Source organism: Haliea atlantica, from assembly GCF_054779855.1.
The window spans coordinates 1-56,801 of sequence record NZ_BAAGXL010000024.1 but is presented as its reverse complement, the minus strand read 5'-3'; the positions used below and the strand labels follow the sequence as shown (position 1 = coordinate 56,801).

Sequence of the window (56,801 nt, the reverse complement as noted above, 5' to 3'; positions counted from 1 at the left end):
CGATACCCTCGACCAGTGCAAGAACAAGCTCGGCTCTGCCGTGGTGCTGTTATCGGCTGTCGACGGCGACAAGGTGGCCCTGGTGGCGGGAGTCAGCAAGGATCTCACCGGCCAGCTCAAGGCCGGTGATCTGATGCGCGAATTCGCCGGACGCCTCGGCGGAAAAGGCGGCGGCCGCCCGGATATGGCACAGGGTGGCGGCAGTGACGTGGCGGCATTGCCCGCCGTATTGCAGGCGGTGCCCGAGTGGGTCCAGGGGCAGCTGGGAGCGGCCTGAGGGTCGCGCCGGTTGCGTTTTTCAGGATCTGAACTACAACTGTTCAATACCCGAGCGCAAGGCAGACAGGACGCTATGCTGATACTCACCCGCCGAGTCGGCGAATCGCTCAAGGTTGGCGATGACATCACCATCACGGTGCTGGGCGTGAAGGGAAACCAGGTGCGCATCGGGGTCAATGCACCCCGGGACGTCGCAGTACACCGGGAAGAAATCTACAATCGCATCCAGGACGGCGACGAGCCGCCCCTTCCCGACGACCACCAGGACTCCTGAGCAACAGGTGCTGCCCGCCGCGTCTGTCGGTGGCGGCGGGCTGTTGCCGACGTCTCTCCGGGGGCGGTGCGTGAAAGCGGCCCTGCGGGGTTTGAATTTCGGCACAGTATGGTATGATGCCGCCCCTCTGGTGAGGCAGTGACACGACACTGTTTCAACGCTGGCAATCGCCAGTCCAGAGCACCGGCGCAAGGCCGGTGACAACCTCTGCGGAGAGGTGGCCGAGTGGCTGAAGGCGCTCCCCTGCTAAGGGAGTATAGGGTAAAACCTATCGAGGGTTCGAATCCCTCTCTCTCCGCCATATCCTCACGTTATAAAGCCCCTCACGGACGCAGCTAGCCCAACACCCGCACCCGCAGGCTGCGCCCCTTTACCTTGCCGCGCCCAAGCTTGTCCAGCGCCGTATCCACCGCCTTGCGCCGCACCGCCACGCAGGCCCAGTTATCGTGGATGCTGATCTTGCCCACCTGGCTGCCGTCGATGCCGTTCTCGCTGGTGAGGGCGCCGAGGATATCGCCCGGGCGCAGCTTCTGCTTTTTGCCGGCGCCGATTTCCAGGCTCACCATGGGCGGTTTGTAGGCCGGCGTTTTCAGCAGCTCCCGCGAGGGCAGGGACTCGGCCACTATCGACTGTTCCAGCCGCGCTTCCAGCTTCGCCAACTTGTGGTCTTCTTTCTCGCTGAACAGGGTGCAGGCCAGGCCGCGGCTGCCGGCGCGGCCGGTGCGGCCGATGCGGTGGACGTAGACGTCCAGGTCCCGGGGGATATGGTAGTTGATGACGGCGTCCAACGCGTCGATATCCAGGCCGCGGGCGGCGACATCGGTGGCTACCAGTACCGAGAGGCTTTTGCTGGCAAAGCGGGTCAGGATGCGGTCACGCTCGCGCTGTTCCAGGTCGCCGTGAAGGGCCTGAGCACTGAAGCCCTCATTGGCCAGTTCCCTGGCGACCTCGGCGCATTCGGCTCGCGTGTTGCAGAAGATGACGGCAGAATCTGGTCTCTGTTGTAACAGCAGCAGGCGCAGGGCGACGCTGCGTTCGCTGTCCTCGACCCGGTAGAAGGCCTGGGCGATGCTGCTGCTGTCGTGGGTGGATTCCACCTGGACGCGTTCTGGCGACTGCATGACCCGTTGGGCAATCGCTTCGATTTCGGGGGGAAACGTGGCGCTGAACAGCAGGGTCTGTCGCTGGGCGGGGACATGCTCGAGAATGGCGTCGACAGAGGCCTGGAAGCCCATGTCCAGCATGCGGTCCGCTTCGTCGAGTACCAGGGTGCTCAGCTGCTCCAGTCTCAGGCTGCCCTTGCCCAGGTGTTCCTCGATTCGTCCCGGCGTGCCGACCACGATGTGGGCGCCGTGCTCGAGTGAACCGATCTGCGGGCCCAGGGGCATGCCACCGCAGAGGGTGAGTACCTTGATATTGTGTATCCCGCGCCCGAGGCGGCGAATCTCCCGTGACACCTGGTCCGCCAGCTCGCGGGTGGGGCAGAGCACCAGGGCCTGAACGGCGAAGCGCCCCACCGCCAGTTTGTTCAACAGACCCAGGCCGAAAGCGGCGGTCTTGCCGGAGCCGGTCTTGCCCTGGGCAATGACATCGTGTCCGGCCAGGATGAGAGGCAGGCTGCTCGCCTGGATTGGGGTCATGCTGTGGTAGTCCAGCGTGGCAAGGTTGGCCAGCAGGTCTGCCTGCAGGCCGAGAGAGGAAAACGCGGTAGTCACGGGGCGGGCCTCGAATGGCGAATCACACGGTATCTGGCGGCGAGTCACGGGAGGTGACAGCGCGGCTGATGTCTGACGAGGCCGCAGTGTAACAGAGCGACGGGCCCGGCCCGGGTTTTGTCGCCGCAAGCGCCAAAAAGTCCGCTGTCAGAAAGCCCGGTCGTGCAACAGTCAGCGGGCGCAAGACCGGGGCTCTGCTGTCGGTCGCGCTAGAAATCGTAGCGCAGGTCGAGTCCCCAGGTGCGGGTATTGCCCCAGCTATTGGTGTACAGCCCATCGGGCGGGTTGATGCCGAAGGTGGGTACATCGAAGCCACCGGTGCGGTACTCCTCGTCGCCGAGGTTTTTGCCCCAGAGGGCGAGGGTAAAGGGCGAGCCCATGATGCCAGCGAGTTCCAGTCGCGCATCCAGCAGGCTGTAGCTGTCGCCCTCGATCAGCGGGGAGGGTGCGACCTGGAAGTACTGCTCGTCGACCCAGGACCAGTCGAGTCGCAGCAGCAGTCGGCCGAGTTCGCCCACCTGCGCCTCGTAGCGGGCCGTCACGCTGGTGGTCCACTCTGGCGAGAACTGGAAGTTATACAGGTCGGCGACATCGATAAATTCCAGGGTGGTGAAGTCCTGGCTCAAGTAGTTGTCGTACTCGGGGTCCAGCCAGCCGAGGGTGCCGCTGATCTGGAAGGCCTCCGAGAGCACCAGGGTGGCCTCGAGCTCGGCGCCGGTCATGGTGGCGCCGGCGGCGTTCTCGATACGGCTGAGGAAGGTAAAGGTATTGGGGTCGATGCTGTTGATCTGTACCTGCCAGTCGTCGAGCTCCTGGTAGAAGGCGGCGACGTTGAGGCGCAGACGCTGGTCCAGCAGGTCGGACTTGATGCCGACCTCGTAGCTGGTGATCTCGGCATCGTCATAGGGCGTGAAGTTGCGCACCTCGGTAGCCCGACCATTCAGGCCGCCGCTCTTGAAGCCCACGGAATAGGTGGCGTAGAGCATGGTGGTGTCGGTCGGCTGGTAGCTCAGGGTGACCCGGGGGGACAGGTTGTCCGTCTCGAACTCGTTGGTCGGCGCCAGGTCGCTGATGGGCAGGGTGCCTCCGGTGGCAGGGAAGAAGATCGACGAATCGACAGTTTTCTCCTCCTCGGTGTAGCGACCGCCCAACGAGGCCTTCCAGCGTTCATTGAAGGCGTAGGAGAGCTCCGCATACACCGCCCAGGTATCGGTCTCGGTCTCCAGAGTGATCACGGTATTGGGTGTCTGTGCCCCAAATTGTTGCTGCAGCTGGTAGAAGCCCTCGTCGGCACTGATGAAGACCCCCGAGACGATGTTCAGTCGCTTGTCCAGGGCGGTCCCCAGGAACTGGAATTCCTGGGTGAAAAAGTCGTAGTCCTGTTCCAGGGGGCCGGAGATCAAGTAGTAGGGCACCATGGTGCGGAAGCTGGAAAGTTCGGTACTGCGGTAGCCGGTCAGTGACTTGAGGGTGAAATCCTCCACGGGCCCGAGGTCACCCACCTCGTAGCTCAGGGTGAGCCCGTTGAATACCTGGCGGAACTTGTCGAAGACTTCCTCCGGGGTGGCGACCGTGCGGTCCAGCCCGGGGTCACTGGTTTCGGAAAGGCCGGGAAAGATGATATCCAATCCTGGTTCGATCAGGGTCGGTTGCCAGCCATTGGGGGTCTGGTTGGCATCGAACCAGTCGACGGTATAGTCGGCGGTGAAGCGATCCCCGATATCCGCCGCGAGGGCAAAGCGCGCGGTCTGGAAATCCTTGTCGTTGAGATCGGAAAAGGTGGTGTTCTCGATCAGGCCGTCGCGCTTCTGCTGTCCGTAGCTGAGGCGCCCCGCCAGGCCGTCGGCAAACGGCACGTTGACACTGAACTTGCCGCCGTAGAGGTCGTCACTGCCGAGGGTGCCCACCACATAGCCACCCAGCTCCGGGCCTGGCCGCACGGTGGTGATGTTGATCGCACCACCCGCCGTGTTCTTGCCGAACAGCGTGCCCTGGGGGCCCCGCAGGATCTCGATCTGCTGGACGTCCAGCAAGTCGAAGAAGGCGCCCTGCATTCGCGCGATGTAGAAGCCATCCACATAGGTGCCCACCATGGGCTCCTCGGTGATGATGTCATCGGTGCGGCAGAGACCGCGCATGCAGGCGACCAGTGAGCTGTCGCCGCCGGCCCCGCGCTGCATCTGCAAATTGGGGGTGAACACGGAGAGTGAGGTCAGGGTCTCCATGCCGATTTCCCGCAGCGTCTCCTGGGAGTAGGCGCTGACCGCAATCGGCGTCTGTTGCAGGCTTTCCTCGATTTTGCGTGCAGAGACGACGACTTCTTCCAGCCTGCCGGCGCCCTGGGCTGCAACTGGCTGGATGTCGGCAAGTGTAAAGGCGGCGCCCACGGCGAGAGCGAGGGTGGGGCGGGCAAAGGCAGGGGTGCGGAGGGCGACTGGTGACATGGTGTTGATCCTTGCTGAATTATTATTGGTGTGTCACCCGGCGGGTGTGCGTGTCGGCCCCATGGGTGAACCTTTGGTGTGTGCGAGCCGGATCCGCCAGACAACAAACATTGTTATATCACGGTTTTATTTTTGCAGCCAGGGTGACACCCGCTCGCGTTCCTGAACCGACCTCGCCGCGGAGTTTTAGACCTGCGCTGGCCCCGGCCCTGACCGCGCTTGTCATCATCGACCGGCGGAGACTGGAAATGCCGCGACAAATCCCTGACACTTGGGCTTTCCCAGAACCTCACGGTACCGCATGACAGGTCATGCCAGCCCCCGTCGGCCCCCGCGCGTTTGCCTCCGCCGAGTCCGGCCGGGCGCAGCAGCGGTTGGCGCGCTGCGGTCTCCGCTATGTCTGCTGGCAGTGCTGCTGGTCCTGCTGGTTCCCCAGGGGTGGGGGCAGCAGGCAGAGGATCCCATCCGGGCGCGGGTCGAGCAACTGCGGGAAGAGGCGGTAGCGCACCGCAACCGCGGTGAGATTGCCCAGGCCAGGGCGTTGCTGAGAGACATGGAGGGCCTGCTGAATGACCTGCAGGCTCCCTTGCTGCAGGCGCGGTACTGGCACGTGCTCGGCACCCTGGATGCCGAAGAGGGGCACTATGCCCGGGCCCTGGAGCACTTTCATCGCGCATACCTGCAATTCCAGGCGCAGGAGGAAACCTGGGGTATTCTGGCTTTGGGCAATGCCATCGGTGCCGTGCACCAGATGAGCGGCAATCATCACCAGGCGCGGGAGTACCTGGAGAACACCCTGGCGCTGGCCCGGCGCGAGGAGAACCTGGCCTGGCAGGTCACCGCCCTGGGCAATCTGGCGATATCCGTGGCCGAGCTTGAAGGGCCCGCTGCCGCCCGGCCCCTGGAAGAGCAGGCCCTGGGACTTGCGCGGGAGCTGGGAGCGCCCAATGAACTGGCCATTCGCCTGGCCAATACCTGTCGCGTGCAGGAGGCGGCGGGGGCACTGGATAAGGCGCAAGCGACCTGCCGCGAGGCCGCGGCGCACCTGGAGCCCCTGGGCCTGCCGCGGTTTCTCGCCGGTACGCGCATGGTGCAGGGGGACCTGCAGCGACGACTTGGTTCACTGCAGGAAGCGGAAAGCCACTATCTCGCCTCGCTGGCCCTGGGGCGGGACATTCCCTCGGTGGAACCACAATTGCGGGAGCGGCTGGGGCGGCTCTACCGGGAGCTGGGTGACGACCGGGCGGCGGCGGAACAGCTCGATCGGGCGGCGACGCTTCGCGAAACCCAGGCCGTGAGGGAGCGCGCGGACCTGATGCAGGAGGCGGAGTCCGGCTTCGTGCTGCGACTGGCGGAGAACGAGATTGCGGCACTGCAGCGGGAATCGAGCTGGCAGGCGGAGCAGTTGCGCTGGCGGCGCTGGATCAATATCGCGACCTTTGTTGCGCTTTGTGTATTGGTCCTGCTGACCATGCTGATTTATCGGGCCTACCGCCAGCGAGTGGAATTGCAGCAGGCGCTTGCGGCACGCAACAGTGAACTGGAACAGGCCCTGGAGACCATTCGCGAACTGGCCGCCCGCGACCCCCTCACCGGGCTCTTTAATCGCCGTGCATTCCGGGAGGTGGCCCAGCACGCCATGGTGCAGTGCCGCCGCCGCGGTCAGCCCATGGCCGTGGTACTGGCGGATATCGATCACTTCAAGGCGCTCAATGACAGTCACGGTCACGCTGTTGGGGACGAGGTCCTGTGTGCGATTTCCCGTCGCCTCGAGGGAGCTTTGCGGGAGAGCGATCTGCTCTGCCGCTGGGGCGGCGAGGAGTTCGTGATTCTGTTCTGTGACGCATCCCTGCGCGAGGCCCTGCGGGTGACGACACGGGTGCGGGAAGCCCTGCTTGCGGCGCCCGTGGATACCGCCGCGGGCCAGCTTACCGCGACCATGACTTTTGGTATTGCGCGGCTCGAGTCGGATTTCGACAGTGCCTTGGCGGCCGCGGACAAGGCCCTTTACCTGGGCAAGCAATCGGGTCGCGACCGCATCGAGTGCAGCGCGGGAGCCCCGCATCCCGCTGATACCCTGCGTCAGACTTCAGGGAGGGAGACATCATGACCGCGGACGACATCAGCGCTTCCCTGCGCATCAACATGACCGGCAACAGTCTGGAGCCCCAGGGCCTGTCCGAGCGCTACCGCGCTGCTGTCGATATGGCCGAATATGCGGATGCCGCCGGTTTTGCCAACGTCGGCCTGGAGGAGCATCACCTGGCGGACAACGGCTGGTTGCCATCGCCCCTGACCATGGCCGGCGCCGTGGCCGCGCGTACCCGGCAGTGCCGGATCACCCTCGGCGCTCTCCTGGTCAGTCTCTATGACCCGGTGCGCCTGGCGGAGGACCTCGCGGTGATTGACCTGTTGAGTCAGGGTCGGCTGTCCTTTATTGCCGGCCTGGGCTATCGCGATATCGAATTTCACGCATTGGACAAACCCTGGGAGGAGCGCGGGGCCTTGATGGACCATGTGCTCGACACACTGTTAAAGGCCTGGCGTGGCGAGCCCTTCGACTACCGCGGCCGGGAGATTCGCGTCACGCCGATTCCGTTTTCTCGCCCGCATCCTTTTTTTCTGCTGGGTGGCATGAGCCGTCCGGCGGCGCGCCGCGCGGCGCGTTTCGGCATTCCCTTTTCGCCGCCGCAGCCGATGCCCGAGTTGGAGGCCTACTATCACGAACAGCTGGCAGCCCACGGTACCGAGGGCTTCGTCTATCGCCCGCCGGCGGACATGTCGATGCTGTTCATCGACCCGGATCCGGACCGGGCCTGGGAGGAGATCGGCCCCTACATGCTCAACGAGGTGCGCGAGTACAGCAGCTGGCGTACCGAGGGCCTGCAGCGCCCCCTGGAGATGCAGGCGGACAGCGTGGCTGCCCTGCGGGAGAGCAAGCGCTACGAGATCCTGACGCCGGTGGAATGCCGCCGGCGGCATCTGGCGGGCGGAGCCGACTTTACGGCACTATTGCACCCCCTGGTCGGCGGTGTGCCCCTGCAGCGCGCCTGGGATTGTCTGCATCTATATATTGATGAAGTACTGGCTCCGCTGCGAGAGCGGGCCGATTAACACGAGGAGCATTGATGAAGTTCTATTCCCGCAAGTGGGTCAAACCGGAAGATCTCAACCCCAACGGCAGCCTCTTCGGCGGCCAGCTGCTCAGCTGGGTTGACGAGGAAGCCGCGATTTTCGCGATGTGCCAGCTGGGCAAGGACCGGCACCTGGTGACCAAGTTCATGTCGGAGATCAATTTCGTCAGCTCGGCACGCCAGGGGGATGTGATCGAGATGGGGGTCGAGGTCACGGGCTGCGGTCGCTCTTCGGTAACCCTGCGGGCGGAGGTCCGCAACAAGATTACCAAGCAGACCATCATTTCCATCGACCGCATCGTCTTCGTGAACCTGGATACCGAAGGGCGCCCAACCCCCCACGGCTACGAGTGGCCTGGCACCAACAGCGATTCCTGAGGGCAAGTACCCTGCTTCCCGTGTCGTGCCCGGCGCGGGATTGCCCGACATGTGAAGGGAAGGAGATTGCTGCGCTGCCGGCGTCGATCAAAAAGTCACCAGTTGTGGCCGGCGCCGGTGGTCTCGCGCTCTGCGGCGTCCCCCCAGAGGTAGGCCACAGAGTTATCCACAGATTCTGTGGAGATACCACGGGCGCCGGCTCTGGCATACTGTCCTGAATGCCCCATCAGCCCCGCGGAACGGTATGAATTGTCAAGGTGGCAGGCGCCGATGCCTGCAGGTTTTTTTGCTGACGGCACTGTGCTGTCTGTCGGTCACGGGATCCCTGGTCGCCGCGCCTGCGCCGGTCACGGTGGCCGTGGCCGCCAATGCCCTCGCCCCCCTGCAGCGCATCAGTGCGCAATTCCAGCGCGATACCGGGATCCGTGTGCGGCTGGTGGCGGGCTCCACGGGGGCGCTGTACGCGCAGATCCGCCAGGGCGCGCCCTACGATCTGTTTCTCGCCGCCGACACCACCACCCCGGCGCGCCTTGAAAAACAGGGTTTGCTGGTTCCCGGTAGTCGCTTTGTCTATGCCCGCGGTCAACTGGTTCTCTGGAGCCGTGACCCCGCGAGGGTGGATGCGGGCGGCGCCGTGCTCAGCCAGGGGGAGGGCTTGCGTCTGGCCATTGCGCACCCGGAGCGCGCGCCCTACGGGGCGGCGGCGCTGGCGGTGCTCGAGGCACTGGGCCTGCGACAGGCCTGGGAAGACCGGCTGGTATACGGGGAGAGCGTGGGCAAGACCTGGCAGTTCGTCGCCAGCGGCAATGCCGACCTCGGGTTTGTGGCGGCGAGCCAGGTGCAGACGACTGAGCTTGGCTCCCGCTGGCCGGTGCCGGCGAGTCTGCATCCGCCGCTCGACCAGGGTGCGGGTCTGCTGACCGCGGCCCAGGACAAGGCAGAGGTGCGAGCCTTTCACCGCTATCTCTGTGCCGCCGAGGCCCGCGCGGTATTCCGGACATTTGGATACTTGCCGGGAGATTGCCGTGCCATTGACTGAGGAGGCCTTGCAGGCGATTGCTCTCACCCTGCGCCTGGCGGGGTCGACCACCCTCGTGCTGTTGTTACTGGGCATTCCCCTGTCCTGGTGGCTGGCGACCACGCAATCCCGCTGGCGCAGTGTGATCGGGACCCTGGTAACCCTGCCGCTGGTGCTGCCGCCGACGGTGCTCGGCTTCTACCTGTTGCTGATGATGGGCCCGGAAGGGCCCCTCGGGCGCCTGACCACGGCCCTGGATTGGGGCTTGCTGTCGTTTTCCTTCACTGGTCTCCTGGTCGGCTCGGTGGTGTTTTCCCTGCCTTTTGCGGTGCAGCCCCTGCAGCATGCCTTTGTTGCGATCGGGCCACGCCCCCTGGAAGTGGCGGCCACCCTGGGCGCCCGTCCCCTGGTAGCCTTCCTGACGGTGGCGCTGCCGCTCGCCTGGCCGGGGGTGCTCACCGCAGTCATCCTCACCTTTGCCCACACCCTGGGTGAGTTTGGCGTGGTGTTGATGATCGGTGGCAATATACCCGGCGAGACGGCGGTGGTCTCCACGCGCATCTACGGTCACGTGGAAGCGATGGAGTATGGCCAGGCCCATGCACTGGCGGCGCTGATGGTGGCCTTTTCCTTCCTCGTGCTCTTGCTGCTCAACCTCCTGCAGCGCCGTCGCTCTCTGCGGGTGATGCCGTGAGCCTGGAGCTGTCACTGTCGCTGGCGCGTCCGGACTTTCAACTGGCCGTGGACCTGCAACTGCCGGCTTCGGGAATCAGCGTGTTGTTTGGCCCTTCGGGAGCGGGCAAGACCACACTGCTGCGCGCCGTCGCGGGGCTGGAGCCAGGTCGCGGCAGGGTGGTGCTGAATGGCGAAGTGTGGCAGGACAGCGCTCGACAGGTCTTTCTTCCCACTTGGCGCCGCCCCCTCGGCTATGTCTTCCAGGAGGCCAGCCTGTTCCCCCATCTGCGTGTCGCCGGCAACCTGCGCTACGGGCTGCGGCAACGCGACCGTCGTCGGGACAGCGTGAATGCGGGGACGGCGGTAGATCTCGGGGCCCTGATCGAACTCCTGGATATCGGTCACCTGTTGGAACGCTTTCCCAGTCAGCTCTCCGGGGGCGAGCGGCAGCGGGTGGCCATTGCCCGGGCCATGGCGCCGGGGCCGCATCTGTTGCTGCTGGACGAACCCCTGGCCTCGCTGGACCGCGGCCGCCGTCAGGAAATCCTGCCCTGGCTCGAGCGTCTGCGGGAGGAGTTCGCGATTCCCATGCTTTACGTGACCCACTCCGCCGAGGAGATGAGTCGATTGGCGGACTGCCTGGTCATCCTGGAGCAGGGGAAGGTGCGCGCGGCGGGACCGCCGGCGGAACTGCTCGCAGCGATTGATCCGCCCCTGGTGCGGGGCGAGGAAGGCGCTGCCCTGCTGCTCGGGCAGGTTGCGGAAATCGATACCCGCTGGCATCTGGCGCGGGTGGATTTTCCCGGCGGCAGCCTGTGGCTGCGAGACCCCAGCCTGGCCCCGGGAAGCCCGGTGCGGCTGCGGGTCCTGGCCCGGGACGTCAGTCTCGCCACGCGCGAACCTGAGCAAACCACGATCCTCAATCACCTGCAGGGGCTGATCGTGGGTATCGCCGATGAGGAGCATCCCGCCCAGTGTCTGGTGCGGGTGGCCTGCGGCGACAGCAGTTTGCTGGCACGAGTGACCCGGCGTTCGCTGTCGAGTCTGGCGCTGGCAGTGGGGCAGCCGGTGTGGGTGCAGGTGAAGTCGGTGGCGATCATCACCTGAGCTGGTAGGATGCAAGTTGATTCCGTTTTTTTGGAGCGATGCAATGACTCGCCTGCTGTTGCCCCCTGTCTCTTTCCGATTGCCTGCGGCTGTCCGCGGCCTGAGTCTCGTCCTGCTGGCGCTGTGCGCCACCCTCGGCGCCCCCGGGGGGCGGGCGAGCGATGAGGGCAATCCCGAGCTGGCGGGGACCGGGCTCACGCCATCCAGCCTCGAGCATGCCCGCCAGCTGCGTGACCGCGCCCTCCAGGGCACCCTGGCCTGGGACATTGTCGAGTCCCTGACCACGGAGGTCGGTCCCCGCCTCGCCGGCACGGAGGCCGAGGCCAGGGCCCGGGACTGGGCGCTGAAGCGCCTGCGCCGCATGGGTTTCGAGAACGTGCGAGTCGAGCCCTTCGAGATGCAGACCTGGGTGCGTGGCCACGAGTACGCCGCCATTGTCAGCCCCTTTCCGCAACCGCTGGAGATCACCGCACTGGGCGGTTCGGTGGCGACTCCCGCGGACGGCCTGGAGGCGGAGCTGGTTGCTTTCGATAGCCTCTCGGCACTGCGCGCGGCGCCCCCGGGCAGCCTGCGCGGGCGCATTGCCTACGTCGGTCACGCCATGCAGCGCACCCAGGACGGGTCCAGCTACGGGCACTATGGCAAGCTGCGCCGTGAAGGTGCCGCCGTTGCCGCTGGCAAGGGGGCCGCGGGTATCCTGATCCGCTCGATTGGCACCGACAGCCATCGCTTCCCCCATACCGGTTCCATGCGTTACGCGGAGGGCGTCGAGAAAATCCCCGCGGCGGCCCTGTCCAACCCCGATGCCGACCAGATCGAACGTATCCTCGCCCGGGGCAAACCGGTGCGGGTACGACTGGAGTTGGCTCCGGAAGTCCTCGGTACCACCGAAAGCGGCAATGTGATTGCCGAGATTGTCGGTCGCGAGCGTCCCGAGGAGGTGGTCATCATCGGCGGGCACCTGGACAGCTGGGACCTCGGCACCGGTGCCATCGACGATGGGGCGGGGGTGGCGATCACCACCGCGGCGGCCAAGATGATCCTGGATGCCGAGCGGCGTCCGCGCCGCACGATTCGCCTGGTCCTGTGGGGGGCCGAGGAGGTCGGCCTGCTGGGTGGTCACGCATACCTGGAGCGCCACCGGGAGGCCCTGGGTCAGCAGGTCATCGGCACCGAAAGCGACTTCGGGGCGGAGCGCATCTGGCAGATCACCGCCCAGGTTTCCGAGCCGGGTCAGAAGGTGGTGGACCAGATGGCCGCGCTACTCGACCCCATCGGCGTGGCCCGCGGCAGCATGGACAAGGCGGGCGGCGGTCCCGACCTGATTCCCCTGGTGGAGGCGGGTTTCCCCTCCCTGCGTCTGGTTCAGGATGGCCGCGACTACTTCGACCTGCATCACACCCACGATGACACCCTGGACAAGATCGACCCGGCGGCGCTGGACCAGAACGTGGCCGCCTACGTGGTCTTCGCCTGGCTGGCCGCCGACAGCACGGTGGATTTCCGGCGGTGATCGATAGCGCTGTGCTGAATCAGAGTGGCCTGTTGCCGGCCGGGGACCCCGTCGATCCGCGGTCCTCGTACCGCGGCTGCCTGCTCGGTGGTGCGGTGGGGGACGCCCTCGGCGCGGGTGTGGAGTTCCTGTCCGCGGCGGAAATCCGGCGTCGCTTCGGCCCTGGGGGCCTGCGCGATTATGTGACTGTCTACGGTCGGCGCGGCGCGATTACCGACGACACCCAGATGACCCTGTTCACCGCCGAGGGTTTGATTCGCGGCCTGATGCGGCAGCGGGCCGGCCACGACACCGACTACACCGACGTCACCGGCTGGGCCTACCAGCGCTGGTTATTGACCCAGGGAGATCACAACCTGCACGGCCTCAGCCCCCTGGAGCCGGCACCCGGCTGGTTGTGGGGTATCCGCGCGTTGCACAGCCCGCGGGCACCTGGCAATACCTGTCTGAGCGCGCTGCGTCACGCCCGTGAGGCGGGTCTGGCGGCCGTGAATGACAGCAAGGGGTGTGGGGGCGTCATGCGCATGGCCCCCGCAGGTCTGTTTGTGGATACCGCGGAAGATGCCTTTGATCTCGGTTGCGAACTGTCCGCTCTGACCCACGGACATCCCAGTGGTTGGCTCGCCGGCGGCGCCTTTGCCGCCCTGATCCGCCTGCTGCTCGACGGCGAGACACTGGAGGATGCCCTCGACCCGGTCTCGGACATGCTCGCCCAGCGTTTCGAGTCCGAGGAGGTTCTGGCGGCCTTGCAGTTCGCCGCCGACCTTGCCATCAGCGAGGAGCTGCCCGGCGAGGCCATCCGCCAGCTGGGACAGGGCTGGGTGGCGGAGGAGGCCCTGGCTATCGCCGTCTACTGTGCACTGGTGGCGCCGGACTTTCGCGAGGGGGTATTGATGGCGGTGAACCACGATGGCGATTCCGATTCCACTGGCGCGATCGCCGGCAATCTGCTCGGCCTGATCCTGGGGGAGGGTGCCATTCCCGAGTCGTGGCTGGCGGAACTGGAGCTGCGGGAGGTAATTACCCAGGTGGCCAACGACCTGTTCGACTGCGCCAACTGGGATCTGCAACAGGCGGATCATGCGGTCCAGCAAGCGCTGCAGGAGCGCTATCCGGCCTGGTAGGTGGCTGCAGCCTTCACGGGGCCTCGCCGGGCGAGCGGGCTTGCGGGTCAGCGACATCGGCACGCAGCGTCTTGCTGCGCCGGTCAGGCCCGTCGTGCTGCCAGCCGGGCGCATCAAATAGGTAGCGGAGTCGCGCGCGCCAGTCGGGCGCCCGGCGCAGATCGCGGGCCAGCGCCCGGTACTCGTGGGTCAACACGTTCCAGATGCCGTCGTTATCCAGGTTGCGGGTCAGTCCGTAGCGGACGGGCTCCTCGTCGGTTTCGGGGGCGAAGGTCCCGAACAGCCTGTCCCAAACAATCAGCATGCCGCCGTGATTGCGGTCGAGGTAGCGGACGTTGCTGCCGTGGTGCACGCGGTGATGACAGGGGGTGTTGAACACGGCTTCAATCCAGGGGTGCAGGCGGCCGACGGACTGGGTGTGGATCCAGAACTGGTAGAACAGGTTGATGCTGATCACGGTGATGATCATCGCCGGGTCGAAGCCCAGCAGTGGCAGCCACAGCCAGAAGAGGAACTTCGGGACGCGCTCCCCGACGCCCTGCCGCAGGGCGGTGGCGAAGTTGAGATAGCGCGAGCTGTGATGGTTGACGTGGCCCGCCCAGAGCAGGCGAACCTCGTGGTTGGCGCGGTGGAACCAGTAGTAGGTGAAGTCGTCCAGCAGGATCAGCAGCAGCCAGGCCCACCATTGCCGCTCCACCACATCCCTGAGGGGGCTGACCTCGTGCAGATAGACGAAGGCCGCCAGGGCAAGCAGGCGCGGTAGCAGCTCCGCGAGGCCCGCAAGGGCCAGCATGCCGAAGGACGTGAGGCTGTCCGATAGTCGATAGCGATCCAGTCGATGCCGCGCTGAATACCAGGCCTCCAGGGCCACTGCCGCCAGGTATAGCGGCAGGGCGAAGAGGCTGAGGTCGTCCTGTAAAAGCTCGCGCATGGCGGCGTTGAGGGACTAGCCGGGGTTGCCCTGGCTGGCCTGCAGGGCTGCGGCCGTTGCCGGTGACCGATCCGCACCCCAGCTGCGCAGCACCCGGGCCTGAACATCCTCCAACTCCGCAGCGGGAACCACCGAGGGATCGATGCGCTCGAGGGGATCGTAGTGGAAGATGTAGACACGGGAAGCGAACTGCCCGAAGGGCAGGGAGGCCTCCCCGAAGCGCTCGCCGTTACCGGCGGTACTCACCTGCAGTCCATCGCCCCAGTCCTGCCCGCTGTCGTTGTTGGGATTGTAGAAATAGACCCGCATTTCATCCTTGGGGTCGCGGTCCACGCGCAGAATGCAGATGGCGTGCCAGCCGATAAAGCGGCAGGCACTGTCGGTGATGGCAATGCCCGCGGGTTGGGGGTGGATCAGCGGCTGATTGCCGTTGTAGTCGATGTGGTAGTTGGCGTAGAAATGACGCAGAAAGCCTTCCAGGTCAACCAGTTGCCCGCTGGCCACGTCGACATTGATGCGAAAACCGCGCCCGGCCCACCAGCCGTGGAACTCCGGGTTGATCCAGCGGTGCGGGTCGCCCTCGCGACCGATGCAGCGCCGGCCCATCTCGGCGTAGATGCGATCCAGGTGCGGTACCACCAGCAGGGAGACGGCATCCAGATCGATGGGCAGCTGGGTGGCCACCCCGGACAGGCTCGCCATGGACGAGATCGGTTGACCCTCGAAATGCATGATGATCTCGTCGTCCCGGGCGGCCCAGGCAACCATTTGCAGCAGATAATCCGGATCGATGCAGCCCCACATCGACAGTGCCCGTGCCGACTGGCAGGTAGGGTTGTTGCCCTGACCAATGCCCAGGGGCTGCCCGAGCATGCACAGCACGCCGGCCAGCAGGTGGGTTTCCGCGGAAACGCTGCTGCCGAATGCCAGGGTCAGTCGGGCTCGCGACCAGTCGGTTAGCGGTAACACGAGCTGTCGCCGCAGTGCCGGTGCCAAGGGGGCCTGATGCAGGATGCCGCGGTCCAGCAGCAGAGCCAGGCCATAGGCGGCCTGAGCGGTTTCCGGGTGGATCCCGGCGCGGATCAGATCGTGTACCAGATCGCGGAAGCAGAGCAGGCAGTCCCGCCCCGTCGCGGAGACACCCAGGGCTTCCGCCACCAGGTGGTCGCTTTCTCCCAACACGTGGTGCAGCAGGACCGGCAGATAGGGCGAGACCAGGCCAGTATCGTGCATTGCCCGCGCGAACCCCGTGGCCTCGCTCTGCAGGGCATTGCTGTCCATGGACTGCAGGCGCTCGCGGTAGGTGTCGAGGCCGGGGTCCTCCCGGCAGCCCCGGGTGGGGCCGAACAGGGAGCTGACCAGGCGGCTGGCACCCTGGCCGGAGGTGCCCAGGTCCACCTCCGGGTTGCTTTGCAGCACGGCGATCTGGGTGATCATCTGTTTCACCGTGTCCACCTGGATCGGGCGTTGCTGCAGGATGCGCCAGATCTCTTCCACCAGCTGGTCCATCACGTGCTCGTAGCCAATGCGCTCCACCAGGTACTGCATCAGGCTGCGCGGAATCTGCGCCAATCGGCCCTGGGTTTCGCGCTCTGCTTCACTCGGCGGGCCGAACAGCAGGGGCAGGTTGAGGGCGATCACCTGGGTGAGGAAATGGTGGGCCTGCTCGGCAGCCAGGGTCGGGTGCTGATAGCCCCCGAGGGCGACTGCCAGGAGGCGCAGCTCGCTGAGGGCTTCGGTGACCAGCAGGTTGCTGTCGCCACTGGACAGCGCCTGCGCGGTCAAGCCGGGGACCAGGATACTGGGTGTGGCCCAGTCCGAGCCGAGGAAGATGCCCGCCCGCTCGAGGCCCTCTGCACGGCTCTCCAGGGCGGCGCAGCCCCCGGGCTGCATCAGCACGCGCCGGGCGGTATCCAGCACGCGGGGCAGTTTGCCGGGTTTGGCAAAGTCCCGCGCGTCGGCGAGCAAGCGGGTGGCCTCGTCGAGGTTATCCAGGAGGCCGGGTAATTTATCCATGTCTGCCCTATATGTAATAGTCCAGCTCTTCCTGGTGTTTGAGCAGGTCCCGCAGGCGGAGCGGATCTTCGCCGCGGAAGTACACCAGGCCCCAGTGGGTACCGAAGGCCGTCCGCTTGGTGACGGTCTCCTCCACGGGCGGAGTCAGTTCGTGTGATTCAAAGTAGGGGTCGTCCTCCACTTCTTCCGGTATCTCGAGGCGGCTCACCACCCGGCGGCGGGGGTACACGCCAAAACAGCCGGCGTAGCCGTTGGCATCTTCCACCTCCCGCGGGAAGAACTGCTGGACTTCCTCAGCGCTTGCCTTGGGGTCGAATACCAGCATGGTGGCCTGGTAGGCGTTGAAGCCGTAGACCCGTTCCAGCAGTTCGAAAACCTTGAAGCCCGGCGGCCGGTAGGCCACCTCGCCGAAGTACATCTCGCCGTCACTGGTCACGAAGTACTCGGGGTGGATCAGGCCGAACTCGATATCGAAGGCCTTGATCAGCTTCTCGATTTGCGCGGTGATCTGCGGGCGGTAGTGTTCCAGCTCGGGAGAGGCGGGCACGAATACCGAGTAGCCCAGGCTGACATATTCGGAAATGTTCAGGAAGGCGATCTTGCCATTGTGGACCCAGGCCTCCACCGCGAACTCCCAGCCGTCCAGGTGGGATTCCATCAGCACCGGAAATTCCTCGTCGGGGATGCTGTCCACTTCGTCGGGCGTACGGATCACCCGGTGGCCCAGGCAGCCCGCCTTGTCGAAGGCCTTCAGGTGAATCGGATCGTTGGGGTCCCCGTCCAGCTTGAGCAGGGTCTGGTTGACGCGCTTGAGGAAGCGAATCACGTCTTCTTTGTCGTGCGCCTCTTCGAAGATGCCGACCCGAATGCCACCCAGCTGGGCGCGCCGTTTCATCAGCGCCTTGTCACGCAGCAGCAGGGACTGGCCGTAAAGCCGGGGGCTCTGGAGCAGCACCGAGTTGATGGCGCCGGCCCACTCCACGGTTTCCTCGAACAGGGGTACGGCGACGTCGACCCCCATGTCGCGCAGGGTTTCCGCGATCTCGATGGAGCGATCGTTCAGGCGCTCGAAGTTCCAGGGGACATAGGGGATGTTGTGCTTTTCGCAGTATTCCTCTGCCCAGTTGGGTGCCACGACGACATAGCGTCGGTCGAAGGTTTCCGCGGCCTCGACCGCGGCCAGGGACCAGCCCAATAGTGCGATATAACCTTTGTCCGGGTTCTTCTCCATCGTGCGCCTCCTTGTGGTCGGCGGGTTTGCGGGCTCGCGGGGGTAGCTGCGATCACCCGGGGGAACCGATCACTATACAGGATCACCCCTCCGATCTCGAACAGCGCTTCCCTGGCGGCTCGCTCGAGGCAGCGGGGAAGGCGGGGGCGCTGGGATTGCCGGCCGCAGGCCCCCAAGCATGCCCACAAAAAAGGGGGCCCTGAGGCCCCCTGAAAGCATTGCATGTCGGTGATCAGAAGGTGTACTGGGCTTCCAGGCCGTAGGTGCGGGGGTTGCCGAAGAAGCTGGTGGTGAAAGGACCAAAGGGCACCGTGTTCAGACGGTACTCGTTGTCGGTCAGGTTCTTGCCCCACAGCGCGATCTGCAGCTGATTGTCACCCACGGGGATCTCAGTCAGGGTCAGGCGCGCGTTGAGCAGCCCGTAGCCCTTGATGTCGGAAACGGCTTTCTGCTCCGGCGTCACGTAGGGGGTGTAGTCATCGTTGTAGCTGTAGTCCACCCGAGCGATCAGCTCGCCGAAGTGCTCGCGCAGTACCGTGTACTCGACGCCCACGTTGACCGTGTGCTCTGGCGTGTACTGGGTGAAACGCTGGTCGGCGACGTCCACGGTCTGACCCAGCGCGGGGTCAAAGGTTAGGAATTCCTTGAACTCGGAATCCAGGTAACCGTAGTTGGCGGTGAGCATCAGGTCCGCGGTGGGCGAGTAGACCACCTCGAGCTCGACACCCTTCTTCTCCGCCTGGCCGGCGTTCTCGATCACCGAGGCCGCGGTGCCGGATTCGGAGGGCACGAAGACCGACAGCTGGATGTCCTTCTCGTCGTTGAAGAAGGCGGCGCCGTTGATTTGCAGGGTGTCGTTCAGCCAGCGGCTCTTGAAGCCGATCTCCCAGGAGTCGATTTCCTCGGCGTCGTAGCCGCGGTTGAAGGACTCAATGCTGCCCGCTTCACCATTGAAACCACCGGACTTCCAGCCCTGGGCGTACTTGGCGTAAGCGTTCAGCTGATCGCTGAACTCGTAAGCAAAGATGACCGTGGGTGAGACGTTGGTGAAATCGTCCTTGTTCTCGCCGCTGAAGGGCGGGTTGTCACCGGGGTGGTCGATGTAGACAGACTTCTCCTCATCGGTCCAGCGCAGGCCGGCGGTGATGGTCAGGCGCTCGTTCATGATCGGCGGCACCCAGTCTGCCTGGGCGTAGGCGGCGATCTGTTCGGATTCCAGGCCGTAGGCATTGTCCTGCTGCAGCGGTCCGAAGAAGCTGTTCAGGGGCTGCAGGGGGTTGAAGACGTCGGCCTGCTCCTCGAAGTAGTACAGGCCCAGGACGTAGTTGACACGGTCGCGGCTGCCGGTCCACTGCAGTTCATGGGATTTCTGGGTGTAGTCCTCGAAGATCTGCGAATGGAAGATCGAGAAGGGCGTGCCGTCGTTGTCCAGGCTCTGGTAGAAGTCCAGGTCGCGGTCGTTGAAGATGTACTTCAGCGAGGCGTCGCCCAGGAAGCCCAGATCGCCGAGATCATATTCGGCGGTGACCGTGTGGCTACTGGACTCGAACTCCTCCGCGGTGTCCGCATCCACCGAGTTTTCGTCGATGTTGTCATTCTCGCGGGTCACGAACTGCGCCAGATCCGCGGGCATCGGGAAGCCGAAGGTCAGGTTGGAGATGTCCAGGTCCGTGAACTGGGGCTTGGCCGGCGTATTGTCGACATCCACGTCGTCATAGGAATAGCGGATCGACAGGCGGTCGGTGACGTCCCACAGCAGGTCCAGGCGGCCGATAGTGCTTTCGGCGGCGTTGTGCTCCTTGCTGGAGCCCGCCGGGTTGGCCGGGATCGGCTGACCGGTGAAGGGGTGGGTGATGGTGGTCCCGGGGGCTGGCTCGACATTGTCGTAGAAGCCATCGCGCTCGTCCGTCGACAGGCTGATCTTGGCCGCCAGGCTGCCGGCGCCGCCGAGGTCGAAGGCGGGCAGGTCGAGGGAGCCATAGAGCTCGCCGTAGCCGAAGTTGCCCACGCCGGCGCGCAGCTTGCCGCCCAGCTCACCGGTGGGTTCCTGGGTGATCACGTTGATGGCACCGCCCGAGGTGTTGCGGCCAAACAGGGTGCCCTGGGGGCCGCGCAGAACTTCAATCCGCTCGACTTCCGCCAGCTTGAAAACGTTGCCGGAGAATTTGCCGACGTAGGCGCCGTCCAGGTAAATGCCGACGGTGGGCTCCCAGTAGATGGCCGGGTTGGAGGTGACAGAGCCACGAATGGCGACAGTCGCCTTGGCGGTGTTGGAGGGCAGCGGCGCTACCTTGACATTGGGGGCGAAGGTGCCGAGGTCCACCAGATCGCGCACGCCTTTCTGTTCCAGCTCGTTCTGGCCGAAGGCGGTGATGGCGATGGGGGCGTCCTGCAGGGACTGTTCGCGTTTCTGTGCAGTCACCACAACTTCTTCCAGCTGGGCCTGGGCCTGGCTGGCAGCCAGTACCGCGGTGGAAAGCACCAGGGGTGTCAGATGGCGTGGCAGTCGACGGGGGCTGTGCATTGCCATGGGCAAACTCTCCTTTCTTTAAATAATCGTTATAAGCCGGCCTGGTGGTCGGCAGAGACCGTTCAACGGGCGGGCAAGACTAGTCACTTATCGGTGGGTTGCGCATCCCCCAAATGTATTACGCGAGGCTTCGCCTCAGCAATGGGTCGACCTTGACGCCCCGTTCCGGGTGGCTAATCTTTGAGCAGGGTCCGGGCGCGGCCCGCGTCAAGCGTATAAAAAGAACAGCGCCGTTGAGACTCTGCGGGCCTGAGCGAGGGAGGCAACATGGCGTCTGTGTTTACAGCCATCTGGGCTGCTGTTACCGGAATTGCGGTCGGTCTGGCCTTCGTTCCGGCGACGGCTGCGGATACTGCGCAACCCGGGCCGCAGCCGCGCATTACCCATCTCGAGTCCGGGGTTTCACTGCCGTTTCCCGGGCATGCGACACGGCAGGTAGTTCGGCCGCGGGACACCCCGTCCGGTCTCAGCATGCTCGAGCTGACGCTGGCCCCTCGTAGCCTTGGCGCGCCGCCCCACACCCACAGGGACGAGGACGAGTATTTTGTCGTGATGGAGGGAGCGGTGATGTTTCTCAACGGTGCCGAGGAGCGCGCGGCGCCCGCCGGCACGGTGGCGATACTCCCCCGGGGCCACCGCCACGGGTTCTGGAACCCCCACGAACAGCCTGCACGCCTGCTGCTAATGGTTGCGCCGGGCCACTTCGAGAGCTTTTTTGACGATGTGGTGATTCGCATCCGCGAGGAAAACGCCGATACCCCCGAGCGCATTGGTGCCATCCTGGGGCGGGAGGCAGCGGCGAGAAACGTGCGCATCGAGATGGAGCATCTTCCGGTGAGCGCACACGGCTTGCGCGGCGCTCCAGCACTGCCGGGGTCAGGACTTTCCGGAAGGTAACACTTTGTTCGAGGCTGCCTGGTCAAAATATGTTCAGCTCGGTGTTACTGGGTAACAAAATCAATAAAAGCTATATAAAACAAATAATTAAATCTTAGATGTACGGGATTTATGCCAACTTTTCACGCGCCGTTTGTTTCAAATATAAACAAAAATTCATGTTCCAATAGGTGATGTTCTGCGTACATGTGTTACCATACGCACCGTTGTGGTAACACAGCACCGTCATCAAGGAGAGACACATGAAGATTCTGACCTCTATCGCCAAAGCCAGCACCGTTCTGCTGAGCCTGGTTCTCGCCCACGCCGTGGCGGCGGAAACCGCTACCGGCGAAGGGGCTATCACGCTGGCCATGAACACCCAAGGCGCGCCCCTGTGGGAAGCGCCGGTGGTCAAGACCCCCGAGCCGGCGCTCGAGCTGCCCGTCAGCGCGACGCCGACGATTTCCGCCGATGAGCTGGCGGAAAAACTGAACAAGAAGCTGGAAGAGCAATTGGCCCGCCGTCTGGCCACGCCCGCCAGCTGAGTTTCACCACCCAGGTATGCGCTTCCACCCGGGGCCTCGGCCCCGGGTTTTTTTTGCCCTGGAGAAATGTTGCTCGCGTGCTAACATCCTGAGCACACTGGCTGGCAAGGGAGCGCTGCGTGCCGGAACCACTGACCTTGCAACAGGTCTACCGCGCCTGTTCGCACACGGACTTCACCTTCACTTCCACCGCTGACCTCGAGCCGCTGGATCTGCTGAGCGGTCAGGCGCGCGCCCGCGACGCCCTGGGATTCGGGGCCGCCATGCGTTCGGACGGTTTTAACGTCTACCTGCTGGGTGACCCCGGACACGGTCATCACGACCTGGTGAGCCAGTTCCTCAGCGAGCGAGCGGCCAAGGAGTCGGCGCCCGGCGACTGGTGTTACCGCTACAATTTCGAGGATCCGTCCCAGCCACTGCACCTGCCCTTGCCCGCCGGCATAGGCCGGCAGCTGCGCGCCGACCTGGAGCAACTGGTGCAGGAGCTCAAGGTCGCCATCCCCGGCCTGTTCGAGAGCGAGGAGTACCAGAATCGCCTGCACGAAATGAACCAGGCGGCCAATGAGCGTCAGCGCGACGCCATTGAGGCGGTGCGCCGGGAGGCGCGGGAGCAGGACATCCTGCTGGTACCCACCCCCAACGGCTTTACCTTTGCCCCCGCGGACGGCAAAGAGGGGATGATGTCGCCCGAAGATTTCCAGAAGCTCTCCCAGGAAGAGCGGGAGCGCATAGAGGCCACGGTGGAAATCCTGCAACGCAAGCTCACCCAGGCCATACGTCAGATGCCCAACCTGGCCCGGGAGCTGCGCCAGCAGGTGGATGCCCTGAACGCCGAAATGCTGGAGACCGCGACCGGAGCGCCCTTCGCCGAACTGGAGGAGCGCTACGCGGACCACCAGGGAGTGCTGGCGCATCTCAAGGCCTGCCGTGGGGCGATTCTGCAGCACGTCGGATCTTTTATCGATGAGCGCGCGGAATTGCCGGCGGAGGCCCTGTTCAGCCGCTTCCAGGTCAACCTGCTGGTGGACAACGCCGACACCCACGGTGCGCCGGTGGTCTACCAGGATTTGCCGGGCCACCAGCACCTGGTGGGGCGCATCGAGCACCATGTGCACAACGGCACCCTGATGACCGATTTTTCCCTGATCCGGGCGGGCGCCCTGCACCGCGCCAATGGCGGCTATCTGTTGCTGGATGTACGAGCGCTGCTGATGCAGCCCGGGGCCTGGGAGACGCTGAAGCGGGTGATGCGCGCCCGGGAGATCCGCACGGAATCCCTGGAGCAGGCTTATGGGCTGATCAGCACGGTGACCCTCGAGCCGGAGCCGATTCCCCTGGATGTCAAGGTGGTCTTGCTCGGGGAGCGCCTGCTCTACTACCTCCTGTGCGAGCACGACCCGGAGTTCCTGGAATTGTTCAAGGTCCAGGCCGACCTCGAGGACAGCCTGGCGCGGGACGCCGACCAACAGGAGGTCTATGCGCGCCTGGTGGGCACCCTGGCGCGGCAGGCGGAGCTGCGACCGCTGGCGCCCGGTGGCGTCGCGGCCACGATCGAGTACGCCAGTCGTCTGGCCGATGACCAGCGCAGGTTGACGGCCCGCCACCGCGAGCTGCGCGACCTGCTCCGGGAAGCGGATCACTGGGCCGGGGAGGATGGCGCCGCGCTGATCGAGCGGCAGCATATCGAGCGCACGGTAGAGCAGCAGGTCTGGCGGGCCAGTCGCCTGCGCGAGCGCAGCCACGAGATGATCGATCGCGGCGTCGTGATGATCGCCACTGACGGTAGCGAGGTGGGGCAGGTCAACGGCTTGTCGGTACTGGCGTTGGGGGATTTTGCCTTTGGCCAGCCCACCCGGATTACCGCGACCGCCCGCCCGGGACCCGGGCAGGTGGTGGATATCGAGCGCGAGGCCCGCCTCGGGGGGCGCATTCACTCCAAGGCCGTGATGATACTCTCCCGCTACCTGGCCGGCCGCTATGCCCCCGACAGCGTGCTCTCACTGTCCGCAAGTCTCGCCTTCGAGCAGTCCTATGGTGGCGTTGAGGGTGATAGTGCTTCCGTCGCCGAGGTCTGTGCCCTGGTGTCCGCCATCGCGGGTCTGCCGCTGTCACAGCGCTTCGCCGTCACCGGTTCCATCAACCAGCGTGGCGAGGTGCAGGCGGTGGGGGGCGTCAACGAAAAAATCGAGGGCTTTTTCGATATCTGCGCCGCTCGCGGTGAGGTCGAGGGGCGGGCGGTGCTGCTGCCCGCCAGCAATGTTGAACATCTGATGCTGAAGCCGGCGGTGCGACAGGCGGTGGAGGCGGACCATTTCCGCATCTATCCCCTGCGCCATGTTGACGAAGCCCTGGAGCTGCTCACCGGGGAGGCGCCGGCGGCGATTGCCGAGCGTGTGCAGGCCCGATTGCAGGACTTTGCCGATGTGGTCAAGGCAGCCGGCAAGCAGGAGGAGAACTCTGGCGCGGAGCATGGGGAGGGCGACGATGAACGCTGATGCCCCGCTGCAGGCTGCGCCAGAGCGTGTGCTCGCCCTGCTGGATGCCTCGCGGCAAAGCATCGCGGCCCTCGCCGCGGCCGTGGAGCTTGCCAGCCGCGGGCGCGCGGAGCTGTTGGCCCTCTATATCGAGGACCAGGATCTGCTCGACTGCGCCGGTTTTCCCTTCTCCCGGGAAGTGGGCGGGCGCACGGGGCTAGCGCGCCCTCTGTCCATGGATTCCCTGACCTCCACGCTGCGTCATCAGCGCCTGCGCGCCGACGAGGCCTTGCGCAGGGCGGTGGCCGGGCGGGACATCAAACACTCTCTGCAGGTGAGCCGAGGCCGCGTGGTCAGTGAAACCCTGGCCCAGGCGGGGCCTGGCGACCTGCTGGTGCTGGGCAAGGCCGGGTTGGCGGGGCAGTGGGGGGTTCGCCTGGGTTCCACCTCCCGCGCTCTGCTGCTGCGGGCGCCCTGTACGGTGGTGATCTGGGACGAACGTCAGCCCCTGCAGCCCGGCCCGCTGCGGCTCTACGGCGACGCCGAGCCACTGGCGCGGCTGGCCCCACTGTTTCAGGGGCTGGAGCAGCTGCCGCCGATGGCTGCCCCGGCGCTGGAGCGGCATCTGACACAGGCCCGGGGCGGTGCCCTGCAGCTGCGACGGGAGGCCTTGCAACGGCTGTTTCGCGAGGATCCCGACCTGCTGGGGCGCGTCCCCGTACCCGTGGTGGTGACCGACGGCGCTCCGTCTGAATGAAGGCCGCGGCGCGACGAGCGCTAGTTGCCGCGCTGGCCTGAATCCTCTTTCACATCTGCCATCCGTTCGCGGTAATCCCAGGTGAAGAAGCGGCTGGGCGTCAGGCGAATCAACATTTCCTCTTCCCGCCGGGACAGTAGCCAGTCACCGACTCGGGAGCGTTCGCTGCCCAGGTAGCGCAGCACCAGGTCGTCCAGGGCGTCGCTGTCACCCAGGGGCTGGAGCGTGGCCTCCACCTGCCCGCGAACGCCGAAATAGGGCGGTTCGTTGGGAGAGACTTCAAAGGCCGCTCTCGGATCCCGGCGCAGCAGCCGGATCACCGCCGAGTCCCGGTGGGACACGCACTCCAGCACATCGCCCTGAAGGCGAAACCAGACCGAGGCGACCCGCGGGAAACCATCGCTGCCGTTGCAGGCCAGTCGCAGGGGCCAGCGGGTACGGGTCAGAAAGTCGTCGATTTGCGTGCGGCTCCAGGGCCCTTTCAATGTCGCAGTCATGCTCTGCCTTACTCCCGGTACTGGCGCAGGATCAGCTGATCTCCGCGCTGAGTGAATTCGATGTGTTTCAGAAAGGACATGCCGAGCAGGACCTCATCAATCTGTAGCCCCGGGGTAATGCCGGCGCTGACATTGTCCAGACTGATGTCGCCGATGGAAACCCGGTCCAGGCGCGTCGCCCAGCTGGTGCTCGGGCCGTTGGCGGTCTGTGTGCGGAAGGCGCGGCCCCGCACCAGGCCCAGGCGTTCGGCGATGGCTTCGGGAATCGCCACGCCAGTCGCGCCAGTATCCAGCATGAACACCACCGCTTCACCATTGATCGTGCCACTGGTCACGTAGTGGCCAAAGCGGTTGCGCTGCAGGACCACTTCGCGCACACCGTCCTCTATCACCGTGTCGATGCGCTGATTGGGATTGTGCTGCCGGTCCAGCAGGTCGGAGAAATAGGCAACCAGCAAGACCATGAGGATCAGCCAGGCAATGGCCTGCATGCCGACACCCAGTCTCCGCTGTTCCCGTTCTTCCTGCATGACCGCTCCTTTCGGCTGACGTTTCCCCGATACCGACAGTGTAACCGAAGCGCGGCAGCCGCTGGTGTGGTGAACACCCTCCCGGTAAGCTCATCGCTCAGGTCGCGAGCGCAGGAGAGCATGCATGAGTTGCGGTGTCAGTGGTGCACACAGCAAGCCGGTGCGGGAGGTACTGGGTGCGCTGGACGCAGACGAGCAGGGGCTTCAATCGGCGGAGGCGGCGGCGCGCCTGGCCGAACACGGACCCAATCGCTTGCCCGTGGTGGCCGGTCCGGGGAATCTCCGCCGCTTTCTGGCCCAGTTCCACAACGTGTTGATCTATGTCCTGCTGCTGGCTGCGCTGATTACCGCGTTACTGGCGCACTGGGTGGATACCGCGGTGATCCTGGCGGTGGTGGTGATCAATGCGGTTATCGGTTTCGTGCAGGAGGGCAAGGCCGAGAAAGCCATGCGGGCAATCCAGGGCATGCTGGCGCCGCGAGCGGCGGTACTGCGGGGTGGCGAGCGGCAGACGGTGGAAGCCGCCGACCTGGTGCCGGGCGATGTCGTACTGCTGGAAGCCGGTGACCGGGTCCCCGCCGACCTGCGCCTGCTCAAGGTCTACGGCCTGGCCGCCCAGGAGGCCATCCTGACCGGTGAATCCCTGGCGGTGGAAAAGTCCGTTGACCCGGTATCGGCCGAGGCGGCGCTGGGGGACCGGGATAGCCTGGTATTCTCCGGTACCCTGATTACCACCGGACAGGGGCGGGGGGTGGTGGTGGCCACCGGTGCCGATACCGAAATCGGCCGCATCAGTGGGCTGCTTTCCAGCGTGGAAACCCTGACCACGCCGTTGCTGGAACAGATGGCGGTATTTGCCCGCGGGCTTACCGGTGTGATCCTCGCGCTGGCGGGGGGCTTGCTGGCCTTCAGCTATTTCAATGCCGATCTGCCCTTCGGCGAGGCTTTTATGGCCGTGGTCGGCCTTTCGGTCGCGGCCATCCCGGAGGGCTTGCCGGCCGTCATGACTATCACCCTGGCAGTCGGTGTCCAGGCGATGGCCCGGCGCAACGCCATCGTGCGACGTCTGCCGGCGATCGAGACGGTCGGCTCGGTCTCGGTCATCTGTACCGACAAGACCGGTACCCTGACCCGCAACGAGATGGTGGCAGTGTCCCTCGCCACCGCGGCCGAGAGCTTCCAGGTCAGTGGCGAGGGTTATTCCCCGGTGGGCGATTTTCGATGCGGAGAGTCCAGCGTCGAGCCGGAAACCGAGCCGGCCATCCAGGAGGCCGCGCGTATTGCTCTGCTGTGCAATGACGCCGCCTTGCGCCAGAGTGCAGGCGAGTGGCAGGTGGAGGGCGACCCCATGGAAGGCGCTCTGCTGGCGATGGCCGCCAAGGCAGGCCTGGAACCCGGTCAGGCGACGCGGGCGTGGACCCGCACTGACGCGATGCCTTTTGACGCCAGTGCTCGCTATATGGCGACGCTCCATCACGACCATCAGGGACAGGCGTTTATATTCGTCAAGGGGGCACCGGAGCGCGTGCTCGAGCTGTGCACTCTGCAGCGGGCGCCCGGCGCGGTGGACCAGTCCCTGCAGCGCCAGTCCTGGGAGGCCGAGGTGGTCAGAATGGCCAGTGACGGCCAGCGGGTGCTGGCGCTGGCCTGCAAGGCGGTGGCGCCAGAGCATACTGTGCTGGCGCGGGAGGATCTCGAGCAGGGGCTGGTCCTCGTGGGGCTGGTTGGGCTGGTGGACCCCCCGCGGCATGAGGCGATTGGCGCGGTTGCCGAGTGTCGCGCGGCCGGCGTCCGGGTCAAGATGATCACCGGGGACCACGCCGGCACCGCCGCCGCCATCGCGCGCCAGATCGGCCTGGAGCACGCCGATGCCGTGCTGACTGGCAGTGAGCTGGATGCCATGGACGACAGCGCGCTGCGGGCGGCGGTGCTGGGCACGGATGTTTTTGCCCGTACCAGCCCGGAGCACAAGCTTCGCCTGGTCAGCGCCCTGCAGGATCACGGCCTCACCGTGGCGATGACCGGGGACGGCGTCAATGACGCCCCGGCACTGAAGCGCGCGGACGCCGGTATTGCCATGGGCCAGCGCGGCAGCGAGGCGGCCCGGGAGGCGGCGGAGCTGGTACTGGCGGACGACAATTTTGCCTCGATTGTCGCCGCGGTTCGCGAGGGGCGGACGGTCTACGACAATATCCGCAAGGTGCTTGCCTGGACGCTGCCCACCAATGGTGGCGAGGCGGCGACCATCATGATTGCCCTGCTCGCCGGAATGAGCCTGCCGATCACCCCCGTGCAAATTCTCTGGGTCAACCTGATTACCGCTGTGACCCTGGGGCTGGCGCTTGCCTTTGAGCCGACCGAGGCCAATACCATGCAGCGGCCACCGCGGCCCCGTCGGGAGCCCCTGCTGAGTCGGGACTTGCTCTGGCTGGTGGTCATGATTTCAGTGTTGTTTGTGATCGGCGTGTTCGGCATGTACCGCTACGCCATTGAGCAGGGTTACTCCGTCGAGCTGGCGAGGACCATGGCCATGAATACCCTGGTGGTGATGGAAATCTTCAACCTGTTCTACATCCGCAATCTCTACGGGACTTCCTTCACCTGGCAGGCCATTCGCGGTACCCGGGCGGTGTGGGCGACCATTGCAATCGTGACCCTGGCCCAGTTCGGGATGACCTATCTGCCCTTCATGCAGCGCTGGTTCGGCACCGAAGCGGTGCCCTTGCTGGACGGCTTGATGATCGTGGGGGTCGGGGTGCTGCTGCTGGTGGTGATTGAGGTGGAGAAGGCGCTGCGACTCGCCTGGCGGCGCCGGCAAGGGAGTGTATTGTGATGGACCTTTCAGTTTTGCACACATCGCCGTTCTACGAGTGGGCTGCGTTGCTGGCCCTGACCGCGGCTGTCGGCTTCGCCGGGCTGCAGATGCGCCAGCCCATGGTGGTCAGCTTTATCGCCGTGGGTGTGCTGGCAGGTCCCTCCGCCCTCGATCTGGTGCACTCCCACGGCAGCATCGATCTGATGGCGGAACTGGGTATTGCTGTCCTGCTGTTCCTGGTGGGTCTGAAACTGGACCTCAAGCTGATTCGCACACTCGGGGTAGTGTCCCTGGCGACAGGGCTCGGACAGGTCCTGTTTACCTCACTGTTTGGTTTCCTGATCGGCCTGGCGCTGGGCCTGGGGCCGCTGACCTCGCTGTATGTGGCGGTAGCCCTGACCTTCTCCAGTACCATCATTATCGTCAAGCTGTTGACCGACAAGCGCGAGGCGGATGCCCTGCATGGGCGCATTGCCATCGGCTTTTTGATCGTCCAGGACCTGGTGGTGGTGCTGGCGATGATGGTGCTGTCCTCGCTCGGCATCGGGGGGGCAGGAGAGAGCGAGTCGGCGTGGGAGGAAATTGGCCGGGTAGCCCTCAACGGTCTCGGCATGCTCGCCTTCGTGATGCTTTTTATCCGCTTCCTTGCCAATCCACTGGTGGGGCATATCGCCCGCTCGCAGGAGCTGATGGTCACCTTTGCCATCGCCTGGGCGGCGCTACTGGCAGCGGTGGGTGACTTCCTGGGCTTCAGCAAGGAACTGGGCGGCCTGCTGGCGGGGATTGCCGTGGCCTCGACCGCCTACCGGGAGGCGATCGTCGCCCGCCTGGGTTCCCTGCGGGATTTCTTCCTGCTGTTTTTTTTCATTGCCCTCGGCAGTCAGCTCGATCTCGCCCTGCTGGGCGCCCAGGTGGGGCCGGCCCTGGTGCTGTCTGTCTTCGTGCTGGTTGGCAACCCGCTGATCGTGATGGTCATCATGGGTCTGCTGGGTTACCGCAAGCGCACCGGGTTTCTCGCCGGTCTGACGGTGGCCCAGATCAGCGAGTTCTCGCTGATCTTCATGGCCATGGGAGTCAGCCTGGGGCACGTGGACTCCGGGGCGTTGGGGCTGGTCACTCTGGTGGGGCTGGTGACTATCGCCGTGTCGGTATACATGATCACCTGGTCTCACCTGCTGTATCGCTGGCTGGAGCCATTCCTGGGGGTGTTTGAGCGCAGGATTCCCCAGCGCGAGGTCTACGCGGAAGAAAACACGCTGGAGTCCCGTGGCTACGATGCCGTCGTTTTCGGGCTGGGGCGGTATGGCCAGCAGATTGCGCATCGCCTGGCGGGTCACGACATGCGCGTGCTGGGAGTGGACTTCAATCCCGAGGTGGTGCGTCATCACCACCATCGCGGTGTCGATGCCATTTACGGCGACGCCACAGACCCCGAGTTCATGAGCATGTTGCCCCTGAATGGCGTTCAGTGGGTGGTTTGCGCACTGCCGCCCCAGGAGGTCGGTGTGACCCATGAAGATCCCAAGCTGCTGATCCTGCACAGTCTGCGCGAACGCGGGTACCCGGGCAGTGTCGCCATTGCCGCACATGCAGCGGAGGATGTACCTAGGCTGAAAGACAAGGGGGCGCACTTGATCCTTAGGCCCTTCGACGACGCGGCCGAAGCCGCAGTGCTGAGGCTCCTGCGTCGCGAGGCGAATGAAACGCAGAGCGCCTGAACGGTCGACCGGGTCAGCCACCTTTCCCCCCCGCAGTGCATTCCCTATACTCGCGGGATTGCAGGCAAGACCCGGAGAGGTGTGCGGTGTCCGAAGAGGATAAGAACAATCGGGACGATGACGCCACCGAGGTGAGCCCGGAAAGCGGCCCGGGCGGTGGGGCGCCGGGCAGCAGTGGTGATAGCGCCGAGGGTTCAGACTACACCGAGTATCGAGCCGCCACCCAGACGGCCGGTTTCGACCAGGCGAGGGAGCTGGCGCAGAAGGCCGGCAGTGACCAGGGCCGGCTGCTCAAGAAACGCTTCGTGCTGGAGGATGTCCTCGGTGAGGGGGGCATGGGGCTGGTCTATCGGGCCCGCGACCTGCGCAAGGTCGAGGCCGAGGACCGCAACCCCTATGTGGCGGTCAAGGTCCTGGGCCAGGGTTTCCGCGAGCACCCCCAGGCCTTTGTCTCCCTGCAGCAGGAAGCGGTGAAGTCGCAGAAGCTGGCCCATCCGAATATCGTCACCGTTTACGACTTCGATCGCGAAGGCAACACCATCTTCATGACCATGGAGTTGCTCAAGGGCGACCCCCTCGACGCCCTTTTGCGCCTCGAAGCTCCCTTCAGCAAGGAAGTGGCCCTGCGCTACTTCCGCGACCTCTGCGCCGGGCTGGAATACGCCCATCAACGGGGCCTGATCCACTCGGATTTCAAGCCGGGCAACATCTTCGTGACCACCGGTGGCACGGTCAAGATCCTCGACTTCGGGATTGCGCGGGCGGCCAGCAAGAGTGCGTTGACGCACGACTACGACGCCGGCGAACTGGGGGCCCTGACGCCCGCGTATGCGACCGCCGAAATGGTCCGGGGGGAGGCGCCGAGCCCGAGCGACGACATCTACGCCCTGGCCTGCGTGCTCTACCTGATGCTCACCGGGGAGCACCCCTACCAGCGCAAGAGCGCCGCCGAGGCCGCCGAGCTGAACCTGAAACCGCTGCGCCCGGCTTGCCTCAACAACCGCGAATGGGCGGCTCTTGCCGCGGCGCTGAATCTGGAGAAGGCTAAGCGGCCTGCGAGCATTGCCGCCTTTCGCGAGGCCATGCTGCCACCGCGACGGGGTGGCAGTTGGCTGGCACTGGGTATCGCCGGGCTGGTCGTGCTCGCGGTGGCGGGCTGGTATGGCTACGAACAGTACCGCAGCAAGGAAGCGGCGCGTGAGGCGATACTGCAGCGGCTGCAGGCCGGCAAGGACTGCTACATCCAGCGCGATTACACGTGTGCGGTGGAAAACGCCCTGGTGGTGAGCAAGCTGGCCCCGGACGACCGCGAAGCCCAGGCGCTGCTGGCGGCGGCCCGCCAGGCCCAGGCCGAAGCCGAGCAGGAGAGCCTGGTGCAGAGCCGCCTGCAGGCGGCGCGCGACTGCCTGCAGGCGGCGGACTACGCCTGTGCGCGGCGACGCCTGGTGGCACTGTTGGAGCTGGTGCCCGATCAGCTGGAGGCCCAGCAGCTGCTGCGCGACACCGAGGAAGCCGAGCGGCGTGCCGCGGTTGAGAATCTTCTAACGCAGGCGCGCGAATGCGTCTCGACAGGGGACATTCCCTGCGCCCGGGAACAGCTGGCGGAGGCACAGGGCCTGGGTGCCAGTGCCGCGGAACTCTACCCGGTGCAGCGCGAGCTGGATGCCCTGGTGGCGGCTCAAATGGCGGCCACCCGGGACCGCGAGGAACGCGTGCGCCTGCTACTGGACGAGGCTCGGGCCTGTCTGAAACGGGAGGATTTTGCCTGTGCCGAAGCCCGTGCCGCCGAGGTGCTGGCGGAGCAGGCGGACAGCCCGGGCGCCTTGGAAGTCCAACAGGCGGTCCGCGCCGGCCGCGAGCAGCGGGCCTTCCGCGAGCAGACCGTGGCGAATTTCCTGGCCGAGGCGCAGGACTGCTTCGAGCGCAAGAACTACAGTTGTGCGATCGCCAAGTCCGAATCGGCTCTGGCAATTGTGCCGGGTCACGGCGAGGCGCGACAGATGATCGAGCGGGCAAACAAGGCCCAGAAACAGGCTAAAATGAACATTACTATCGAATAGGCGGGGGGCACAGTATGCAACGCTGGATCGGGGTACTGGCCCTGGCGGGACTGGCAGCCAGCCAGAGTCAGGCGGGGTTTTTCGATGAACTGGTCAACGCGGTCGAGCAGACCGCGAAGGACACCGCCAAGCAGGTGGTGGTGCAGACCACCAGTCAGATGGTTCGCGACATGATCATTGGCTACACCATTGAGCAGGTGCGCTCCGATGATGAGGTGGCCGAGGACTACCGGCGCGAGCACGGTGACCTGCCGGTGAATACGCGGGTGTCCTCTTACCGCACCGAAATTCAGCCGGGGACCTCTGTCAGTCCCGGCACCGAGGTCAAGGTTCGCTCCTGGATCGAGGTGGTACCCGGGCGCAGCGGTGACAAGCCGGTGATCGAGGAGCGCTTGACCATCTGGGACAACGAGGACAACAGTGTTGCCCTGAAAAGCATGACCAAGGCGGCTGGCAAGCGCGGTGGTGCCTTCAGTGGCGAGTTTACCTTTGCCTTGCCGGAGGGCCTGCCCCAGGGGGTTTACCCGGTGAGTACCGACCTGATGCTCAACGGCGAGCAGGTGGGGGACCAGAAGCACGGTCTGCAGCTGGTGTTACAGGTAAATTCGCTGGGCGAGGCGCAACTCCTTGCACTGGCACCCTGAGCGGGCGCCCGCACGGGAGAACTGATCCGGCGCGGCTCTCGATTTGGGCTGGGTCCGCTGCTGCTTACAGTGGCAGCTCGAAGCGCTCGCGCAGAAAACGGGCGATGCCGTCCTCGTCGTGGTGGCCAATTACCGCGGAGGCAGCCGTCTTGACAGCGGCGTCGGCATTGTCCGGGGCGTAGCATTCGTCGGCGAGCTGGAACATGCTCAGGTCGTTTTCGCCGTCGCCGAAACAGACCACCCGCTTGACCCCCAGCTCCTCCTTCAAACGGCTGACAGCGCCGCCCTTGCTGGCATCGCTGTGGTGGATATCAATCCACTTCAGCCCCCGGCCTTCGATCGCCGTGCCGCAATAGGCTACCAGGTTGGCCTCGTCCAGGATTGCCGCGGCAATGGTGTCGATGGCGCCGGGTTCGCCGAGGGCGCTGATATTGGTGATGTCGGCATTCGCCGGCAGCTGTGCGATCGGCAGCACGGGGACATCGCTACGCTTGCCGAATTCCTGTGCCAGGCGCTCCTCGACACTGTTCTGCACCGGGGGGTGGTAGATGGCGTGTCGGTTGCCGGGCTCCAGCGTGAAGACGAAAGGTGTGACCTCCCGTGCCAGCACGGCCTCGAGCACGTGCTGTATCTCTTCCTGGGTCAGAAACGCCGTGTGGCTGTAGTCCTCCAGATCCGGTTGCCAGATCACCACGCCATTCTTGTAGATCTGCGGCAGCTGGAAGCCGTGGCCGGCCAGTACGTCCCGGGAGGCGTGCAGGGTTCGGCCCGTGGCCACGGTATAGGCGATACCGCGCTCTGCCAGCAGGCGCAGGGTATCCCGGGTATAGGGGCTGATCTCGGATTGGCGGTTGAGTAATGTGCCGTCGAGGTCGAATACCAGCAGGTCCACGCGGGGCTCCAGGGAAAGACTTGGGCGCGAAGCTTAGCGGGTTTGGGGGGCGCACGTCGAGTGGCGCGGGTCCGCTGTGGCGATGCCCGCCGGCCCCCGCTACACTCGTGTCATGAGAATAGCCGCTTCCATTCAGGGTGTTTTGCTGGCCCTTCTGTTGGTTGCCTGCAGTGATGCACCGCGCCACGAGACACTGCCGGAAGGCAGCGTGGTACTGGCTTTTGGCGACAGCGTGACCCATGGCACCGGAGCCCCGAAGGGTGCCGACTACCCCCGACACCTGGCGGCACTCAGCGGCTGGCAGGTGATCAATGAGGGTGTCCCGGGTGATACCGCGCAAGCTGCGCGGGAGCGCTTGCCGGGCTTGCTGCGCGCGCATCAGCCGCAGCTGGTGATTGTCGAACTGGGCGGCAACGATTTTCTGCGCAAGCGCCCCGACCACTCCGTGGAGGCGGATCTCCGGGCGATACTGGCGCAAGTTGCCGAGCATGGCGCGTTGCCGGTGCTGGTGGCGGTGCCCCGGCTTTCGCTGCTGCGCGCCAGTGTGGGCGCCCTGAATGATGCTTCCCTCTACGCGGATCTGGCGCAGGAGACAGGCGTGTTGCTGGTGCCCGACGTATTCTCGGAGATTCTCTCCGACGCCGAGTTGCGCGCGGATGCCATTCATCCCAATGCCGCGGGCTATCGTGTGCTGGCGGAGGGGATCGCCCGGGCGCTGCGGGAGTCGGGTCTGCTGGAGTGAGGCCCGCGCCGCGCAGGCCCTGGCCGCCGCGCGGTAGGCGGTGCCGCGGGGGGCTCGCTAGAGCCCGCTTTCCCGCAGTACCACCTGCAGCTCGGCCAGCTGCTGTGGATTCCAGTCGGACCCCTGGGCCAGGTTGCCCCACACCGGTTGTGGCCAACAGGGGTCCCCTTCGCGCCGCCCGAGAATATGCAGGTGCATCTGCGGTACCAGGTTGCCGAGTCCGGCAAAGTTCACCTTGGGGTAGCCCAGTGGGCCCTTGAGCAGGGCGGACACGCGCTGGCAGTCCGCCATCACCGCCGCGAGTTGCACGGCGGGCAGGTCCAGCAGGTCCTGCGCCCGGGTATCGGGTACCAGAATGAACCAGTGCAGCAGGGCATTGCGCATCAGCAGCAGGCTGCCCGAGGGGAGGGCAGCCAGGTGATGGCAGTCCTGCTGCAGCTGTGGGTGCAGTTCAGACATCGGCGTAGCGATTGATGACCATCTTGCCCAGGGCCATCTGATGGACCTGGTCGGGGCCGTCGGCCTGGCGGCACCAGCGGGCGTAGTTGAAGCCCTCGGCCATGCAGTAGTCGCCGGTCAGGCCGCCGGCGCCGTGAATCTGCATGCAGCGATCGATGATGTTCTGGATCATCAGCGGCACGCTGCTCTTGCTGGCGGCGATCAGGTCGAGGGATTTCGGCACGCCGTTTTCATCCATGCTGTGGCAGGTCTTGAGAACCAGCAGGCGGGCCATCTCCAGCTCGGAGAAGGAGCGGGCGATTTCCTCGCGCACGGACTGGTGCTTGGCCAGTGGGCGGCCGAAGGTCTCGCGCTGGGTGGCGCGCCGGCAGGCCAGCTCCAGGGAGCGCTGGGCGACGCCGATCAGGCGCATGCAGTGGTGCATGCGGCCGGGGCCCAGGCGACCCTGGGCGATCTCGAAACCGCGGCCCGGGCCGAGCAGGATGTTCTCCAGCGGCACGCGCACATTGTCGAAGCGGATTTCGGCGTGGCCCAGGGGCGCGTCGTCATAGCCCAGCGTGGTCAGGGGGCGCACCAGGGTGAGCCCGGGGGTCCCCGCCGGCACCAGGACCTGGCTCTGCTGCAGGTGGCGGTTGGCGTTGTCGGGGTCGGATTTGCCCATGACGATGAAGATCTTGGTGCGCTCGTACATGGCGTTGGTGATGAACCACTTGCGACCGTTCAGGACCCACTCGTCACCCTCCTGGCGAATGCTGAGCTGGACGTTGGTGGCGTCGGAGGAGGCCACCTGGGGTTCGGTCATGGCGTAGGCGGAGCGGATCTCGCCGGCGAGCAGGCGCGGCAGCCAGTCGGCCTGCTGCTTTTCGCTGCCGTATTTGATCAACACTTCCATGTTGCCGGTGTCCGGGGCGTTGCAGTTGAATACTTCCGGGGACCAGAGCACCCGGCCCATGATCTCCGCCAGGGGGGCGTAGTCAAAGTGGTTCAGGCCGTCGTGGTCGCAGTACTCCCCGGCGTGAGCGGCGTGTTCGGGGGTCAGGAACAGGTTCCAGAGGCCCGCGTTTCTCGCCTTGGTCTTCAGTTCATCCATGACCGGGAGGGCGGCGAAGCGTGAGCTGGCCTGGTGCAGTTCCTCCTCGTAGCGCGCTTCGTTGGGATAGATGTGCTCATCCATGAAGGCCTTCAGGCGGGCCTGCAGCTCCAGGGATTGCTGGCTGAAACGGTACACGGCGATTCCTTTTTTGCAGTTTATTCAGAAGTGATCAAGTGTACCCCGTTCGGGAGGTTCCGGGAAACGCATGGGTTTGGCAGTTGACAGGTCTCAAAACAGCTGCGTACCTTGGAAGCCTGTTGGCGCCGGAGGTGTTGCTGTATGGCCGATACCGAGATTGATCTCGATCTGGACTTCGACGATAGCCAGGATCCGATCTGGAATCCCGCGCTCCTGGCAATTCCCATGCCGGGCATACGGCGCATGGTCAACCTGGCCGCGACCCTGGACGATGTCATCCACCTGTCCATTGGTCAGCCGGACATGCCGGCTCCCGCACATGTGGTGGATGCGGCGACCGAGGCACTGCAGGCCGGGCAGACCGGCTACACCATGGACGCCGGGCTGCCGGAGCTCCTTGAGTCGTTGGCCGAGTACTACGCGGAGCGCTACCACCGGCCGCTGGACCCGGAAAACTTTCTCATCACCACCGGGGCGACCGAGGCGATCTATCTGGCACTCACCGCGCTGTCCGCGCCGGGGCGGGAAATCATTCTGCCCGACCCCAGCTTCATGCTGTACGCCCCGCTGATCCGCATGCAGGGTGGCTCCGTTTATAACGTGCCCCTGCGGCAGGAGAACCGCTATCAGCTGGACCCGGACGAGGTGATTGCGGCGATGGATCGCAATACCGCGGCGGTGGTGCTCAATTCCCCCAGCAACCCCACGGGCACGGTGTACCCGCGAGAAACCGTCGAAGCGATTGTCGAGGAGGCGGCCTACCGTAATATTCATGTGATCAGCGACGAGGTCTACGACCACCTGATCTACGACGGCAAGACCTATCCCAGCGTCCTCGGCTGCTGCTCTGACCTGGACCACGTGATGGTGATCAGCAGCTTCTCCAAAACCTACAGCATGGCGGGCATGCGCGTCGGCTGGCTGGTGGCCAGTCAGGGCGCGATCCGCAAGCTGCGTCGCTACCACATGTTTACCACGACGGTGGCCAATACCCCCTGCCAGTGGGCCGGGGTGGCTGCGCTGCGGGGTGGCAGTGAGTTCGTCGACAGCATGCTGGAAGAGTATTCCCGCCGTCGTGACCGCCTGGTGGAACTCGTGGCACAGACACCCGGTCTGCGCGGCTACCGGCCCGAAGGGGCCTTTTACATGTTTCCCTCCCTGCCAGAGGGGGTCGACGGCAATGACGTGGCGCTTCGGCTTCTGCGCGAGACTGGCGTGTGTACGATTCCCGGAGGCACCTTCGGCGAGGGGAGTACCAACGCACTTCGGATCAGCTACTCCACCTCCATCGACAGGATCGAGGAAGCCTTCGAGCGGATTATTCCGTGGATGGAAAAACAGGACTTCACCTGAAACCACAGCTTTACTCACCGCAGGTGTCTGTGTAGTCTCATGGCTCTGCTTCGCGAAATCACTCGCGGAGCGGCCGGACGGGCGACCGGTGCCGGAAGGTGAAAGCTCCCAGATATTCACAACCATAGGGGATCATCCATGAACAGAACATTACTGTCTCGCACCCTCCTTGCCACTGCGGTAGCGCTGTCCATCAGCGCCTGTAGCCAGGACGATGCCGAATCCGCCAAGGAGTCTGTCTCCGAAGCTGCCAGCAGCGTTTCCCAGACTGCCAGTGACGCGATGGATGCGGCCGGTGAAACCATGTCTGACGCTTCCGAGGCCGTCGGGGATGCCGCCAGTGACGCGAAGGAGTGGGGTGAAGACGCCATGCACGACGCCGAGCAGGCAACCGAGGACACCATGCACGACGCCGAGCAGGCCATGGAGGACGCTGGCCACGAAGCCGAGCAGGCCGCCGATGAAGCCGAGGATGCCGCCGACGAGGCAGCCGACGACATGAAGAGTGCGATGGAAGGCTGAGGCCTTTCTGCCATCGCTGCCTGTGAGCAAGAACGATGGCACGCGGGCAGCGATGCAGGAGAACACTATGTACAGCTTACTGAAGCGGGTCGGCTTTCTGGCCTTGCTGGGGTGTGGGCTGCAGGTGTCGGCAGAACCGATTCACTCGCAGACTGGCTGGCTGGAACTGGTCAAGGGGCACCTTGACGATAAAAGTGGTGCCACGGTTGCCGATGTGCAGCCGGGGGATCAGCAGGGCACGCGCAAGGTTACGCTGTACATTCCGCGCCAGACCCTCTCGGGGCACGAAGGGGACATTGAGGAGGTGCGCGTCACCGCCCAGCGCCCCGACAGCGGGGTGGATATCAAGCTGCCCGAGTTCCGTTACGAGTGGGTGGACGATTACGACAACGACTATTACGGGCTGGTGATCCATCTGCGCGACGATGGCTCGCTGCCGCTGCGGCTCTATCTGGAGTCCGGCACGGGCTACGCGGATCAGGAATTACCATGAACCCCTTGACGTAAGCGATTCAGATCCCTATAGTTCGCATCTCACAACGCAAAGCGCCCGTAGCTCAGCTGGATAGAGTACCTGGCTACGAACCAGGCGGTCGCACGTTCGAATCGTGCCGGGCGCGCCATATCCGAAACCCGCGAAGTCTCTGACTTCGCGGGTTTTTCTTTTCTGCGGCACATGCTGGTGGCGGAATCTTGCCTAGCCCGGGGCTTCCTCGCGCAGTGTTCCTATCAGCTCGCCGAACTCATCGAGTAATTCCGGATCGTAGAAGCGGCGATCATTGTCCATGATGTTCAGTGCCTGCTGCCAGGAAACGCCCCAGTGATAGGGGCGGTCTTCCGTGATGGCGTCAAAACTGTCGCAGATGCGCATCATCCTGGCAAAATAAGGAATATCTGTCCCGCCCAGCCCCCGCGGGTAACCGCTCCCGTCAAAGTTTTCGTGGTGCATGAGGACGGCGTCTTCGACGTTCTGGCTCAGACCTAGCGGCGATATGATTTCGTGACCGATGAGCGTGTGCTGTTTGACCAGCATCATTTCCGCCGGTGTCAGTCGGGATGCCTTGTTGAGAATATTCTCCGGTATGGCCATCTTGCCGATATCGTGAATTTCCGCGGCCTGCTTGAATCCCTCGCATTCTTCTGCCGAGCAGCCAAGGTGCAAGGCAAAGCTGTAGGCCTCGCTGCCGAGGCGGCGGTGATGACCGGCGAGGTCCGGATCCCGGTAGGACACCATCCTCTCAACAAACTTGGCTATCCTGTCCATCTCGGGTCACGCTCCCTTGTCGAGATCTCGCTGATATTGGATTGTTTTTCGTGATCCCGTGGTACTTTCTAAACGGGGTGCCACCTGGGTGTCAAATCATCAACGCACTGTGTGTGATCCATTGACGATTTTGGCTAAAAGCAAACCGGGTCAAACGCTATAGCGGACACGATCGCTCTACTGTCAATCTCCCGGAGCTGATGGCAAGATGTGCGGCTTTTTTTCGCTCTGGAGTCTTATCGCAGTGCGCACAATTCTTCTACTGATCTCTCTCGCCTTGCTTCCGGGCTGTGCTGTTGTCAGCGTCGCCGATGCGGTGGTCACAGTGGCTGCAACGGGAGTCAGTGTCGCCGCGAAAACAACCGGTGCGGTCATCGATGCGGCAATTCCCGACAGCGACGAGACCGATGGCCAGGACTGACTTAAAGTCTTGGCCGACCGCGCGTTGGCGCCATGCTGACTCGCCTGTCGTGGGGGTGCCCGTCGACCTCGGTGGGTGGCAGGGAGGCGCGCCCGTTGTCGGCGGAACATCCCCCTGCGGTCGACAGTCGGCTGCTAGATAGCGCCGCCATTGATGCTGGCGGAGATCAACACATTGGTGTCGCCACTTTCGGTGGATTTCAGCAGCATGCCGTTGCCCACCCCGAACCACTCGTTGCGCAGGGTATTTCCGCCGCTGTCCGTAGTTTCCACCTGGAATTTGCAGGCCTGGTAGCTTCCCGCAGGTACCGTCACACTCTCTACCCCGATGAAGGTGGTTTTGGTGGCGGTGGCATTGTTCGTGGTGTTGTTGAAACCATTCGCCCGGGTGGTCACCTCTGTGGTGTAGTTCTGGCTGTAGCTTTGACCGGCACTGAGGTCGAAACGGTCAAGGCGCTGGGGCTTGAACACGATCCGGGTTTCCGATGACACAGGGCTTGTGGACGCGACCTCGACACCGACCTGCGTGACCCGGTAATTGGCGACGTCCGGTACAAAATAGGCGTCGGTGGTTGAGGTGGAGGGCGCAGCGCCGGTAACGCGTGTGTCGCTGCTGCCCTTGAAGGTGTTGCGACCGTTGAAACGGGCACCTGCCTGTATCCGCTGCTCATAGTTTGTGGTCAGGGTCGCGCCGGAAGCATCGGTGCTGCGATAGCGCGCAACGATGACGGTGTCGGCGGTGACAAGAGCCGCGTTGAAGCAGTTGCGGGCATCGCCGCTACCGGTTTGCGGCTTCTTGCGAAAAACCGCCTCCAGATAAAATACTTCGTTCGGTCGCTCCAGAAATGCCATCAGGTCATCGTTGCCCGCGAAGCCCGCTGTGGACAGACGGCAGGGCTTGCGGTTGCCGCCACACATTCCCCGGTGCCGCTTCTTCCAACCGACGAACTCGTAGCCCGCCTGTGGGCGTGCCACGAAGGTTTCGTCAAAATGGATATCGTTAACGTCAATCGTCGGGCAACGGGTATTCGGTCGGCAGGTGAAGCTGCCAGATTGCGTCGTGATGGTGCCTCCTGGCGAGGTGCTCATCTGGATCTTGCAGCCCGACAGAATCGTGGTGGCGGCGAGTAGTGCAGCGGTCAGTGCTTTTTGCATGGGGAGAGCCTTCCTGTAGCTCGTTATTGTCATACCGGAGAATAAGTCAGCTTGAATGTGGACGGTTTGCCAGCGACCGGATTTGTGATGCGACTCACAGTTCCCGTCGAGGCACACGGGTCACCCGGTTGTCGGCGTTCCCGAGTTGGCCCCCGGGACTGAATTTGCGGCTTTGTTCCACTTCTCGACGTGACCGCTTCACGGTTATTATTCGCACCTCTTCGCCTGCCTGGTGTACCCCGATATGTTTCGCTCCATACGATTCGCGACGCTGCGTCGCGGGCTGTTCGCGATCCTGTTTGCCGCCTGGGCACAGGGGCTGGGTGCCGTGGTCCTCGAGGTGCCGGTTCGCCTGGATCTTGCGGTGGTCAACGAGGCCCTGCAGGCGCAACTGTTTACCCACACGGGGCGTGCCGAGATTGTCCGCGATGCGATCGCATGCAACCGAGTGGCCCTCTCTGACCCTCAACTCTCCGCGGCTGAAGACGGCTTGTTGCGGCTGACCACGCGCCTCGAGGCCCAGGTCGGAACGCCACTGGGCAAGCGCTGCCTGTTGCCGTTTCGCTGGGAAGGGGTGATCGAGACCCTGGAGCGCGTGGAGCTGCAGGCGGATCAGCGTATCGCCTTTCGCGTGGTGGACTCGCGGATCCTGCGCGCGGACGAGCAGCGCCGGGCGCTGCCGGGGCTTGCCTGGGACTGGGTGAAAGACCATATACACCCACGCCTGGGGGCGGTCACTCTGAACCTTGAGCCCGCGATCAACGACCTTCGCCTGCTGTTGGGCCAGGCCCTGCCGGTAGCAGCGGAGACCCGCGACGCCGTGGCTCGCTCTCTGGCTATTCGTGACGCGCGTGTCGGCGAGCAGGGGCTGGAGGTTGTGGTTGCCCTTGAGGTGCCGCCGGCACCGGACGGCTGGCAGTCGTTGCCTCAGCCCGTTCTTAGCGCGGAGGAACTGGCGCGCTGGGATCAGGCGTGGCAGGCCTGGGATGGCTTCGTGACCTGGCTGATCAAGGATCTGGCGGTCGCCGCGGACCCCGCGCTGCGAGATGCTCTCGGGGGATTGCTGGTGGAGGCGCGTTATGCCTTGCGCGATGCACTGTCCCGGGAACAGCCCGACGGCGATGCGGTGCGACAGCTTTTCCTGGATGCCTGGGAACGGCTGGCCCCCCTGTTGCGCGATTATCCCGATAACCTGCCCGGGAGCCGCAGCCTGCAGCTGGCAACCTTCCTTAGCGCTGGTGATGCCTTGCGGGCGATTGATACGGCCGCGCCTCACCTGGGGCTGAACCTGGATAGCCAGAGCCTGCGCCATATGGCGCGCATGCTAGCGCCCCAGGTCAGTGACGAGGACCTGGGCCGGCCGCTCGGGGTGGACCCGGTACTGCGGCAGTTACTGGGGCTGGAGCCCGTGCTGGAGGAGGTGCCTGCACCGGCCGCGCTCCCTTTTGCCTGGCTGATGTCCCCGGCTCATGCAGCCGGGTTGAACCCCGCGTTGGTCGAGCGTCTGACACCCTGGGCGCCGAGCCGCGCTGATATCGACCGCTACCTGCCGGTGATGGAGGAGCTACTGGACGCGGCGATTCGCGCCGAGTGGCAGCGCGGCAAGGTGCCTGCAGCCTATTTTGATCTCTACCAGGACCTGGTGCGGGCGACCGCCTGGCAGGAAACCTGTTGGCGGCACTTTGTGCGTAAGGAAGGGGCGATTGCGCCGATTCAGTCCTCGGCTGGCTCGGTCGGTCTGATGCAGATCAACCAGCATGTCTGGCGCGGCGTCTATGACCTGACCCGCTTGCGGGAGGATGTGGGCTACAACGCCCGTGCCGGGAACGAGATTCTCGCCCACTACCTGGTGGATTACGCCCTGCGCCGTGGCGAGCATGAGGTTAGGGGTGATACGCATGACCTGGCCTTTGCAAGCTATGCCGTCTACAACGGTGGGCCGCGGCACCTGACCCGCTACCGCACGCCGGAGCAGAGCAATGACTACCTGCGGGCTGTCGATCGCGGTTTCCGCGACAAGTACCAGGCCATCCGCGAACAGGGCTTCCGGGCGGTCAAGGCTTGCTACGGGGATTGAGAGCGCCGGTCAGACTGGTGTACCAAAAGCCGTTTTTGCCGCCCGCAGGCTGGAGTTGCGCGGCTACCTCACCCTAAGCTGGCCATTCATACAATAACAGGCAGTGATCCGGTGGTCAGGGACGTTACAACCGACTGGCTGGTGGCAGGGAGCGGCGCGGCCGGCCTCACCAGCGCAATCGTGGCCCATCAGCTTGGCGGCAAGGTGCTGGTGGTGGAAAAGGAAGCGCGCTACGGCGGTACCACCTGCAAGTCGGGTGGGGTCGCCTGGATTCCCGCCAATTCCCGGCAGGCGCAGTGGGGCGTACAGGACAGCGTGGAAGAGGGCTGGACCTATCTCAGCAGCCTGATCGGCGACAGTGTGCCCGAGGCGCGTTTGCGTGCCTATGCCGAGCGCGCTCGGGAAATGCTGGACTTCATGCTGCAGCACAGTGCGGTGGATTTCACGCCACTTCCCGATTACATGGACTACTACGAGTCCCGTCCCGGCTACAAGCCTGGGGGCCGCTCCATGGACCCGGGCGCCTTCGACCGCCGCCTGCTCGGTGATGAGGCACGGCGCATTCGCGACGATTACATCACGCTGTTTCCTTTCAGCATTACCGTGCGCGAGATGCTGCGTTTGGGTGCCATGGACGGCGGTGCCTTCCTGCTTGGGGCGCGTCTCGCCCTGCGCTACTGGCTGGATCTGCCAGCGCGCCTGCGGGGGGAACCCGATCGCCGCATCAGCCTGGGCGCGGGCCTGGTGGCGCAACTGCGCTACGGACTCCTGCAGCGCGATATTCCCCTCTGGCTGAGCACGCCCGTCGAGGAGCTGTGTGTCGAGGATGGCCGTGTCTCCGGTGCCCTGGTGTCCCACGAGGGGGAGACCCTGCGCGTACACGCCCGCCGCGGTGTGCTGCTGGCGACCGGGGGGTTCGCCCGCGACCTCGCCCTGCGGGAGACCTGGCAGCAGCCACCGGTGAGCGATGTCTGGAGTGCCGCGGCACCGGGTGCCACCGGCGACGCCGTGCGCCTGGGGCAGGCTGTCGGCGCGCAACTGGGCTTCATGGGCAGCGCCTGGTGGTCCCCCAGTTATCGGCCGCCCGGTGGCACGGCCCAGGCCCTGATCAGCGGCAAGGCCTATCCCGGCTCCATCATGGTCAACCGCCAGGGGCGGCGTTTTACCAACGAGGCACAGCCCTACGAGGATGTGGTCAAGGACCAGTACGCGAGCGAGGCTCGTGGGGAGGGGGCGGTGCCGGCCTGGCTGATCTTCGATGGCCGCTTTCGGCGCCGCTACGCCGCCGGTCCGGTCAAGCCGGCCTGGATGCAGCCTGACTGGCGAGTTCCGGCGGCATGGTTCGATTCCGGCTTGCTGACCCGGGCGGACTCGCTGGAAAGCCTGGCGGAGAAGCTGGGCATTGACGCTCCGGGGCTACTGGCGACAGTGCAGCGTTTCAACAGGCATGCCCGCAGCGGGGAAGATCCCGAGTTCGGACGCGGTGCCACCCTGCACGATCGTTTCTACGCCGACCACAAGGTGCAGCCCAACCCCTCTCTGGGGCCACTGGAGGAGGCGCCGTTCTACGCCCTGCGAATCGAGGCGGGCGATCTCGATACCAAGGGTGGGCTGGCCTGCGATGAGTATGGCCGGGTGCTGGATGAACAAGGTGAGGTGATTACCGGCCTGTATGCCGCGGGTAACGCCAGCGCGGCGGTGATGGGTGATACCTACCCCGGCGCCGGAGCCACTATCGGCTCGGCGATGACCTTTGGCTACCTGGCGGCGCGGCACGCCCTGGGCGCCGAAGCCGGCGCGCCCGAGCGCACCCGTCGCGCCACCTCGCCCAGTGAAGATCACGCGATGCAGGATGGCGAGGCCATCGCATAAGGAGACAACAACCATGCAACCTGCCTATGCCTTTCTCGCCCCCGGCCAGTTTGCCCGCGGCTGGCACATCGTGCGCTTCTCCCGCGAGCTCGCGACAGGGGAGTTACAGCGCCTGCACTACTTCGGCCGGGATCTGGTCCTCTACCGCGGTGAATCGGGCCGGGCCGTGGTACTGGATGCCCACTGCCCGCACCTCGGCGCTCACCTGGCCAGCGATGGGGGACGACTGATCGGCGACAATATTGCCTGTCCCTTCCACGGCTGGACCTTCGACCCCGAGGGACGCTGCGTGGATATTCCCTACGCGAAGCGGATTCCCGAGAGGGCGCGGCATGCCCTTCGGGGTTGGCCTGTCCTGGAGAAGGACGGTTATATCGCCGTCTGGCACGACCCCGAGGGCAACCCGCCCGAGGGTTATTTGCCGGACATTCCGGACTGGGGTCAGGCGGGCTGGGGCGACTGGCATTTCCATCGCTCGCGCATACGGGCACAGCCCTGCGACGTGATCGAGAACATTGTCGACGTCGCTCACTTTGCCCATGTCCACGGGGGGGAGGTGCAGAGCTTCGAGGCGAGCTTCACCGACCGCACGGTGACCCAGCGCTCCCGGGTCAGGCAGACCGCCGGTGCCCGCCGGATCATTCCCCCGGGTCTGGCTTTCGATTTTGCCGCCTCTACCGCCGAAGCCGTGGCGGCGGGCTCCGAAGTCACCGGTGAGGCCACCTATCACGGACCGGCGATTATGACCTATTGCGCCGAATCGCGCAGTGAGCTGGTCAGCTTTCGCACCTGGTGGGTGAACTGGCACACGCCGGTGAACGATGATGAAGTGGATCTGTGCAGCGCGGTGATTCTCGCCAGCCTGACCGATGAGCCGCTGCCAGCCGAGTTTGTCGAGCTTTACGCGAATACTGCCCACGCGGCCTTCGGGCAGGATGTGGAGATCTGGAAGGACAAGATCTACCAGGCCGACCCCATCCTTTGCGACGGTGACGGCCCGGTAAACAAGCTGCGCCGCTGGTACGAGCAGTACTACCTGCCCCTGCGGAGCTGAGGTGCTGGCAGCTCCGCAGGGGCTGTGCCTCCGCGTCTGACTACTGCCCCTGCGCGGCCATGGGGCGCATGATGCGTTTCTCGTAATCTTCCATGAAGCGCTTTTTCTCGTCCAGGCTGGAGCGTTTGCCCAGGGCGAAGGCAAAGGGCAGGTTGACCGCCGAGGTCATTCCGGCTTCCTCGAGGCGCTGCAGGGTAGGGACATCCGGCGGCGTGGTCAGGCCGACGATGGTCTCGAAGGGTTCGTCGCCGCGGCCGGCTTCCCGGCGCAGTTCCCGCAGGCGCTCGAGAATGGCCGGCACCTCGTCAGGGTGGTTGCCGGCGCCGATCCAGCCGTCGCCGCGGAAGGCCGCCCGGTGCAGTGCGGCCTCGTTGTTGCCACCGACGATGATCGGGACCTTGTGGCCTGGCGCGGGATTGATGCACAGGCGCGGGAACTGGAATACCGGTCCGTCGTGCTCGACCATGCCCCCCTGCCAGAGCTTGTGCATCACGTCGATCATGTCGTCCATGCGCTTGCCGCGCGCCTTGAAGGGCACATCGTAGATCTCGAATTCGTCTTCCATCCACCCGGCGCCGATGCCCAGCGCGAAGCGACCGCCACTGAAAATATCCAGCGAGCCGGTGGCCTTGGCGACCTCGAAGGGGTTGCGCAGGGGCAGAACATAGATCGAGGTGGTGAAGTGCAGTTTTTGGGTCGCCGCTGCCATGAAGGCGATGCTGACCCAGCAATCGGGGTAGGGGGCATCGGGGGTCATGGGCGGCTTGCCGTCGGCGGCATAGGGGTAGGGCGCCTTGACCTCCTCCGGGAACACCGCGTGGTCGGCATTGAACACACCGTGGAAGCCGAGTTCCTCGGCAAACTGTGCCAGGGGGACCAGCTGCTCCGGTTCGGTCCAGACCAGCGCTTGCCAGAACTTCATCTCTCTCTCCTGCTTGTGTTGTGACAGCCAGGCTGTCGCGACCGGTGTCGTCCGGCGGCTGACCATCCTATGCCAGATTGCCGTTACCGCCACGCCAAGTTTAATGAATGTATATTAATTTGATGAATAGTTGAACCCCGGGCCCACACAGCATGCAAGGGGGGCCAGCGATGGCTTCCCGCGCCCGCGAGGCGCTGTTACTGTCGCTGCAACAATCACACAGGAGAGCGGCAGACATGGGCAAGCAGGAAGACAGGGCTTTCGCAGAGCATTATGGACCCGTCGCGCTGGTCACCGGTGCCTCGTCCGGCATCGGCGATGCCTTCGCTCGCCTGCTGGCTGCCCGCGGCCTGGACCTGCTGCTGGTTGCGCGCCGTCGGGATCGCCTGGAGGCGCTGGCCGGGGCACTGCATGAACAATACGGCGTGCGAGTGGAGGTGTGTGAGGCAGACCTCGCAGACCCGGCCGCGGTGGACCGCATTGTCGAGGCCGCCCGGGGACTCGACATCGGGCTGCTGGTCAGCAATGCCGGTTTTGGCCTGAAGGGGGCCCACCAGGACACTGCCCCCGCCCGCATGGCCGACATGCTGCAGGTGAACTGCGCGGCCCCGGCCCAGCTCTGCCAGCGCCTGATACCGGCCCTGGTGGCCCGGGGGCGCGGTGGGATCGTGCTGACCAGCTCGGTGGAGGGGCTCATGGGCATGCCGTTCTCCGCGGCCTATTCCGCGAGCAAGGGTTTCGTCAACAACCTGGGCGAAGCCCTCTGGGGAGAGCTGGTGCCGCAGGGAATTGATGTGTTGACCCTCTGCCCCAGCAGCACCGACACCGAGGCCCACGCCCTGCAGGGGATCGACAGCTCGACCCTGGAAGGAATGATGAGCCCCGAGGCGGTGGCGGGCGAGGCCCTCGATCACCTGGCCGATGGCCCGGTCTGGATCGCCGGCGAGCACAACCGACAGATGTTCGATGCCATGTTAAGCATGCCGCGCCGGGATGCTCTGTTCAGCATGGCGGATGCCATGCGCGCCGCGCTCAAACCCTGATCAGAGAAGGAGTCGACATGACACTGGAACAGTTACTGGCAGAACGCGAGATCTACCGCGCCGTGGTGCGTTTTGCCCGGGCCATGGATGAAAGGGACTGGGACGCCCTGCGGGAGCTCACCACGGCGGATGTCACCGCCGACATGGGCACGGGGCCTCTGCAGGGTGTCGAGGCGATCATTCGCGTGATTCGCTCCTACCTGGATGACTGCGGACCGACCCAGCATCTGCTGGGGAATGTCCTGATCGATGTGGAGGGGGATACCGCCCGCAGCCGCTGTTACGTGAGTGACATGCACCTGGGGCAGGGTGGTGCCGAGGGCAAGACTTTCAGCACCCTCGGGGATTATCACGATCAATGGCGGCGGGAGGACGGCGTCTGGCGCATGTCTCATCGTACCAAGTTGAATCGCGCGCATATCGGTAGCTTTGAGGTCCTGGGGCCAGGCCCGGGTTGAAGGGCTCGCGCCCCCGGGGAGCGCCGCCGGGCATGTAAACGGCTGTAGCCGGAAGCCAGCGCGGATGCCCGCGCTTGGCGTGCTTGCGCGCCTGTGTTTTAATTGAAAACAATTCTCATCATCAACACGGAGCCTTGTTATGCGCCTGACCCTGCCCCTGGTTTTCGCCACCCTGCTGGCTGTGCCGGCCTTCGCCGATGACGACCGAGTCGAGCACTACAAGGGTGAGCCGTCCCGTAGTCTGGAAGAGGCCCTGCAAAACCTGAGCGAGTACAACGGCCGACTGAAAGCGGTGCTTGCGGGCGGTGAGCTGGCCGGGGACGATTTCCACGACATCCACCAGATCACCTATACCCTGGAAAACGCGCTGGAACGCCTGGAAGACGAGCTGGATGCGATGGAGGACGACCTGGAAATCATTCACAAGGCGTCGGAACGCGGCGAGGCGGACAAGATTGAGGCCGCGGCCCCCGCCTATTTCGAACGCGCCGACAAGCTGTAGTGCTGACGATAGCGGCTGTTTTACGGGCGCCATTTCGGCGCCCTTTTACTTCCTATCGCCGCGGCTGAATGGCCGGGCAGTGGCGGGCCATTCAGCCGCGGGCAGGAAGCCTCGTCAGCGCGCTTGCGCGGTTTCCGGCAGGGCAAAGGCCAGGTAGGCATCCCCGGTAGGAGTACCCAGCTTGCCGCCGCTGCAGGTGATGACAATGTACTGCCGCCCATCGATGCTGTAGATGGCCGGGGTGGCGTAACCCGCTGCGGGAAGCTGGTATTCCCACAGCTGCTCGCCCGTATGCTTGTCAAAAATGCGCAGCTTCTCATCCGAGGTCGCAGCGATAATCAGCAGGCCCCCCGCGGTCACCACCGGGCCGCCAAAGTTGCGGGTGCCGGTTTGCGGCACGCCCTCTGCGGTCAGTTCCGCGTACTCCCCGAGGGGCACTTCCCGCAGGCGCTTGCCGGATTTGAGATCGATCGCATTCAAGGTGCCCCAGGGCGGCTTGACCGCCGGGTAGTAGCGGTCGTCGACAAAATCCGTGTAGCCGGCGAAGACGTGGATGGTCTCTTTCTCCACCGCGGCATCCGCGGGCTCCGGTTTCAGCTCGCCGGCACTGAAGGCGAACAGGTAGTCGACCACCGCTTCCCGCTCGTGTCGCGACAGGTGGTTGAACGGCATCATGCGCCCGCGACCGGCGGCCACAACCTCGAGTGCCTCGCGCTTGTCCAGGGTCTCGTGCACGTTCTTCAGAGGCGGCGCATAGGGGTAGAAGCCGGCGAGATCGAGCCCGTGACAGCCGCTGCAGTGTTGCCGGAAAACAAATTCTCCCACGCCCATGGAGCTGCCGCGGTTCACTTCCACCGCCTCCATGCGAATGATGTTGGGGGCATTCATGGCATTGATGTAGTAGAGCCCGGAATCGGGGTCATAGGCGCCGCCACCCCAGTTGGCGCCGCCGTAGAAGCCCGGCAGCAGCACCGATTTCTGCAGGCCGGGGGGGCGCATGAAGGCAAAATCCTGCGCCTCCTGCCACTGCTTGAGGGCATGGGCGTGGGCCTTCTCGTTGATGTCGGTGAGGTCATCCACGCTCATTTCGCGGCGGGCAAAGGCCTCCGGCAGTTCCACCCGCGGCTGGGTCGGATAGCTGTAGCTGCCGGGAATGTCCGAGCCTGGCACTGCCACCTCGGGAATCGGCCACACCGGCTCGCCGGTCAGACGGTCCAGCAGGTAGACCACCCCTTCCTTGGAGGCCTGGGCTACCAGGTGCAATGTTTCGCTGCCGCGGCGCAGGTCGACCAGGGTGGGCGCGGAGCTGAGGTCGCGGTCCCAGAGGTCGTGATGCACGGTCTGGAAGTGCCAGATGCGCTCTCCGGTATTCGCATCCAGGGCCAGCAGGGTGTTGCCGAAGAGGTTGGCACCCTTGCGGCCGGAGCCGTCGAAATCCGGGGCGGGTGAGCCAGTGGGGGCGTAGACAATACCCCGCTCGCGGTCGATGCTGAGGCCCGCCCAGGCATTGGCGCCGCCATGGGTCTGGCGGGCACCTTCCGGCCAGGTCTCGGCACCGAATTCGCCGGCGGCGGGCACCGTGCGGAAGCTCCAGACGTGCTCGCCGCTGCGCACGTCAAAGGCGCGGATGTCACCCGGGGCGGCACCGGCCGACTCGGTCACGGCGGAGCCGAGGATGATCAGGTTGTCGTGGATGACGCCGGGGGAGGGCACGTTGAGGCTGACGGTCTCCGGGTCGCGGTCGAGGCCGTGGCGCAGGTCGACGCGGCCGGCCTCGCCGAAGTCCTCGATCGGCTTGCCGGTCGCGGCATCCAGGGCCATCAGATAGTGGCCGGTGGTAAACAGGATGCGCCCGCCCTCGTCATCACCCCACCAGGTGACGCCGCGCATGTTGGACATGCCCGCGTATTCCGCCGAGGGCTCGAAGGTCCAGAGTTCGCGTCCGGTAGCGGCTTCCACGGCAAACACGTTGTGCAGTGGGTTGCGGCCATAGAGAACCCCGTCGACGACGATGGGGTTGACCTGCAGTTCCGAGCTGGCGGGCAGCTCGGCGCCGTGGGCGCTGTCATAGCGCCAGGCGAGCGTCAGTGCCTCGACGTTGCCGCGGTGGATCTGGTCCAGGGCGGAATACTGGCGATTGCCGGGGTCGCCGCCGTAGTGGGACCAGCTGTCACTGGCCTGGCCTGCGGCGGGCAGGTGGCCCAGGCACAGCCCCAGCAGGCCCAGGGTCAGGTGGCGGCGCATGCTGTGAAGTGTCGACATGGCGGAAGCTCTCGATCGGAATACGGGGATTGACCGACGCCGGCACCGCAGGGCGCCGGGTTGATCGGGGTCAGGTGTTTTTCTGTCGCACCAGTTTGGCAGTGGCGCTGGCGGTGGCGGATACCTGCCCTTCCCGGTTGACCAGGTGGCCCTCCAGGAACACGGTGCTGCGCCCGGCCTTGACCACCCGGCCGCGGGCGATCACCGGCCCGGCGCGGGTCACCTCGAGGAAGCTGACCTTCAGTTCCAGGGTGGGCAGGGCCAGGATGTCCGGCTGGCTGATAAAGGCCGAGTGGGACATGGCGGCATCCAGCATGGCCGTGATGAAACCGCCCTGGATGGTGTCCACCGAGTGGCAGAACTGCTCACCAATAGCAAAGTGCATTTCGCAGGTGGCGGCCTCCATGTCGAAGTCCACCAGCTCGGCGTTCAGCACCTGCAGGCAAGGGGGCAGCAGCGAGTTGTTGTATTCCAGGCGGGCTTGCTTGTCCATGGCTCAGCGCTGCCCCCATTTGAGCAGCTCGAAGATCTTGTAGGAGGGATCTTCCTGCCCGGGCTTGCCGATGTGCGCGCCCTGGATGATGGGGTTGTCCAGATTGACCTGGGAGGGGTTGTTCAGATAAGCCCAGTCGGCATCGACTGCGCGGTGGCTGAATTTCCACACGCCCTGGCGCTTTTCGTACTTGTCAAAGTAGCGGCCACCGATCAGCAGGTCGATGGGGCCCTCGTCGGTGCTGATGCGGTGGAAGGCAATGATATAGACCTCGCCCTCGCCGCGGTCACCGTCGAGCTTGATATTCACCGTGGTCACATTGTGATGCAGGATCTCCATGTTGGCCTGGATGTCAGGCAGCTTTTCCATGAAGTCCATGGCCAGGCCCTTGAAGAAGGAGCCGTGGTCGTCGATGGCGTCCTCGTGGTAGAGCTGGCGGAATTTCTCGTTGTCATGCCGGTCGGCGGCATTGCAGTAGGTATTGATCAGTTCCATGATCGCCTGCTTGTCCAGCAGGGCCTGTAATTGTTCTTCGAGGCGCTTGTCCATGGGGTATCTCCGGAAGGGCGTCCGGCAAATCATAGGGCCGGCACTGGAAAAAAGAAAACGGGTGGCGCCCCGGCGAGGCGCCACCCGTGTCGGGTCGATCAGAATTCCCAGGTAGCTTCCACACCGTAGGTACGCGGATCGCCAAAGTAGCTGACGGTCCAGACACCGAAGGGCAGGGTGTTCACCCGGTATTCATTGTCCAGCAGGTTCTTGCCCCACAGAGCCAGTTTGACGTTCTGGTTTTCGCCCACCGGCAGGTTGGCCAGAGTCAGGCGGCCATTCAGCAGGGTGTAGGGCTTAATTTCCGAGAAGGCGTTCTGGCTCGGTTCGATATAGGGCACGTGGCTGTCCACGAATTCCCAGTCCAGGCGGCCGGTCAGGTCACCCCAACTGCCACGCGCGAAGGTGTATTCCGCGGAGAGGCTGGCGCTGTGACGCGGTGCGTAGGGGAAGTCCTTCTGGTCCTTGCGGTCGACACCGTTGTCGATGAACTCCTTGTACTCCGCATCCAGGTAGCCGTAGGTAGCCTGCAGCTCGAGGTCCGGGGTGGGCAGTGCCACGATTTCAAACTCGAAACCCTGGAGTACCGCTTCACCGGCGTTTTGCACCACGGAGGCGGCACTGTTGCCGGCGACGAAGATGGACATCTGCATGTCGGTGGAGTCGTTGTAGAACACGGCACCGTTGAACTGCAGGCGGTTGTCCAGCCAGCGCGACTTGATGCCCAGCTCGTAGGAGGTGATTTCCTCGGCATCGTAGGGCGTGCTGAAGTTCTCCAGGGAGATCGCTTCACCGTTGAAGCCACCGGCCTTCCAGCCCTCGGCGATCTTGCCGTAGATGTTGATCTCGTCGGTCAGGTCCCAGGCGGCAACGAAGGTCGGGGAGACATCGTCAAAGGTATCCTTGGCGCGGCCAGCAAAGGGCGGAGCGTCCTGGGGGTGATCGATGTAGGTGTCCTTCTCTTCTTCGGTGTAGCGCAGACCCACGGTCAGGGTCAGGCGGTCCTGGAAGATGTCGGCGCCGGGACGCCACTCTACCTGGCCGAAGGCGGCGATAGAGTCGTTCTCGAAGCCGTAGCGGTTTTCCGAGGTCGGGGCACCGAACAACGGAAAGAAGGAAATCGGGTTGTAGACGTCCGCTTGCTCTTCAAAGTAGTACAAGCCCAGCACGTAGTTGACGCGATCGGTCATCCCGGTCAGCTGGAACTCGTGGGACTCCTGCTCGTAGTCGATGTCGCGGGCGGAGGTGAAAAAGTTCAGCGGCGAGCCGTCGATGTCGATGTTGTCGTCCCAGCGCAGCTTGCGGGTGTTGCCCAGGTACTTCAGCGTGACGTCGCCCAGGGCGCCCCAGTTGCCGGCATCGTAGTCCGCGAAGAGGTTGTGGGAAATGGACTTCGAACGCTCGTACTGGTGCTGGTCGAGGCTGACGGCATCCACGTTGTCGTTGGCGCGGGTCAGGTAGGGCGCCAGCAGTGCATTGATGCCGGCGGAGTCGGTGGGGTCCAGACCGGTCAGCTGGTTCTTCGGCGGCGCCAGGTCCATGTTGCTGTAGTCCCAGGCGTAGCGGATCTCCAGGCGGTCGCTCGCGGCCCAGAGGATATCGTAGCGGAAACCTTCGTTGTCCAGGTTGTTGAGCTCGTCGATCATCGGCTCGTTGGCCAGGGGGATGCCCACGGGGTCGGAGACGTTGTCGTAGAAGCCGTCGCGCTCGCGGATGGAGCCGGTGATCTTGGCCATGACCTGACCCAGGCCCTCGAGGTCCAGGGTGCCGGTGTCGACGGTGCCGAACAGGGTGCGCAGGTCGTGGTTGCCGACGCCGCCGCGAATCTTGCCGCTGAACTCACCGCTGGGGGCCTTGGTGATCAGGTTGACGGCACCGCCCAGGGTGTTCTTGCCGTACAGGGTGCCCTGGGGACCGCGCAGCATTTCAATCCGCTCCAGCTCCGCGACGTCAAAGATGCCACCGACGTTCTTGCCGATGAAGATCCCGTCCATGTAGATACCCACGGTGGGTTCCCAGGTGATGGCCGGGTTGATCGTGGTGGAACCGCGGATGGCGATGGTGGCCGCCGTGGTGTTGGAGGGGCTGCGTGTGATCTTCACGTTGGGCACGGAGGTGCCGAGGTCTTCAATGTTGTTGACGCTCTTCTGTTCCAGGGCGTCCGAGCCGAAGGCGGCGATGGAGATCGGCGCGTCCTGCAGGGACTGCTCGCGCTTCTGGGCGGTGACCACCACTTCTTCCAGGCCCTGGGCCAGCGCAGTGCCGGCACCGCTGGCAACCCAGGCGGCTACCAGCATGGAAAGGCTTTTTCTTGCGTGCATAGCGAGATCCTCGTCATGGCATGTGTCGTTGTGCGGGCGCATACTAAACAGGCAGCCCGCGGTGGGCATACCTTGTTTGGGGGATGCGAGGAGGGTACCTTAACCGCGGTATGGATTTGTCCACAAGAATCCAGTCTGTGTAATCTTTCACGGAAAGACGTCGCGGGAAAAGCGCATGGAATTCAAGGACTATTACAGCATTCTGGGGGTCGAACCGGAGGCGGATACGGCGACGATCAAGAGCGCCTACCGCAAGCTGGCGCGCAAGTACCACCCGGACCTGAATGCGGACCCCGAGGCCGAGGCACGCTTCAAGGAGGTGGCCGAGGCCTGGGAAGTGTTGAAGGACGAGGGCCGGCGCGCCGAGTACGATGAGCTGCGACGCATGGGCGGCCGGCGCGCAGGCGGCTTCGAGCCGCCGCCGGGATGGCAGTCGTCCTCGGGGGGCGAGTACCAGCAGTTCGGCGGTGACTTTTCCGATTTTTTCAACAGTATTTTCGGCGGCGGTTTCGACCCGGGTGCCGGACCAGCAGGCGGGCACGCCAGTGGCCGGCGCGCGGGTGGCTGGCCGGGGCAGGATGTGGAGATCGAACTGCCGGTCTTTCTCGAGGAGACCCTCGCCAAACAGTCGCGCCCTGTGGAGTACCGTATTCCCGTAGTCGAGGGCGGTCAGCGACACGAGTTGCACAAATCCCTGAAGGTTACGGTCCCCGCGGGCGTCGCCGATGGGGCGCGTATACGCGTCCGGGGCCAGGGCGCACCGGGCAGCGGTGGTGCACCGGACGGCGACCTCTACCTGCATGTCCGACTGGTTCCCCACCCGCTGTTCGACGTGGAGGGGCACAATCTGGTCATCAGTGTGCCCCTCGCGCCCTGGGAAGCGGCTCTCGGTGCCCGGATCGATGTGCCCACACTGGAGGGGCGCATCCGCTTGTCGGTGCCCGCAGGCAGTCAGTCGGGACAGAAATTGCGGGTTGCCGGCAAGGGGCTGCCCGGACCCGGGGGGCGTGGCGATCTGCTCGCGGTCCTGCGGATTGTGCTGCCCAAAGAGACGGGCCCTGAGCAGCAGGCGCTCTGGGAGCAGCTTGCCGCGGCCAACTCCGGCTTTGATCCCCGCGCGGGATGGGAGAGATGAGCATGAAAGAGGTATCCACGCGCATGTCCGCCCTGGAGCTCTGCGAGTGCGAAGGGGTTCCCCGTCAGGCGGTTGTCAGCCTGGTCGAGTACGAGGTTGCCTTCCCGCTGGCCGGGGCCTCGGTGGAGGACTGGATTTTCGATGTCGACAGCATCCACTGGCTGCGCAAGGCCCTGCGACTTCGCCGCGACCTGGAGCTGGAATGGGTGGCCGTGGCAATGGTGGTGGATCTGTTGCGCACACGCGAGCGGCTGGAAAGGGACAACCGTCAGCTTCAGCGGCGACTCATGCGTCTGTTGCAGGAATGAAGGCGGGGCCCGGCAGCCAGCTTGCGCCGTGCCGTGCCCCGTCAGAGGGACGTGCCGACTAGCCGAAGACGTAAAAGGCCATCTTGTTGCCGTCGGGGTCGCGGACATAGGCACCATAAAACATGTCGGGCATGCGCTGCCCCGGCTCGCCCTCGCAGGTGGCACCCAGTTCAATCGCCTTGTGGTAGAGCTTGTCCACGTCCGGCTTGCTGGCCGCGGTAATCGCAAACATGTTGCCGTTGCCGGGATTGGGGGCCTTTTCATTGTAGGGGATGCAGACTGCCAGCATGGGCTGCTCCATGCTCGGGCCAATCATGGCGATGCGGTCCATTTCCATGAGGACCTTGGCCCCCAGTCCGGACAGCAGTTCGGTATAGAAGGCCTTGGCCCGGGCCATGTCCTTCACGCCAATGGTAATGTAACCAATGGGATGGACTCCTCCTCACCTAACCGGCATCTACGTGCCAAAATGGTGAGTG

General features: G+C 64.7%; 50 protein-coding genes and 2 tRNA genes (1 of these 52 running past the window's edge). 33 read left to right on the top strand and 19 right to left on the bottom strand.

All coding sequences use genetic code 11. The features are described from left to right. The 3 genes from alaS to ACYVGS_RS15600 all read left to right on the top strand — a co-directional run. Nucleotides 1-277 carry the final stretch of an alanine--tRNA ligase gene (gene alaS / locus ACYVGS_RS15610; RefSeq protein WP_460589609.1) on the top strand. 2,330 nt of this gene lie to the left of the window's left edge, so 277 of the gene's 2,607 nt are visible here — the last part of the coding sequence; its start codon lies off the left edge, out of view; the stop codon is at nt 275-277. A gap of 75 nt (nt 278-352) precedes the next feature. Beyond that, nucleotides 353-553 carry a carbon storage regulator CsrA gene (csrA, locus tag ACYVGS_RS15605; RefSeq protein WP_460589608.1) on the top strand — a complete coding sequence of 67 codons (201 nt, stop codon included), beginning with the start codon at nt 353-355 and terminating at the stop codon, nt 551-553. A 211-nt stretch (nt 554-764) separates the two neighbouring features. After that, nucleotides 765-854: transfer RNA gene (locus ACYVGS_RS15600), tRNA-Ser, on the top strand. 34 nt (nt 855-888) lie between these two features. On the opposite strand, the gene dbpA is transcribed toward ACYVGS_RS15600, so the two are convergent. Beyond that, complete coding sequence (dbpA, locus tag ACYVGS_RS15595) at nt 889-2,268, bottom strand: ATP-dependent RNA helicase (RefSeq protein WP_460589607.1); 1,380 nt, start codon at nt 2,266-2,268, stop codon at nt 889-891. Between the two features lie 209 nt (nt 2,269-2,477). Beyond that, nucleotides 2,478-4,712, bottom strand: a complete 2,235-nt coding sequence (locus ACYVGS_RS15590) for a TonB-dependent receptor (protein ID WP_460589606.1) — start codon at nt 4,710-4,712, stop codon at nt 2,478-2,480. A gap of 409 nt (nt 4,713-5,121) precedes the next feature. On the opposite strand from ACYVGS_RS15590, the gene ACYVGS_RS15585 reads away from it, so the two are divergent. The 8 genes from ACYVGS_RS15585 (at nt 5,122) to ACYVGS_RS15550 (ending at nt 13,661) form a co-directional block, all read left to right on the top strand. Further along, nucleotides 5,122-6,822 (top strand): GGDEF domain-containing protein, encoded by a 1,701-nt coding sequence (locus ACYVGS_RS15585; RefSeq protein WP_460589605.1) that lies wholly within the window; start codon nt 5,122-5,124, stop codon nt 6,820-6,822. Beyond that, complete coding sequence (locus ACYVGS_RS15580) at nt 6,819-7,826, top strand: LLM class flavin-dependent oxidoreductase (RefSeq protein WP_460589604.1); 1,008 nt, start codon at nt 6,819-6,821, stop codon at nt 7,824-7,826. The genes ACYVGS_RS15585 and ACYVGS_RS15580 overlap by 4 nt, the downstream gene beginning before the upstream one ends. A gap of 14 nt (nt 7,827-7,840) precedes the next feature. Next, nucleotides 7,841-8,224 carry an acyl-CoA thioesterase gene (locus ACYVGS_RS15575; protein ID WP_460589603.1) on the top strand — a complete coding sequence of 128 codons (384 nt, stop codon included), beginning with the start codon at nt 7,841-7,843 and terminating at the stop codon, nt 8,222-8,224. A gap of 286 nt (nt 8,225-8,510) precedes the next feature. Continuing rightward, entirely contained in the window at nt 8,511-9,263 is a 753-nt protein-coding gene (modA, locus tag ACYVGS_RS15570; protein WP_460589602.1) for a molybdate ABC transporter substrate-binding protein, read from the top strand. Then, nucleotides 9,250-9,936 carry a molybdate ABC transporter permease subunit gene (modB, locus tag ACYVGS_RS15565; protein ID WP_460589601.1) on the top strand — a complete coding sequence of 229 codons (687 nt, stop codon included), beginning with the start codon at nt 9,250-9,252 and terminating at the stop codon, nt 9,934-9,936. Before modA ends, modB begins: the two co-directional genes overlap by 14 nt. Then, nucleotides 9,933-11,024, top strand: a complete 1,092-nt coding sequence (gene modC, locus ACYVGS_RS15560; RefSeq protein WP_460589600.1) for a molybdenum ABC transporter ATP-binding protein — start codon at nt 9,933-9,935, stop codon at nt 11,022-11,024. The genes modB and modC overlap by 4 nt, the downstream gene beginning before the upstream one ends. 43 nt (nt 11,025-11,067) lie before the next feature. Continuing rightward, a complete protein-coding gene (locus ACYVGS_RS15555; RefSeq protein ID WP_460589599.1) occupies nt 11,068-12,537 on the top strand; it encodes a zinc-binding metallopeptidase family protein in 1,470 nt (489 codons plus the stop codon). Then, nucleotides 12,534-13,661 (top strand): ADP-ribosylglycohydrolase family protein, encoded by a 1,128-nt coding sequence (locus ACYVGS_RS15550; protein ID WP_460589598.1) that lies wholly within the window; start codon nt 12,534-12,536, stop codon nt 13,659-13,661. Before ACYVGS_RS15555 ends, ACYVGS_RS15550 begins: the two co-directional genes overlap by 4 nt. A gap of 13 nt (nt 13,662-13,674) precedes the next feature. Here the strand turns inward: ACYVGS_RS15550 and ACYVGS_RS15545 are convergent, their stop codons facing one another. The 4 genes from ACYVGS_RS15545 to ACYVGS_RS15530 form a co-directional block, all read right to left on the bottom strand. Further along, on the bottom strand, nt 13,675-14,592 hold the full coding sequence (locus ACYVGS_RS15545) for a sterol desaturase family protein (RefSeq protein ID WP_460589597.1): 918 nt from the start codon (nt 14,590-14,592) through the stop codon (nt 13,675-13,677). Between the two features lie 15 nt (nt 14,593-14,607). Continuing rightward, nucleotides 14,608-16,608 carry a hypothetical protein gene (locus ACYVGS_RS15540; RefSeq protein WP_460589596.1) on the bottom strand — a complete coding sequence of 667 codons (2,001 nt, stop codon included), beginning with the start codon at nt 16,606-16,608 and terminating at the stop codon, nt 14,608-14,610. Nucleotides 16,609-16,615: 7 nt separating this feature from the next. Beyond that, nucleotides 16,616-17,839, bottom strand: a complete 1,224-nt coding sequence (locus ACYVGS_RS15535; RefSeq protein WP_460589595.1) for an ATP-grasp domain-containing protein — start codon at nt 17,837-17,839, stop codon at nt 16,616-16,618. 232 nt (nt 17,840-18,071) lie between these two features. Next, nucleotides 18,072-20,369: a TonB-dependent receptor gene (locus ACYVGS_RS15530; protein ID WP_460589594.1), complete on the bottom strand. Its 2,298-nt coding sequence runs from the start codon at nt 20,367-20,369 to the stop codon at nt 18,072-18,074. Between the two features lie 267 nt (nt 20,370-20,636). Between ACYVGS_RS15530 and ACYVGS_RS15525 the strand changes: the two genes are divergently transcribed. The 4 genes from ACYVGS_RS15525 (at nt 20,637) to ACYVGS_RS15510 (ending at nt 25,024) form a co-directional block, all read left to right on the top strand. Further along, nucleotides 20,637-21,266, top strand: a complete 630-nt coding sequence (locus ACYVGS_RS15525) for a cupin domain-containing protein (RefSeq protein ID WP_460589593.1) — start codon at nt 20,637-20,639, stop codon at nt 21,264-21,266. Between the two features lie 242 nt (nt 21,267-21,508). Further along, entirely contained in the window at nt 21,509-21,793 is a 285-nt protein-coding gene (locus ACYVGS_RS15520) for a hypothetical protein (protein ID WP_460589592.1), read from the top strand. Between the two features lie 119 nt (nt 21,794-21,912). After that, nucleotides 21,913-24,288 (top strand): Lon protease family protein, encoded by a 2,376-nt coding sequence (locus ACYVGS_RS15515; protein WP_460589591.1) that lies wholly within the window; start codon nt 21,913-21,915, stop codon nt 24,286-24,288. Continuing rightward, a complete protein-coding gene (locus tag ACYVGS_RS15510; protein WP_460589590.1) occupies nt 24,278-25,024 on the top strand; it encodes a universal stress protein in 747 nt (248 codons plus the stop codon). The genes ACYVGS_RS15515 and ACYVGS_RS15510 overlap by 11 nt, the downstream gene beginning before the upstream one ends. 20 nt (nt 25,025-25,044) lie before the next feature. Here ACYVGS_RS15510 and ACYVGS_RS15505 read toward each other — a convergent pair whose 3' ends face one another. After that, entirely contained in the window at nt 25,045-25,521 is a 477-nt protein-coding gene (locus ACYVGS_RS15505; RefSeq protein ID WP_460589589.1) for a pyridoxamine 5'-phosphate oxidase family protein, read from the bottom strand. A gap of 8 nt (nt 25,522-25,529) precedes the next feature. Then, the gene (locus tag ACYVGS_RS15500; protein WP_460589588.1) at nt 25,530-26,051 is read right to left on the bottom strand and encodes a retropepsin-like aspartic protease family protein; all 522 of its coding nucleotides are present in this window, start codon (nt 26,049-26,051) and stop codon (nt 25,530-25,532) included. A 124-nt stretch (nt 26,052-26,175) separates the two neighbouring features. Here ACYVGS_RS15500 and ACYVGS_RS15495 point away from each other — a divergent pair, with 124 nt between their 5' ends. The 4 genes from ACYVGS_RS15495 to ACYVGS_RS15480 all read left to right on the top strand — a co-directional run bounded on the left by ACYVGS_RS15495 (nt 26,176) and on the right by ACYVGS_RS15480 (nt 33,288). Further along, nucleotides 26,176-28,884, top strand: coding sequence for an HAD family hydrolase (locus ACYVGS_RS15495; protein WP_460589587.1), 2,709 nt, complete (start codon nt 26,176-26,178; stop codon nt 28,882-28,884). Beyond that, nucleotides 28,884-30,584 (top strand): cation:proton antiporter, encoded by a 1,701-nt coding sequence (locus ACYVGS_RS15490; protein WP_460589586.1) that lies wholly within the window; start codon nt 28,884-28,886, stop codon nt 30,582-30,584. The genes ACYVGS_RS15495 and ACYVGS_RS15490 overlap by 1 nt, the downstream gene beginning before the upstream one ends. 86 nt (nt 30,585-30,670) lie before the next feature. After that, nucleotides 30,671-32,644: a serine/threonine-protein kinase gene (locus ACYVGS_RS15485; protein ID WP_460589585.1), complete on the top strand. Its 1,974-nt coding sequence runs from the start codon at nt 30,671-30,673 to the stop codon at nt 32,642-32,644. A 14-nt stretch (nt 32,645-32,658) separates the two neighbouring features. Further along, entirely contained in the window at nt 32,659-33,288 is a 630-nt protein-coding gene (locus ACYVGS_RS15480; protein WP_460589584.1) for a hypothetical protein, read from the top strand. A gap of 64 nt (nt 33,289-33,352) precedes the next feature. Here ACYVGS_RS15480 and ACYVGS_RS15475 read toward each other — a convergent pair whose 3' ends face one another. Then, complete coding sequence (locus ACYVGS_RS15475; protein WP_460589583.1) at nt 33,353-34,180, bottom strand: HAD family hydrolase; 828 nt, start codon at nt 34,178-34,180, stop codon at nt 33,353-33,355. Nucleotides 34,181-34,292: 112 nt separating this feature from the next. Here ACYVGS_RS15475 and ACYVGS_RS15470 point away from each other — a divergent pair, with 112 nt between their 5' ends. After that, nucleotides 34,293-34,922, top strand: coding sequence for a GDSL-type esterase/lipase family protein (locus ACYVGS_RS15470; protein ID WP_460589582.1), 630 nt, complete (start codon nt 34,293-34,295; stop codon nt 34,920-34,922). 57 nt (nt 34,923-34,979) lie between these two features. Here the strand turns inward: ACYVGS_RS15470 and ACYVGS_RS15465 are convergent, their stop codons facing one another. Continuing rightward, nucleotides 34,980-35,381 (bottom strand): HIT family protein, encoded by a 402-nt coding sequence (locus tag ACYVGS_RS15465; protein ID WP_460589581.1) that lies wholly within the window; start codon nt 35,379-35,381, stop codon nt 34,980-34,982. Further along, the gene (locus ACYVGS_RS15460) at nt 35,374-36,609 is read right to left on the bottom strand and encodes an acyl-CoA dehydrogenase family protein (protein WP_460589580.1); all 1,236 of its coding nucleotides are present in this window, start codon (nt 36,607-36,609) and stop codon (nt 35,374-35,376) included. The genes ACYVGS_RS15465 and ACYVGS_RS15460 overlap by 8 nt, the downstream gene beginning before the upstream one ends. Before the next feature lie 144 nt (nt 36,610-36,753). Between ACYVGS_RS15460 and ACYVGS_RS15455 the strand changes: the two genes are divergently transcribed. From ACYVGS_RS15455 to ACYVGS_RS15440, 4 genes are all read left to right on the top strand, one after another. Continuing rightward, entirely contained in the window at nt 36,754-37,965 is a 1,212-nt protein-coding gene (locus ACYVGS_RS15455) for a pyridoxal phosphate-dependent aminotransferase (RefSeq protein WP_460589579.1), read from the top strand. A gap of 138 nt (nt 37,966-38,103) precedes the next feature. Next, nucleotides 38,104-38,487 (top strand): hypothetical protein, encoded by a 384-nt coding sequence (locus tag ACYVGS_RS15450; RefSeq protein WP_460589578.1) that lies wholly within the window; start codon nt 38,104-38,106, stop codon nt 38,485-38,487. 67 nt (nt 38,488-38,554) lie between these two features. After that, a complete protein-coding gene (locus tag ACYVGS_RS15445; protein WP_460589577.1) occupies nt 38,555-38,980 on the top strand; it encodes a hypothetical protein in 426 nt (141 codons plus the stop codon). Between the two features lie 53 nt (nt 38,981-39,033). Beyond that, a tRNA-Arg gene (locus tag ACYVGS_RS15440) sits at nt 39,034-39,110 on the top strand. A 74-nt stretch (nt 39,111-39,184) separates the two neighbouring features. Here ACYVGS_RS15440 and ACYVGS_RS15435 read toward each other — a convergent pair. Continuing rightward, on the bottom strand, nt 39,185-39,751 hold the full coding sequence (locus ACYVGS_RS15435) for an HD-GYP domain-containing protein (protein WP_460589576.1): 567 nt from the start codon (nt 39,749-39,751) through the stop codon (nt 39,185-39,187). A gap of 244 nt (nt 39,752-39,995) precedes the next feature. On the opposite strand from ACYVGS_RS15435, the gene ACYVGS_RS15430 reads away from it, so the two are divergent. Further along, a complete protein-coding gene (locus ACYVGS_RS15430; RefSeq protein ID WP_460589575.1) occupies nt 39,996-40,172 on the top strand; it encodes an NF038104 family lipoprotein in 177 nt (58 codons plus the stop codon). A gap of 134 nt (nt 40,173-40,306) precedes the next feature. On the opposite strand, the gene ACYVGS_RS15425 is transcribed toward ACYVGS_RS15430, so the two are convergent. Continuing rightward, complete coding sequence (locus ACYVGS_RS15425) at nt 40,307-41,326, bottom strand: hypothetical protein (protein WP_460589574.1); 1,020 nt, start codon at nt 41,324-41,326, stop codon at nt 40,307-40,309. A gap of 244 nt (nt 41,327-41,570) precedes the next feature. Here ACYVGS_RS15425 and ACYVGS_RS15420 point away from each other — a divergent pair, with 244 nt between their 5' ends. The 3 genes from ACYVGS_RS15420 (at nt 41,571) to ACYVGS_RS15410 (ending at nt 46,329) form a co-directional block, all read left to right on the top strand. Further along, nucleotides 41,571-43,403, top strand: coding sequence for a lytic transglycosylase domain-containing protein (locus tag ACYVGS_RS15420; protein ID WP_460589573.1), 1,833 nt, complete (start codon nt 41,571-41,573; stop codon nt 43,401-43,403). Between the two features lie 111 nt (nt 43,404-43,514). Next, a complete protein-coding gene (locus tag ACYVGS_RS15415; protein WP_460589572.1) occupies nt 43,515-45,275 on the top strand; it encodes an FAD-dependent oxidoreductase in 1,761 nt (586 codons plus the stop codon). Nucleotides 45,276-45,288: 13 nt separating this feature from the next. Further along, nucleotides 45,289-46,329, top strand: a complete 1,041-nt coding sequence (locus ACYVGS_RS15410; protein WP_460589571.1) for a Rieske 2Fe-2S domain-containing protein — start codon at nt 45,289-45,291, stop codon at nt 46,327-46,329. A 40-nt stretch (nt 46,330-46,369) separates the two neighbouring features. On the opposite strand, the gene ACYVGS_RS15405 is transcribed toward ACYVGS_RS15410, so the two are convergent. Beyond that, nucleotides 46,370-47,251, bottom strand: a complete 882-nt coding sequence (locus ACYVGS_RS15405) for an LLM class oxidoreductase (protein WP_460589570.1) — start codon at nt 47,249-47,251, stop codon at nt 46,370-46,372. Between the two features lie 236 nt (nt 47,252-47,487). Here ACYVGS_RS15405 and ACYVGS_RS15400 point away from each other — a divergent pair, with 236 nt between their 5' ends. The 3 genes from ACYVGS_RS15400 to ACYVGS_RS15390 all read left to right on the top strand — a co-directional run bounded on the left by ACYVGS_RS15400 (nt 47,488) and on the right by ACYVGS_RS15390 (nt 49,254). Then, entirely contained in the window at nt 47,488-48,294 is an 807-nt protein-coding gene (locus ACYVGS_RS15400) for an SDR family NAD(P)-dependent oxidoreductase (RefSeq protein ID WP_460589569.1), read from the top strand. 17 nt (nt 48,295-48,311) lie between these two features. Then, on the top strand, nt 48,312-48,752 hold the full coding sequence (locus ACYVGS_RS15395) for a nuclear transport factor 2 family protein (protein WP_460589568.1): 441 nt from the start codon (nt 48,312-48,314) through the stop codon (nt 48,750-48,752). Between the two features lie 139 nt (nt 48,753-48,891). Next, on the top strand, nt 48,892-49,254 hold the full coding sequence (locus ACYVGS_RS15390) for a DUF6746 family protein (RefSeq protein WP_460589567.1): 363 nt from the start codon (nt 48,892-48,894) through the stop codon (nt 49,252-49,254). A gap of 114 nt (nt 49,255-49,368) precedes the next feature. Here the strand turns inward: ACYVGS_RS15390 and ACYVGS_RS15385 are convergent, their stop codons facing one another. From ACYVGS_RS15385 to ACYVGS_RS15370, 4 genes are all read right to left on the bottom strand, one after another. Beyond that, entirely contained in the window at nt 49,369-51,516 is a 2,148-nt protein-coding gene (locus ACYVGS_RS15385) for an outer membrane protein assembly factor BamB family protein (protein ID WP_460589566.1), read from the bottom strand. Between the two features lie 70 nt (nt 51,517-51,586). After that, complete coding sequence (locus ACYVGS_RS15380) at nt 51,587-52,009, bottom strand: PaaI family thioesterase (protein ID WP_460589565.1); 423 nt, start codon at nt 52,007-52,009, stop codon at nt 51,587-51,589. 3 nt (nt 52,010-52,012) lie between these two features. Continuing rightward, the gene (locus tag ACYVGS_RS15375; RefSeq protein WP_460589564.1) at nt 52,013-52,558 is read right to left on the bottom strand and encodes a nuclear transport factor 2 family protein; all 546 of its coding nucleotides are present in this window, start codon (nt 52,556-52,558) and stop codon (nt 52,013-52,015) included. Nucleotides 52,559-52,656: 98 nt separating this feature from the next. Continuing rightward, on the bottom strand, nt 52,657-54,879 hold the full coding sequence (locus ACYVGS_RS15370) for a TonB-dependent receptor (protein ID WP_460589563.1): 2,223 nt from the start codon (nt 54,877-54,879) through the stop codon (nt 52,657-52,659). A 175-nt stretch (nt 54,880-55,054) separates the two neighbouring features. Between ACYVGS_RS15370 and ACYVGS_RS15365 the strand changes: the two genes are divergently transcribed. Further along, a complete protein-coding gene (locus tag ACYVGS_RS15365; RefSeq protein WP_460589562.1) occupies nt 55,055-56,014 on the top strand; it encodes a DnaJ C-terminal domain-containing protein in 960 nt (319 codons plus the stop codon). 2 nt (nt 56,015-56,016) lie between these two features. Then, nucleotides 56,017-56,322, top strand: coding sequence for a chaperone modulator CbpM (locus tag ACYVGS_RS15360; RefSeq protein WP_460589561.1), 306 nt, complete (start codon nt 56,017-56,019; stop codon nt 56,320-56,322). 58 nt (nt 56,323-56,380) lie between these two features. Here the strand turns inward: ACYVGS_RS15360 and ACYVGS_RS15355 are convergent, their stop codons facing one another. Further along, the gene (locus ACYVGS_RS15355) at nt 56,381-56,740 is read right to left on the bottom strand and encodes a VOC family protein (RefSeq protein ID WP_460589617.1); all 360 of its coding nucleotides are present in this window, start codon (nt 56,738-56,740) and stop codon (nt 56,381-56,383) included. Between the last annotated feature and the right edge of the window lie 61 nt (nt 56,741-56,801).

Bases quoted from the DNA above. Each gene is read 5' to 3' on its own strand.
- csrA (WP_460589608.1), top strand. From the start codon at position 353: ATGCTGATACTCACCCGCCGAGTCGGCGAATCGCTCAAGGTTGGCGAT.
- ACYVGS_RS15590 (WP_460589606.1), bottom strand. From the start codon at position 4,712: ATGTCACCAGTCGCCCTCCGCACCCCTGCCTTTGCCCGCCCCACCCTC.
- ACYVGS_RS15580 (WP_460589604.1), top strand. From the start codon at position 6,819: ATGACCGCGGACGACATCAGCGCTTCCCTGCGCATCAACATGACCGGC.
- ACYVGS_RS15575 (WP_460589603.1), top strand. From the start codon at position 7,841: ATGAAGTTCTATTCCCGCAAGTGGGTCAAACCGGAAGATCTCAACCCC.
- ACYVGS_RS15555 (WP_460589599.1), top strand. From the start codon at position 11,068: ATGACTCGCCTGCTGTTGCCCCCTGTCTCTTTCCGATTGCCTGCGGCT.
- ACYVGS_RS15545 (WP_460589597.1), bottom strand. From the start codon at position 14,592: ATGCGCGAGCTTTTACAGGACGACCTCAGCCTCTTCGCCCTGCCGCTA.
- ACYVGS_RS15540 (WP_460589596.1), bottom strand. From the start codon at position 16,608: ATGGATAAATTACCCGGCCTCCTGGATAACCTCGACGAGGCCACCCGC.
- ACYVGS_RS15535 (WP_460589595.1), bottom strand. From the start codon at position 17,839: ATGGAGAAGAACCCGGACAAAGGTTATATCGCACTATTGGGCTGGTCC.
- ACYVGS_RS15530 (WP_460589594.1), bottom strand. From the start codon at position 20,369: ATGGCAATGCACAGCCCCCGTCGACTGCCACGCCATCTGACACCCCTG.
- ACYVGS_RS15525 (WP_460589593.1), top strand. From the start codon at position 20,637: ATGGCGTCTGTGTTTACAGCCATCTGGGCTGCTGTTACCGGAATTGCG.
- ACYVGS_RS15520 (WP_460589592.1), top strand. From the start codon at position 21,509: ATGAAGATTCTGACCTCTATCGCCAAAGCCAGCACCGTTCTGCTGAGC.
- ACYVGS_RS15510 (WP_460589590.1), top strand. From the start codon at position 24,278: ATGAACGCTGATGCCCCGCTGCAGGCTGCGCCAGAGCGTGTGCTCGCC.
- ACYVGS_RS15505 (WP_460589589.1), bottom strand. From the start codon at position 25,521: ATGACTGCGACATTGAAAGGGCCCTGGAGCCGCACGCAAATCGACGAC.
- ACYVGS_RS15500 (WP_460589588.1), bottom strand. From the start codon at position 26,051: ATGCAGGAAGAACGGGAACAGCGGAGACTGGGTGTCGGCATGCAGGCC.
- ACYVGS_RS15495 (WP_460589587.1), top strand. From the start codon at position 26,176: ATGAGTTGCGGTGTCAGTGGTGCACACAGCAAGCCGGTGCGGGAGGTA.
- ACYVGS_RS15490 (WP_460589586.1), top strand. From the start codon at position 28,884: ATGGACCTTTCAGTTTTGCACACATCGCCGTTCTACGAGTGGGCTGCG.
- ACYVGS_RS15480 (WP_460589584.1), top strand. From the start codon at position 32,659: ATGCAACGCTGGATCGGGGTACTGGCCCTGGCGGGACTGGCAGCCAGC.
- ACYVGS_RS15470 (WP_460589582.1), top strand. From the start codon at position 34,293: ATGAGAATAGCCGCTTCCATTCAGGGTGTTTTGCTGGCCCTTCTGTTG.
- ACYVGS_RS15465 (WP_460589581.1), bottom strand. From the start codon at position 35,381: ATGTCTGAACTGCACCCACAGCTGCAGCAGGACTGCCATCACCTGGCT.
- ACYVGS_RS15455 (WP_460589579.1), top strand. From the start codon at position 36,754: ATGGCCGATACCGAGATTGATCTCGATCTGGACTTCGACGATAGCCAG.
- ACYVGS_RS15450 (WP_460589578.1), top strand. From the start codon at position 38,104: ATGAACAGAACATTACTGTCTCGCACCCTCCTTGCCACTGCGGTAGCG.
- ACYVGS_RS15445 (WP_460589577.1), top strand. From the start codon at position 38,555: ATGTACAGCTTACTGAAGCGGGTCGGCTTTCTGGCCTTGCTGGGGTGT.
- ACYVGS_RS15435 (WP_460589576.1), bottom strand. From the start codon at position 39,751: ATGGACAGGATAGCCAAGTTTGTTGAGAGGATGGTGTCCTACCGGGAT.
- ACYVGS_RS15425 (WP_460589574.1), bottom strand. From the start codon at position 41,326: ATGCAAAAAGCACTGACCGCTGCACTACTCGCCGCCACCACGATTCTG.
- ACYVGS_RS15420 (WP_460589573.1), top strand. From the start codon at position 41,571: ATGTTTCGCTCCATACGATTCGCGACGCTGCGTCGCGGGCTGTTCGCG.
- ACYVGS_RS15410 (WP_460589571.1), top strand. From the start codon at position 45,289: ATGCAACCTGCCTATGCCTTTCTCGCCCCCGGCCAGTTTGCCCGCGGC.
- ACYVGS_RS15405 (WP_460589570.1), bottom strand. From the start codon at position 47,251: ATGAAGTTCTGGCAAGCGCTGGTCTGGACCGAACCGGAGCAGCTGGTC.
- ACYVGS_RS15400 (WP_460589569.1), top strand. From the start codon at position 47,488: ATGGGCAAGCAGGAAGACAGGGCTTTCGCAGAGCATTATGGACCCGTC.
- ACYVGS_RS15395 (WP_460589568.1), top strand. From the start codon at position 48,312: ATGACACTGGAACAGTTACTGGCAGAACGCGAGATCTACCGCGCCGTG.
- ACYVGS_RS15390 (WP_460589567.1), top strand. From the start codon at position 48,892: ATGCGCCTGACCCTGCCCCTGGTTTTCGCCACCCTGCTGGCTGTGCCG.
- ACYVGS_RS15385 (WP_460589566.1), bottom strand. From the start codon at position 51,516: ATGTCGACACTTCACAGCATGCGCCGCCACCTGACCCTGGGCCTGCTG.
- ACYVGS_RS15380 (WP_460589565.1), bottom strand. From the start codon at position 52,009: ATGGACAAGCAAGCCCGCCTGGAATACAACAACTCGCTGCTGCCCCCT.
- ACYVGS_RS15375 (WP_460589564.1), bottom strand. From the start codon at position 52,558: ATGGACAAGCGCCTCGAAGAACAATTACAGGCCCTGCTGGACAAGCAG.
- ACYVGS_RS15370 (WP_460589563.1), bottom strand. From the start codon at position 54,879: ATGCACGCAAGAAAAAGCCTTTCCATGCTGGTAGCCGCCTGGGTTGCC.
- ACYVGS_RS15365 (WP_460589562.1), top strand. From the start codon at position 55,055: ATGGAATTCAAGGACTATTACAGCATTCTGGGGGTCGAACCGGAGGCG.
- ACYVGS_RS15360 (WP_460589561.1), top strand. From the start codon at position 56,017: ATGAAAGAGGTATCCACGCGCATGTCCGCCCTGGAGCTCTGCGAGTGC.